Genomic DNA, 51,638 nt, shown 5'->3' with positions numbered 1-51,638 from the left:
TGAAAAAGTAAAACAAAACAGCTCAAGGCTGCTTCCCAATTCGAATGGTCACTTCGTTTCATTGAAACCTAATTTGAAGCCGAAGCTTCTAATTGGATTATCATCAACGAGTGCCCACACAGATTGATAGGTCTATATTGTTAAAGAGCAACTCTTCTTTGTGATTGACATCACTTCGGAAGAGGCGGCCATTCTAGCGAGATAATTTATTGTGTCAAACACTTTCTTCAAATTATTTCGTTTTTCTTTTCAGCCTTATCAACTTCGCTTAAACCCTTGTGAGGCCTTGCCCTGTCGACGAGGAGGCATTATAGAGATCGCGCTCACATTGGCAAGTGTTATTTTTCAAAAATTGCAAAAATAATGGTTAAACGATGAGTTTTCGATCAAACCTTTATTTATTCAACTTTACCCCAAACTCTCACACAACTTATCCACAGAGTTGTTCTTTGACGCGTGTTTTTTCAAGTACCATAGATAAAGAAAGCTGCTTTATTGCAGCTATCTTTATTAAACTTAACCTAAACTCTATTTAAAGAGCATTATGGCTATATGCCAGACCCATCTTGTTCAGAGCCATCATCTTCGTGTAGGCCACATTCTCGCTTTAAGCCAAAGAATCGAGTTTCTTCCTCTGACATTCCCGGCTCCCATTTACGAGTGGTATGTGTATCACCAACTGAAAGGTAACCTTCATCCCACAATGGGTGGTATTTAAGGCCGTGTTGTTCTAAGTAGTAATGAACGTCTTTATTAGTCCAATCAATTACTGGTAGAAATTTAAACACACCGTTCTGAATTGATAGAATCGGTAAACCTGCACGAGATTTACTTTGCTCTCGACGCAATCCAGAGAACCACGTTCCAACATTAAGCTCTTTTAACGCTCGACGCATCGGCTCAACTTTATTGAGCTTGTTGTATTTTTCAATTCCCTCTACGCCCTGCTCCCATAATTTTCCATATCGAGCTTCTTGCCAATTCGCACTTTCTTTGGCTCGATAAACTTTTAAATTTAGGTTGAGAGCATCTGTCAGCTCATCGATAAATCGGTACGTCTCAGCAAACAGGTAACCAGTATCGGTTAGAATGACGGGGATGTCCGCTTTGGCGCGAGTAACTAAATGAAGCATAACCGCGGCTTGAATACCAAAACTAGAAGAAACCGCGAACTCGCCTTCTAGATTATCTAAAGCCCACGCTACTCTCTCTTGTGCTGAAAGCTTTTCGAGCTCGACATTAATTTGAGCAAGACGGAGGATTTGCTCCGTCTTTGTTAATGTCAGTAACTCTGTGAGCTCAAGCTTGGATGCTACAGAATCAAGCATGAAAGTCCCTCTTTGATACGAGCACTTCTTGGATAATGCCAGCACGAATAGTGAAATCGCCAAAGGCTTCGCCTTCTTCACGCTCTTTCGACCATCGAGCCACCAGCAGATCAATCTCTTCTAAGATTTGCTTATCCGTGATGTTCTCTTTATACATTTTTGGTACTCGAGTACCGGCACGGTTACCACCTAGGTGCAAGTTGTAACGACCCGGCGCTTTGCCAACTAGACCAATTTCAGCCAACATTGCGCGACCACAACCATTTGGACACCCAGTTACACGCAAAATGATGTTGTCATTTTCTGGTAGGTTGTGCTTCTCCAGAATCCCCTCCACATCAGTAACAAACTGAGGAAGGAAACGTTCAGCTTCTGCCATCGCTAGCGGACAAGTTGGAAAAGCAACGCAAGCCATTGAGTTCTTACGCTGTTCACTTACGCCGTCGTCCATTAAGCCATGTTCACGAGCGATCTTTTCAATCTTCGCTTTTTCGTTTTTAGGTACACCCGCAACAATTAGGTTTTGGTTCGCTGTCATGCGGAAATCGCCTTTGTGGATTTTGGCAATTTCAGCAACACCCGTCTTAAGTGGTTTACCTGGAAAGTCTAATAAGCGACCGTTTTCGATGAAAAGCGCTAAATGATATTTACCATCAATTCCTTCTACCCAGCCAATACGGTCACCACGTTCTGTGAATTCATATGGACGGCTTTGCTCAAACTTAACACCAGCACGTTTCTCGACTTCCGCTTTAAAGACATCGCTACCTACACGATCCAATGTGTATTTGGTTTTTGCGTTCTTACGGTTTGAACGGTTACCCCAGTCGCGCTGAGTTGTTACTACAGCTGCGGCAACATCAAGTGTCTTGTCCAGCGGAATAAAGCCAAAGTCGTCAGCGCGGCGCGGATAAGTTGATGTATCGCCATGCGTCATCGCTAAGCCGCCGCCGACCAGGACGTTAAAGCCTACCAGCTTACCGTTATCTGCAATCGCTACGAAGTTGAGATCGTTAGCGTGTACATCTACGTCATTTTGCGGTGGGATAACCACTGTAGTTTTAAACTTACGTGGTAAGTAGTTCTTGCCTAGAATCGGTTCGTCTTCTTCCGTGCTTTCTACTTTTTCACCGTCTAGCCAAATCTCTGCATAAGCGCGCGTCTTTGGTAATAGATGCTCACTGATCTTCTTCGCCCATTCGTAAGCTTCTTGGTGTAACTCTGACTCCACTGGGTTAGTGGTACACAACACGTTACGGTTTACATCACCCGCGGTTGCAATCGAATCAATGCCAATACTGTTGAGCGTTTGATGCATCAACTTAATATTCGGTTTTAATACCCCATGAAACTGGAACGTTTGGCGAGTCGTCAGACGAATACTTCCATATAAAGAGTGCTCCGTTGCGAACTTGTCGATCGCTAACCATTGCGTTGGCGTGATGATGCCTCCAGGCATACGAGCACGAAGCATCACATTATGTAATGGTTCCAGTTTTTGCTTTGTGCGTTCATTACGGATATCACGATCGTCTTGTTGATACATACCGTGGAAACGAATTAACTGGAAGTTGTCGGCAGTAAAGCCACCAGTAATACGGTCCTGTAAATCTTGCTCAATGGTGCCACGTAATAAGTTGCTTTCTCGCTTCAGGCGCTCGTTATCAGATAGCGGCCCTAACTCTTCACCTAATACAACCTGCTTATTATTGTCCGTAGAAAAAGTCATTAGTACACATCCCTCTGATAACGTTTCGCTTTACGTAGGTCATTAATAAATTGTTCTGCATCGTCACGCGGCATCTTGCCTTCTTGTTCAGCAACGATAACCAATGCGTCGTGCACATCTTTTGCCATACGCGTTGCATCACCGCAGACATAGATATAAGCGCCTTCTTGGATCCACTGCCACACTTGAGCTGCGTTTTCTAAGATGCGATGTTGTACGTAAACCTTTTCTACTTGGTCACGACTAAAGGCAACATCCAATCGGCTTAGTACTCCTGACTTGAGATACTTTTGCCATTCCACTTGGTACAAGAAGTCTTGAGTGAACGTGCGATCACCAAAGAACAACCAGTTTTTGCCTTCAGCATCGCGGTTTTCACGCTCCTGAATAAAGCTACGGAATGGTGCGATCCCTGTGCCAGGACCAACCATGATAATTGGAGTGCTATCATCTTCCGGCAGTTTGAAGTTGTTGTTATGCTCAACAAATACTTTAACTTCACCCCCCTCTTCGAGACGCTGTGCTAAGAAACTAGACGCACCACCATATCGTTTTTCGTCGTTTTGTTCGTACTCAACCAAAGCAACCGTTAGGTGTACTTCTTCATCGACCTCTTCTTGGCTTGATGCAATAGAGTAAAGGCGTGGAGTAAGGCGACGAAGCAAACCAATCAATTCATCTGCGGTTAACTTGGTTTTCTTTTCTGCCAGTACATCAACGATTTGAGTATTTGCAGAGTACTCGCGAAGCTTATCTTTATCTTCAACTAACTTTTGTAGCTTCTTGCTACCGGATAACTCGGCAAACTTTGTGATGAGCTGCGGGTTAGATGTTGTGATTTCATATTTACTCACGAGAGCACTGTGGATTGACAAGCTTTCACCATCAACGTCAACAGTCTCAACCCCAGACAAACCGACCTTACCAAGAATGGCATTTGCAAGTTCCGAGCTATTTTCAAACCACACACCTAGTGCATCACCTGGCTGATACGTTAAGCCCGAGCCTTCTAAGTCGATTTCTATATGACGAACGTCTTTTCCAGAGTCACGGCCCGTGATTTTTTGACTGGTCAGTAACGTCGCAGTGTACGGATTTTGTTTATTGTAAGGAGAGTGCGCAGTCGCAGCTTGACCCACAGGAAGTTGAACCACATCCGCTTCAGAGCCAGAAGACAGTGTATCTTTTACCTTGTCTAACGCATTCTTACGCCATTCAGTTGCAGGGGCTTCATAATCCACATCGCAATCAAGACGCTCGATAAATGGAGTCGCGCCTAGCTTTGATAGGTAAGTGTCGAAGTCTTTACCGGTCTGACAGAAGAACTCGTAGCTAGAATCTCCCAATGCAATAACACCATATTGCAGGTTTGGCAGCTTAGGAGCCTTCTTCGATTGCAAAAACTCATGTAGCTCAATGGCATTGTCTGGCGCTTCGCCTTCGCCGTTAGTCGATGCCACAATAATGACATGCGTTTCTTTGGCTAAGTTTTTACCTTTGTAATCGCTTGCATCAAAAAGTTCGACTGCAATTCCTTCTGCTTTTGCTTCCTGTTCCAGAGCTTCAGCAACACCTTTAGCATTGCCCGTTTGGGAAGCAAAAATAATACTCAACTTACCTGCTGGCTTCGCTGATACGGCTGCCGTTGCTTGTGCAATTGGCGTTACCGCTGTGTTTGGTTGATTTTGAGCTAATCCCCAAAAATACCCACTGACCCAAGCAAGTTGCTGTGAAGACAACTCAGAGACAGTTTGTTGGAGTGAGCTAATTTGTTGGTCATTCAGAGGGCTTGCGATTGGAGGATTTCCTCCTTGCCCATTATTATCTTCAGACACATTCTTGTGAGAATACTCATTCTTTTGAAAAGACATTATCACGACATCCCTATTCATTGCGTGACGATAGAGTACCCACTCTCCTTAATAACAAGAAAGAATAGAAGTGAATGTTTTATAACTTTTTGGAAGTAAGAACGGCTTACTTTTTGCTCATCGATCTTCAATGCGGACTTGTTGAAAGCCTACTGCCATTGCCGATTTTGACGCAGTATCCAAATCTTCATAAAGACATTCTTCGCCGTGACTGTCCGTTAGAAAAACAAAACCACCGCGCGCATGTCTGAACTCTACAACCCAACCACCCTCTTGGATTGCAGGCTCAATAATCGCTTCGATAAGCTGATTTTCACGGAATAGATGTCTTAGTTCATTTATTGTCATCGCTATCCCTGCTTTAACTTTCACATTGCTCCTAGGTAAGCATGGTCTAAGTCAGCCAAATAGGGAGAAATTTCGATTAGATATAATGAAGTGATATAAAAAAACGCCGCTTATAAAGCGACGTTTTAAGTAAATCGAATATCTAACATGGCTGAATTTAGAACGCGTATTCCGCACTCACAAAGAAGCCGTTAGCAAAAATAAACTCTTTCCCTAGATCCGACATGAATTTATCGGACTCTAAATCAATCACACGGTAACCTCCACGAAAAGCCAGTCGAGCTTTTTCGAGCGGTACATTGTATTGAACACCTGCCATGAAATCGGTGCTTTTGATACCTTTGTTGTCACCAAAGTTTATCTCACCAATCACATCAAAGTTTGTATCCGGAACTTGAATTTCTGCGTAACCATACCAAGCCCAAATCAGCTCATCAAATTCTTCTACACGCCTGCTTGAGCCAGCATCAATGTATTTAGTGTCACTTAAATTACTGAACGTGAGACCCGCATCAAAGTGCAATAAATCATGCTCTAGAACGTGGTAATACAAGGTTAAATCGAGCTTATCGAACCCCATGTAATCCGCATCAACACTTGAGTAACGAAGGCGCGCATTAGGGACATATTTAACATCATGTTCAATCGCCGCGTAAAAAGTGCCTGCGGTACTGCTATCTCGTCTCACTTCATTAACTTTAGTGTCGGCAGCCCATACCTCTGCGCCGACTTTTGTCGATACAGAGTACTCTGCAAAAACAGGAAAAGATACTGCCAACGATAATGCCGTTAAAGCGATGTTCGCTTTATTTGTCATGTAGTATTTACTCCGAGATAGCTGATATTCACGTAGAGGACGTGAGAGGAAATATACCATATTCTCACGCCTCTCCATCAACTAAATGATGTTACTCATTATTTATAGCGGGGCTGAGCGACGTAATTCTTGAAGAACCAAATACCCAATGCAATCACGATTAACCATGGTAATAGTTTAAGTACCGCTCCAACCATTCCCAGTAAAAACATCACAACTAACGCAATACCAGTTGCTGCGAATACGGTCATCATTGTGATACCCGTAACCAACAAGGTCGCCGCAAAGACTAAAATAAAGATTAGCTCCAACATAATCACTTCTCCATTTGTTTTCAATAAACAGAGCAGTTTCCATACCAACTTACAGAAACGAAGTTAAGATTATGATTTTTAATAAAAAACAAAGCCAGAGGCATTTCTGCACTCTGGCTTTATCATTCTTTAGTTGGTAATTTTAGCCATTCACTGGCGAATTTTACACATTCAATTCTTTTGGAATCTTAGCTAGCGCGTCTTGCAATACTTCTAGACCAGAACCTGGTTTGTGCGCATTTTCACTGATATGACGACGCCATTGACGAGCACCGGGCATGCTTTGGAACAAACCTAACATGTGGCGGGTAATATGACCAAGGTACGCACCTTTCGCTAATTGCGCTTCAATGTATGGGTACATCTCTTCAACAATTTCGCTGCGTTTCTTCACTGGAGCATTAGAGCCAAACAACTCTTGGTCTACCGATGCCAGTAAATATGGGCTTTGGTATGCTTCACGACCAATCATCACACCGTCAAGATGCTGAAGATGTGCTTTTGCTTCTTCTAATGATTTCACGCCACCGTTAATCGCAATCGTTAGGTGTGAGAAGTCTTGCTTCAATTGGTAAGCGCGTGGGTAATCCAATGGTGGGATCTCGCGGTTTTCTTTTGGGCTTAGACCACTTAACCATGCTTTACGTGCGTGGATAGTGAACTGCTCACAGCCACCCTTTTCTGAAACAATAGAAACGAAATCCGTTAGGAACTCGTAGGAGTCTTGATCATCAATACCAATGCGAGTCTTTACTGTTACAGGGATATCGACCACGTCTTTCATTGCTGCGACACAATCCGCAACTAACTGCGGTTCAGCCATTAGGCAAGCACCGAAGCGACCATTTTGTACGCGGTCAGATGGACACCCCACATTTAGGTTAATCTCATCGTAGCCACGCTCTTGCGCTAGCTTGGCACACGTAGCCAAATCTGCTGGGTTTGAACCACCAAGTTGAAGGGCTAACGGATGCTCTTCTTCGTTATAAGCCAGGAAATCTCCTTTTCCATGAATGATCGCACCTGTCGTCACCATTTCAGTGTACAGCAGGGTTTCTTTGGTCATTAAGCGATGGAAGTAGCGACAATGACGATCAGTCCAATCTAACATTGGTGCTACGGAGAGCCTGCAAGAATGAGTCATGATATAAACACCCGTTTTTATGTTGCCAAGGTCGAGCGCAGCAGTACGCTCAAAAAATAAGTCGGGTATTGTATACCCAAGCACCTCTGGGTGCTAGTTTCAGCGAGAATGATTTGGTTGGCTGACTAGCCAAGTGCTTAGGAATACGCAGAAGTAATACGAATCTGTCATTCGTTGATTCATTCTGTGATGATTATTCCGCCTTCACACCACCACCGACTTGCTTTAATTCATGATTTTCGTTCTGATAGTGGGTAAAATGAAGCATTTCTAAACGAACTTCGTATAGAAATGATTTATCATAGAGCACGTCCGATAGTTATGGTGAAAGGTTTGAACCCAACAATCATTGAACAAATTGAAAGTATCTGCGCAGAGCGTGGAGTACGACTGACTCCGCAACGCCGACGCGTATTTGAACTCATTTGTTCTAATCGCCGCGCCTCAAGTGCGTATGAGCTATTGGAGCAACTAAAAGAGAGTGAGCCTCAGGCTAAGCCGCCCACTGTTTATCGAGCATTAGATTTTCTCCTAGAGCAAGGCTTCATCCACCGAGTGGAATCGACAAATAGCTTTATTACTTGTTGTTCTTTCAATACTCAGCAGCACTTTTTCCAATTACTAATTTGCGATAAATGTGGTGATGTCGTTGAACTCGAAGATGAGACGCTGATATCCTTGTTAGCCGAAAACGCCGAGAAGCATGGATTCAAACTGACCAACCAAGTTATTGAAACTCATGGTGAATGCCAGGCCTGTTCCTCCGAGACGAAAGAAAAAGTATAGAAGAACGTTATGCGCGCTGAATTTGTAAACCCGTTTTTAGCTTCTTTAATGAACGTGCTAAAAACTATGGCTTCTCTTGAGCTGAAGCCACAAAAACCGCGAATCAAAAAAGATGAGATCGCACGAGGTGACGTTTCTGGTCTGATTGGTATGGTAGGCCCACAAACTCGTGGTTCAATGTCGATCACCTTTGATGAAGCACTCGCCCTAGAAATCATGCAGAACATGCTTGGTGAACGTCCAAATGGGCTCAATGAAGAAGTGACCGATATGGTGGGTGAGATCACCAACATGGTTACTGGTGGTGCGAAACGCATTCTGGCAGAAAGTGGTTTTGACTTTGATATGGCAACACCGGTTGTGGTTTCGGGCCGAGGTCATACGATTCGCCACAAGTGTGAAGGCTCAATTATTATCATGCCTTTCTCTTCCCAATGGGGAAATGCCTTTATCGAAATTTGCTTCGAATAAAAGAGAAAAATAGGTTGGCACTGGCCAACCTATTTTGTTTTTGCCTCAGGCAATAAAAAGGTCAGCATTTGCTGACCTTTTCTTTATCTATTCAAACATTAAGCTTTGAACGCTTTAAATGCGTTGATTAGACCATTTGTTGAGCTGTCATGCGAGCTGATTTGAGACTCGTCTGCAAGCTCAGGTAGGATTTGGTTAGCCAGTTGTTTACCTAGCTCCACGCCCCACTGGTCAAAACTGAAGATATTCCAGATAACACCTTGTACGAAAATTTTGTGTTCGTACATTGCGATCAAGTTACCTAGCGTACGAGGCGTGATTTGCTTCACTAGAATAGAGTTTGTTGGACGGTTACCTTCAAACACTTTGAATGGCGCAATCGCTGCCACTTCTTCAGCATTCTTACCTACTTTCACCAACTCTTCTTTCACGGTTTCTTCATTTTTACCAAACGCTAGAGCTTCAGTTTGCGCGAAGAAGTTAGACATCAGTTTTTGGTGATGATCGCTAGCTGGGTTGTGGCTAATTGCAGGTGCAATGAAGTCACATGGGATAAGCTTAGTACCTTGGTGAATTAGCTGGTAGAACGCGTGCTGACCGTTGGTACCTGGTTCACCCCAAATGATTGGGCCAGTTTGGTAAGTTACAGCATTGCCGTCACGGTCAACGTATTTACCGTTTGATTCCATGTTACCTTGCTGGAAGTACGCCGCGAAACGGTGCATGTACTGATCGTAAGGCAGAATAGCTTCTGATTCCGCACCGTGGAAGTTGTTGTACCAAATACCGATAAGCGCAAGGATCACAGGGATGTTGCTTTCTAGATCTGTTGATACAAAGTGCTTGTCCATCTCGTGAGCGCCATCAAGCAGCTCAACGAAGTTGTCGAAACCTACTGCTAGTGCAATTGATAGACCGATCGCAGACCATAGTGAGTAACGGCCACCAACCCAGTCCCAGAATTCAAACATGTTCGCTGTATCGATACCAAATTCAGACACGGCTGTCGCGTTTGTTGAAAGCGCAGCAAAGTGCTTAGCCACATGAGCCTGATCACCCGCCGATTCTAGGAACCAATCACGAGCAGTGTGCGCGTTAGTCATGGTTTCTTGTGTTGTAAACGTCTTAGACGCGATCAAGAATAACGTCGTTTCTGGGTTAACTTTCTTCAACGTTTCAACGATGTGTGTACCATCAACGTTAGATACGAAGTGAAGGTTTAGATGATTTTCGTATGGCGCTAGAGCTTCCGTCACCATGTAAGGGCCAAGGTCAGAACCGCCGATACCGATGTTCACAATATCGGTAATTGCTTTGCCTGTGTAACCTTTCCATTCACCGCCGATAACGCGCTCAGTGAATGATTTCATTTTTTCTAGAACCGCGTTCACTGCTGGCATTACGTCTTCGCCATCTACCATAACTGGAGTATTAGCGCGGTTACGTAGTGCAGTGTGAAGAACAGCGCGACCTTCTGTTTGGTTGATCGCTTCACCACTGAACATCGCTTCAATTGCAGATTTCAGCTCGGTCTCTTTCGCAAGAGCAAACAGGTGCTTCAGAGTTTCCTCATTGATGAGGTTCTTTGAGTAATCGACTAGGATGTCTGAGCCGAAACGTGCAGAGTATTTGTCGAAACGCGCTGCGTCTTGAGCAAACAGCTCTTTAAGATCCATATCTTGTGCAGATTCGAAATGCGCCGTTAGCGCTTTCCAAGCTTGTGTTTGCGTTGGATTGATATTTTTCAACATGGTCTTTATCCCGATGTTACAGTAGGTTCCATTCCTTACAGTCTAGCGAAAACTGTGGAATCCCCGATTTAGCAAATAGAATATAAATTAGATGTTTGGGCAAATTGCCACAAAACAAGTCTTTGTAATTTTTTTTCAGGCGCCAATTATGACCGAGAGCTTTTACACTCACATTGAGTTAGGTCACGTTCCCTGCCCTGAAATTGAACATTCATTTACGATGACAAGAATCATATCATTTACTAATGACAGGCTCTAATTGGAATAGGATAGACGCCAATTTATAAATTTCCAAAGGAACACGTATGTGGGCACAAAAAACACTGCAATTAAAAGCGAGAAGCCGCGGTTTTCACCTGATAACTGATGAAATTGAACAACAATTACCACAAATAAACGAACTTTCAGTAGGTTTATTACACTTATTTATTCAGCACACCTCCGCCAGTTTGACCTTAAATGAGAATGCTGATCCAACCGTGCGTATGGACATGGAAGCGCACTTCAATAAGTTTGTGCCAGAGCGTGCTCCTTATTATCAGCACACCTATGAAGGTGACGACGACATGCCGGCACATATTAAAGCATCACTGCTTGGCAGTAGTGTGACGGTACCAATCCAAAATGGTCGATTAGCTTTAGGAACATGGCAAGGTATTTACTTGGGTGAGCATCGAGACTTTGGTGGCGGCCGCCGCGTTATTGCTACGATTAACGGTGAGTAGATAAAACAAAGGCTAACCTTGGGTTAGCCTTTCGTTGTTTATTTGGAGTATTCCATCTCGACGCGAGGCGTTAGCTTAGTCACGAGTTCATACGCAATCGTACCAATGTGACCCGCCACTTCTTCTACTGGGAGCTCTTTCCCCCAAAGAATCGCTTCGTCGCTGACTTTATCCGTTGCGTCTGGTCCCAAATCGACCGTCAGCATATCCATGGAAACTCGACCTGCAATAGGTACTTTACGGCCATTAACCCACACCGGCGTACCGTTTGGAGCACTTCTTGGGTAACCGTCGCCATACCCTACAGCGATGACCCCAACTTTTGTATCTCGCTCACTGGTCCAAATACCACCATAGCCAACACTTTCGCCCTTCTTCACTTCACGTACCGCAATAAGGTGGGATTTAAGTGTCATGACAGGCTGATACCCAAGATCTTGCGCCGTTTTGTCATCGAATGGCGACACACCATACATGATAATACCCGGACGAACCCAATCTAAATGGCTTTGAGGCCATGCCAATAACCCCGCAGATGCCGCCAGTGAACGTTCCCCTTGGCAACCAGAAGTCAACGATTTAAACAGCTCAATCTGTTGTGGGGTAATATCGCTATCCAGCTCATCTGCACAGCCAAAGTGGCTCATGTAACGCAACGGTTTCGCTACATTTGGACACTCCTTCAGCCGCGTTACAAAGTCGTCATATTGTTCAGGACGAACCCCAAGGCGGTGCATGCCACTGTCAATCTTCAGCCACACGACAACCGGAGTTTCAAGGTCTGCTTGCTCCAAGGCGATAAGCTGCTCTTCACAGTGCACCACGGTTTGGATGTTGTTCGTCACAAGAACAGGTAAATCACCAGGAGAGTAAAAACCTTCTAGCAATAGAATCGGCTTTACTACTCCACAAGCGCGCAGTTGCAATGCTTCTTCAATGCGAGCCACGCCAAACGCATCCGCATGGTTAGCATGTTTTGCGACATGACGTAATCCGTGACCATAACCATTGGCCTTGACGACAGCCATCACTTTACTTTGTGGCGCTTGAGCTTTTACGCGCTGTAAGTTGTGCTGCAACGCAGACAAATCAATGCACGCCTTGGCCGCTTTCATATAGCTCATGGAATTACTCATCATCAATATCGAATGCAGGACCCGCGTAGTTGTCGAAACGCGAATGTTGACCTTGGAAAGTGAGGCGAACAGAGCCGATAGGACCGTTACGCTGTTTACCAATAATGATTTCGGCCGTACCTTTGTACGGACTATCTGGGTGATAAACCTCATCACGGTAGATGAACATGATCAAGTCGGCATCCTGCTCGATGGAACCGGATTCACGCAAGTCCGAGTTTACTGGTCGTTTATCCGCACGTTGCTCTAGGGAACGGTTTAGCTGCGACAGTGCCACAACAGGCACATTTAGCTCTTTTGCCAGCGCCTTAAGAGAGCGAGAGATCTCAGCAATCTCAAGAGTACGGTTATCGGTTAACGAAGGCACGCGCATCAACTGAAGGTAGTCGACCATGATCATCGATAGACCGCCATGTTCACGAGCGATACGGCGAGCGCGCGAACGCACTTCGGTCGGAGTTAGACCAGAGCTATCATCAATGTACATATTTTTCTTCTGCATCAGGATACCCATAGTAGAAGAAATACGCGCCCAATCTTCGTCATCTAGCTGACCCGTACGGATCTTGGTTTGGTCTACACGAGACAAAGAGGCCAACATACGCATCATCAACTGTTCAGCTGGCATCTCTAACGAGAAAATAAGTACGGGCTTTTCTTGTTGCATGGCCGCATTTTCACACAAGTTCATCGCAAAGGTCGTTTTACCCATCGATGGACGCGCTGCGACAATCACCAAATCAGAGCCTTGCAAACCTGCGGTTTTCTTATTGAGATCTGTGAAACCGGTATCGACCCCCGTAACACCATCTTGTGGCGTTTTATACAACAACTCGATACGTTCTAACGTCTTTTCGAGGATGTTGTCGACGTTTTGTGGTCCTTCGTTTTCACTAGTTCGAGACTCGGCGATAGCAAAAACTTTACTCTCCGCCATGTCTATTAAATCTTCAGAACTGCGACCTTGAGGGTCATAGCCCGCGTCCGCAATTTCATTCGCGACACCAATAAGGCCACGAACAATCGCACGCTCAGCGACAATATCAGCATACGCATTGATGTTAGCTGCACTTGGCGTATTCTTCGCCAAGTCAGCGAGGTAAGCAAAACCGCCTACATCTTCTAACAACTCGTGACGCTCTAGATACTCCGATAAAGTAATAAGATCGAGAGGTTTACCCGCTTCAAGAATGGTTTTTACACCTTCAAAAATCAGGCGGTGTGGACGACTATAGAAATCACTGCTCACAACACGTTCGGCAACGGTGTCCCAACGTTCATTATCCAGTAAAAGACCACCAATTACTGATTGCTCGGCTTCTAGTGAGTGAGGTGGCACTTTGATTGCGTCGACCTGACTGTCTGAAGGTTTGCGATTTCTGTTTTCCGCCATGACTTTGCTCGATAACTACTATTGACCCACGATTATAACCTTAACCTAACTGAGATGCTTCCCCGAAGCGACAATTACTTGTTAAGAAATCATCATGTGAACCACCCAGGTAATAGCCTGGTTCTTCCGCCTAGCTCTAATAAAAATTAACCTACCATTGACCCAACCAAATATCTGTATCAGTATCATGCCCCTCCTTTTTGATTACGTTCGAGGTTGATGTGTCCCGATACTGGTTACTTAGCTTTAGCCTACTGTGCGCTAGTGCATCGTATGCTGACGAATCAGTACAGCCAGAGCAAAATATTGATGTACCCGACCCACTAAAAACCGAGGTGGAGTTCGGCTATCAAGCTCACACAGGTAACACGGACTCTCGTTCCCTGAATGCTCGTTTGAGTGCTGAATATACGTCAGGTCGACACCGTTCTAATGGTGAATGGAAGTACTACAACTTGTACAAAGACGGTGAAGAAGACAAACGCTCATCCACCTACTCCCTACAGAGTGACTACAAGTTAGGCCCTAAGACATATTTGTATGGCAGCTTTAAAGGGGTGGATTCTCGCTACAGTGCTTATTTTAAAGACTATACGTTGTCAGGTGGTTTGGGTTACCAGTTCTCCTACACTGAGAACTTCATTTTAGAGGTAGAGGTAGGCCCTGGTTTTCGCTATCAAGAGCCAAACTTAGACGAAATAGATGATGACGATATTGTCTTTCCCGATATCGTTAGAGAAGGCATTTTTCGAGGAAATATCAACACAACTTGGCATGCGTTGGATAATTTAAGTTTCGCAGCTGATATTACGTTGGTAACAGGTAGAAGTAACACACGTACTGATAGTGAACTCAGTGTAACCAATGATATTACTGAAGATATTGCACTGAAACTGGCGCACTCTCGTCAGTATCACGATAAAGTGCCTGAAGGCTTAAGCAAAGCAGACAGCGTATTTTCCGTTAATTTACTTTTCGCTTTTTAACCCTTTTTCTCTCAGTTTTAGAAATAAAAAAAGCACCTCCAAGGAGGTGCTTTTTAGTATTTCGTCTTGATACTGAATTACTCAGCAGCAACAACTTGTAGGTTCACAGTTGCGAAAACTTCAGAGTGAAGTTGAACGCTGATCTCGAACTCACCAGTTGTACGTAGAGCACCTTCAGGAAGGCGAACTTCGCTCTTAGCAACTTCAACGCCTGCAGCTGTGATAGCGTCAGCGATGTCACGAGTACCGATAGAACCGAATAGTTTGCCTTCGTCACCAGCTTTAGAAGCGATAACTACAGCTTCTAGAGCGTTAACTTTCTCTGCGCGAGCTTCTGCAGCAGCTAGTTGCTCAGCAACTTTAGCTTCTAGTTCAGCACGACGAGCTTCAAACATTTCAACGTTAGCTTTAGTTGCCATAACTGCTTTACCTTGTGGGATAAGGAAGTTACGAGCGTAGCCAGATTTAACGTTTGCAGTATCGCCAAGACCACCTAGGTTACCAATTTTATCAAGTAGAATAACTTGCATTGCTTAATCCTCTTTCTTAATAAAATGAACCGATTACTGATGCTTGTCAGTGTACGGTAGTAGAGCTAGGTAGCGTGAACGCTTGATAGCACGTGCTAGTTGACGCTGGTACTTAGCGCTTGTACCAGTGATACGGCTAGGTACGATTTTACCAGCTTCAGTGATGTAGTTTTTAAGAGTTGCTACGTCTTTGTAATCAATCTCTTGTACGCCTTCTGCAGTGAAACGGCAGAATTTACGACGACGGAAGAAACGAGCCATGGGCTATCTCCTGATCTTAAATTTGAGTAATGTTGTCGGCGTGTAACACTAATTTTCCCACGCCATTTCGGCCGGTTTGATAAGTGACAAAACCACTTACCTTAATGTTACTGCCTTGAACTAAATTCTGAGTTAGTGCTTGTGACCCAAGCCCGCTGACGACTACCGGCATACGACAATAAACTTGTCGAGGTAAGTCAGCTTCGATAATAGTAGAGCGATGCTCCAGCCAAAACCGACAGTGTTCAATGCCACCAGGGCTTTTACTACGAATGGGCGGTTTGGCAATGGTGCCGCTCAGCTCCATTCGATTGGCCATAAGAAAACTTACTCAGCAGCTTCTGACTTAGCTTCAGGCTTAGCTTCAGAACGCTCTTCACGACGTGGAGCACGCTCTTCTTTTTGCTTAAGCATGATAGATTGCTCAGTGATCGCTGCTTTAGTACGCATGATCATGTTACGTAGAACTGCATCGTTGAAACGGAAAGCAGTTTCTAGCTCATCAATTACAGCTTGGTCAGCTTCAACGTTCATAAGAACGTAGTGAGCTTTGTGAAGCTTGTTGATTGGGTAAGCCAGTTGACGACGGCCCCAGTCTTCTAGACGGTGGATTTTACCGCCAGCTTCAGTGATTGAACCAGTGTAACGCTCGATCATGCCAGCAACTTGCTCGCTTTGATCTGGGTGCACCATGAATACGATTTCGTAATGACGCATTGGTTGCTCCTTACGGATTATTCAGCTTCCACAAATGGCTCAGTCGTCCAGAGGAAGCAAGGAACTAAAGATAATTGACTGAGTTTAAGGAGCACGAATAGTACAGAAAGGGCGTAAAATAGGCAAGTGATTATTTGCTCATCGCAGCGGATATTTAATTTCTTCTAATACTAGAAAACACAAAGGCTGCCAACAACATGGCAGCCTTTAAAATCAGTGTGTTATTGCGCTGGCTTATCGGTGCTTATTTAACTTCAGCCAGTTCAGCGCGCATTTGATCGATCACTTGTTTGTAATCTGGCTCACCGAAAATCGCCGAGCCTGCGACAAACATGTCTGCGCCCGCTTCTGCAATTTCACGAATGTTGTCAACCTTTACACCGCCATCGATTTCTAAGCGGATATCACGACCAGACTCGTCAATCATCTTACGAACGGCACGCAGTTTATCTAGTGTATGAGGAATGAATGATTGACCACCAAAACCAGGGTTTACCGACATCAGTAGAATCATGTCGACTTTATCCATAATAAACTCAAGACTTGCAAGTGGCGTTGCTGGGTTTAGTACCACACCAGCCTGACAGCCGTGCTCTTTAATTAACTGCAGTGTACGGTCTACATGATCAGAAGCTTCTACATGGAACGTAATCATCGACGCACCCGCTTTTGCGAAATCAGGAATAATACGGTCAACGGGTTTCACCATTAGGTGAACATCGATTGGCGCCGTGATGCCATAATCGCGTAGTGCTTTACACACAGGCGCACCAAAAGTCAGGTTTGGTACATAGTGGTTATCCATAACGTCGAAATGCACCACATCCGCACCCGCTGCGAGTACTTTTTCTACATCTTCACCGAGACGAGCAAAATCTGCCGATAAAATGGATGGAACAATAAGAAAATCTTTCATACCTGACCTCAGTAGTAATGAGCAAACAATCTGCGCGCAATTCTACCGAAGCCAGTGGGGAGATCCACTATTTAGATATAATAGTGTGAGAATTAAGAGTTTGATTTATCCATGTCTGGGGCATGAAAAAGCGCAAGTAGCTCATCAACTTTATTACGACCGTTACCATTACGGCTAATGGTACGCTTTACTTTTACCACATTAAGATCCGCACCGTGATACAACCGACGTGTCAAGGTAGTGTCGTGGTTAGAAATCAACACAGGAATGCCACGTTCAGTCGCTGTTCTTTCAGCAATGTCGGCTAATGCAGCTTGGTCGTCCAACGTGAAACCATTACCTGCGTATGAGGTGAAATTTGCCGTATTTGAAAGCGGCGCATAAGGTGGATCGCAATACACGACGCTCCCTTTGCGCGCACGACGAAATGTTTCAGGATAACCTTCACAAACGAACGTAGCTTTTTTGGCTTTTTCTGCAAAAAACTCCAATTCCGCCTCAGGGAAATACGGCTTTTTGTAAGAGCCAAACGGTACATTGAAGCCACCTTTTTTGTTGTAACGGCATAGGCCATTAAAACCAAAGCGGTTCATGTACAAAAACGCTAAAGAGCGGTACATCACGTCATCGGTTTTATTAAACTCAGCGCGAATGTGTAGGTAGGCTTCTTTGCGGTTGTTCTCAGCGACAAACCAACGCTTCGCTTCAGAGATATACTCTTCAGGGCGTTCTTTCAGCAGGTTGTACAGATTGATCAAATCTGGATTGATATCTGCAAGTAGATAATGGTCATAATCGGTATTCAGAAACACTGAGCCCGCACCAACAAAAGGTTCAACTAGCTTTCGAGCCGGCGGCAAATGACGTTGGATGTCTTCAACCAGTCCGTATTTTCCTCCTGCCCATTTAAGAAAGGCTCGTTGCTTTTTCATCTACTGCTCTATCTATCGACCAAAAATTAAGGCTGCGGAATGTAACATATTTTTCAGGGAAGCTCAGGTTTATTTCACTCGTTCAATTTCACGGTGAACCTGACGGAGTGATTTTGCCCAAGGACTCACCGACTTAACCGAATCTGGCAAGCTTGCGACGGCATCACGAGCCATTTGAATTGTCGGATAATCTTGATATGTGATGATATACCACTCGGTGTCATTACGAACGGTAGGATAAATTCGCACTTGATTATTCAGTTGATGCTCATTGAGAAAGGATTGTACATCTTCCATTGAGGTCATAGCTGCGAGTTGTAAAGTATAAGCTCTTGGCGATAGCGCTTTTAGTTCTTCACGAGCAAATGAAAACTTCACAACAGGTTGGTTTGCCTCACCCTCTTCTGACTGAGCAGGTGCTTGCGTCATATCTTGATTCGGTTTTACGACTTTAATCAAAGGGGAGCTAGTTTCATCGGCGGTTTCTGTCTTCTCAGTACCTACGACATCATCAATCGCTTTTGTGTCTGCTGAATCAGCTTTACCTTCAAGCAATGCATCGACCACATTCGACTCAATCACCACTCTTTGTTGATTGTCATCACTGCCTACGCTCGCTACTTCTTCTGTCACAGCTGGCGGTAATGAATCAGAATCATCAACCGCACCAGACTTATCAAGACTGCTAGAGCCATCGGTTACAGGTTGCAGTGAAGACTGCGCTGCACTGACTCCTGACTCTTCAAAAGTTGGAATAGCCGTTTGCTCTAAACTGCCAGCAATTTGCTGCGCTTTATCATCAGGACTTGGTTGACTAAGCATCCACCAATAGCCACCAGCAGCAAGCAACAGTAAGACTAATACCACCAACGCAATATTCAGGGGTGAACCGACAATCGAGCGGATAATGATCCTTTTTTCCACTTTCATCTCTCCTAACGCCATGATGTCACCCGGTACTGGGTCGACTTTTTTAAATGCATCTCGAACCCGTTTCTCAGACTCATCATCGACGTAGCGCGCAACAAGTGACTCAAAGAAACGACGAGCTTCCACTTCGGACAACATATCAATATCAAGCTCAACAGGCTTTATCTCTTGTCCATAACTGAGACGTGCTAGCAAACCGTCTAAACGTCCAGACTGTGTAAACAGTAAGACATTGATGGTCCAATTTGGCTTATGGTGCGCCTCTAAGACCAGCATCCAAAGCTCAGAGATAAGTGTCTCACTCAATAAATGCGCATCATCTACAACAATTGCAATGTCACACGCCTCATCACCTAAAAGCCTTTCAAGGCTATCAAGTAAAGGCTCTTGCTGATTAAACAATGCGTCTGAAACCAGTTGACTCAAAATAAGGACGCGATGCTGCACATCGTCTTGATTAGAATGACAAAGTAACAAACATTGATTCTTGTTACTGGCACCCACTTCAAGGTATCGCTGCGCTAACCAAGATTTCCCGTACCCATCATGACCATTAATCGCAATGAGATTGGAACCAAAGTTAGTCAGTAGACCTAATCTATCAAGCAACTCGATTTGAGAATCTAATTCCAGTACGTGAGCAACACTCATCTAATAACCTTAATACACTACAAGAATGACGCCCAAAGGCGCCATTACAAGGTTAAATATCGCGACCGAAGTCTATTGCCTGCTTGAGTACGTCTTGCGTCGTATCAGCAATTACCTCGGCAGTGCCAATGCCTGTAGGCAAAACCAATCGTAATTGACCAGAGAGGACTTTCTTATCTCGCATCATGTGCTTGATGAAGTCATCGAAATTCATACTGTCTGGAGTATGCACAGGCAGTTTTGCACGACGCAAAATCGCAACAATACGCTCAAATTGCTCTTCCGAGATCAGACCGCGTAGATGCGACGTTTTGGCCGCCATAACAGTGCCGGAAGATACCGCTTCACCATGCAGCCAATTGCCATAGCCAAGTTCCGCTTCAATCGCATGACCAAAGGTGTGACCTAAGTTAAGCAAAGCACGGATGCCCGATTCTTTCTCATCCTGAGCCACCACTTCCGCTTTTATTTCACAGCAACGTGCGATCGCATAAGTTAGTGCTTCTTCATCCAACGCATACAAGCGTTCAAGATTGTCTTCTAACCATACAAAAAAATCTGCATCGTAAATAATGCCGTACTTAATGACTTCGGCGATACCCGCAGCGAACTCACGTTCAGGCAACGTCGACAGGCAGTTCGTATCAATGATCACGGCTTTAGGTTGGTAAAACGCACCTATCATGTTCTTACCCAACGGATGGTTAACCGCGGTTTTTCCACCAACCGAAGAGTCCACTTGGGATAGTAATGTGGTCGGTATTTGAATAAAGTCGACCCCACGCTGGTAACAGGCAGACGCAAAACCCACAAGGTCGCCAATAACACCACCACCTAACGCGATGATCACAACATCACGAGCATAACTCCCTTCCAGTAAGAAGTTCATTACTTGATTAAATACATCCAAGTTTTTGTACTGTTCACCGTCAGGCAATTCTAACAAGGATGCACTACAGCCGAGCTGCTCGAGTTGCTTTAAAATTTTGTCTGCATACAAAGGCGCCACTGTGACATTACTGATCACAACAACTTTTTGTTTTGCATTTTTGTTTGAGAGAACTTGAGAGAGGTACGCCGGGTCCTCAAATAACCCGGCGCCAATAGAGATTGGGTAGCTACGCTCAGCTAGGTTGACCGTAATCCGTTCCATCGGTTTGCTCCAATTAAAAAAAAGATAAAGACTTATCTCTCTTCTAGCATTTTTACGATCTGGTTGGCTACCACTTTTGCACTTTGATCGTCAGTGCGAACAGTGTAATCCGCTACTTCTTCATATAAAGGATTACGTTCTTCAGCTAATTGCTCCAGTACTTCGCGAGGGTTATCCGTTTGAAGTAAAGGACGCTTCTTGTCGCGGTTTGTACGCGCAAGTTGCTTTTCAATCGTCGTTTCTAAGTAAACAACAACACCACGTGCCGAAAGACGATTGCGGTTTTCTTTGCTCTTAACAGAGCCACCGCCAGTCGCAAGCACGATGCCTTGCTCTTGTGTTAGGTCTTCAAGTACCGCTTCTTCACGCTTGCGGAAGCCTTCTTCACCTTCTACATCAAAAACCCAAGAGATGTCTGCACCAGTGCGCTCTTCGATCACTGTATCGGAGTCAACAAACTCCATATGCAGTTGCTGTGCTAGATGTCTACCAATTGTACTTTTGCCGGCGCCCATTGGGCCAACAAGGAAAATATTACGTTTCTCAGCCATGTTTAGCAGTAATTTACAACATTGATTCAATAAGATCGCCACAAGAAAACACAGCTAAACTGCTGTTCTACAAGGCTTGTGGCACCAGTTCCTCACAGATAATTCGTGATAAGACCCGAAATTATCCAAGCATGGTGCCACTATTGCAACTTTATTTTTGATTTAATCAGTTTTTCCCGAGACAGAACTACTGAATCACCACCTTAGGCGTGACGAAAATTAACAGCTCACTTTTACCAACATTTTCATAACTTCGACGAAAAAGCGCACCTAATAGCGGCAGGTCGCCCAACAAAGGCACTTTGTCCACCGAGTTAGTAATGCTGTGCTGAAAAATACCACCAAGAACGACCGTTTCACCGTTATTCACTAACACTTGCGTCCCGATACGTTGAGTATCAATCGCAACAGCTTCACCAGTGCCTGTCTTCACGACTTGTCCTGGTCTATCTTGCGTGACACTTAAATCCAACACTAAGCGGTTATCCGGTGTGATTTGCGGGGTCACCTTCAAACTTAATACCGCCTTTTTGAACGTCACCGTCGTTGCACCACTTGATGATGACTCAAGATAAGGAATCTCTGTACCTTGTTCGATATAGGCAGGCTTCTTATTGGTAGTGATCAAACGTGGGCTCGAGATAATCTCAGCTTTAGACTCTTGTTGCAGCGCAGAAAGTTCCAAATCAAGTAGTGTGTCTGATCCTAACTTCGCTACTTGGAAAGCAAGACTGGTCGCATTCGGGCTGGTTGCAGCTAAGTTTACATTTAGGAAGTCATCGATCCCTACTCCGTCACCACCGTCATCACCCCCTTCTCCATTATAGAGACCGATCGTGGCAAGGTTGTTCTCAATAGAACCGCCCACTGTATTACTGCCATTAATAGACGTAAAACCCCAACGAATACCTAGCTCGTCCATGTTACCTTCATTTATGGTCACAATACGCGCCTCAATTTGAACCTGTTTAACTGGAATATCCAAAGACTCAATAATTTCTCGAATCACCTCGATGTTTTCAGGTAACTCTCTAATCAATAACGAGTTAGTTCGCTCATCAATGGTCATACTGCCGCGCTCTGACAGCATGCTGATATTTCCTTCACCATTGATCATCTCCGCAATGTCTGATGCTTTAGCAAAATTAACTTTGATGATTTCAGATGAAAGCTCTCCCATTTCTTCCGTCAGTTTTTGTTTTTCTAACTGCTGCTTCTCACGCAAGTCCAGCTCATCAGTCGGAGCAACTAAAATCACGTTGCCATCGACACGCTTATCTAACCCCTTAATTTGCAAAATAATATCCAGCACTTGCTGCCAAGGGACACCATCAAGACGAAGCGTGAGGTTGCCTTCGACAGAGTCGGAGACAACCAAATTAAATTGGTTGTAATCAGCAATAAGCTGCAAAACATTTCGCACAGGAATATCTTGGAAGTTAATCGAAATAAGCTTACCTTCTCTTTCTAAAATGCTTTTATCTGGGGCTTTCTCATTGGGTTTGATCTTCGCTACTTTGATTTCCAAAAAACGCCCCGTTAAACGGTAATCATGCATGTATTCTTCATTGATGTTCGCAACCAAGCGCGTCGTCGAGGTGTCGCGAAACACTTCTACGCTCTCAACCACAGTCGAAAAATCTTTCACGTCTAGGAGATACAATTGCTCGTCTTTTACTGAAGTGTTAAGCAAATCGATACTTAACCCTTCCTGTACACGCTTGATATCTACAATCGCAGCCGGTGACGCCAATTCGACGACAATCACGGCGTCTTTATCTTTATTAGTTCGAAAGTCGATACTTTTTAGGGCATTGGACGAAACTTCTTCAGCTGCCGCTAAAGGGGCTAAAAATACAAACAACCATAAGGAGAAGAGCCCAGTAAGTATCCTTGGTGTACGTGTTAATCCTTGTCTCATTTTCATTACTCAATATCAAAAATAAATGGGGCTATCTCAAAGCCAACTTAACTTTACGTTTTTGCCAACATCCTAAGCCGTCGGGCAACGTTTCATTAATCAACAAATAGGAGTGGCTGACATGGGTCACTTTGCCATTATTGCGTCCAAGGTATTGACCCGGCTTAACTTTATAGACGGTGCCATTGGGAGCCTGAACGAGGCCAGAAACCGTGTTATCCATGCCCATGACCCCTTTCAAACGTAATTGGCTTAATGGGAATTTTTCTAATTTTCCAGTTCGCCTTCTTGAGGGCGGTTGCCAACAATCTTTTCTTGCAACTGGCTGAGTCGCGATGGTGGCTTCTTTGGGCAATTCAAAGGGTGCACGCTGTACTTCCGGTGCGTACGTGACTGCAACATACTTGTCTGCGGGCTTAAGCTTCTCGACCTCTCGACGCGCCTGTGTTTCCACTCCTCGAATAAAATCCGTCAATGATTCATCATTCGCCTGGCAGCCCATCAATAGAGAACCCATCAGTACCAGCAACAAAGACTTACTTGTCATTTTTCGTCTCCTCCGGCTTAAACTGATAGGTGTTAGCGCGCACCCGAAAGTGCAGAGTTTCGCTCTCTTGGCTGACACGTTGCCAAGTCACATCTTTAAACGTGATGATTCGAGGTAGCGTCGCTATCGCCTGAGAAAAATGGCCGATGTCATGAAAGTCACCCGTTAACTCAATGTTTAAAGGGAGACGATAAAGGAAGTGCTCTGATTGTTTTTCGCCCCAGTCGATTCGGGTGAAAGTCAGCTTATTGTCGATGCCAAGTTCATTCACTGAAGCGAGCATTGTAGCCAGCTCTTTTTGCGCAGGCAGTTGCTGCAGCAATAACTCGTAACGGGTGGTAAGTTCATCCAATTGAGATTGAAGCTGAGGCAACGCTGCCACTTTGTTCGCTTTGATCTTCAATGCCACCTTGAGTGTCTGCTCCTGCTGGATCAAGTGATTCAACTGTTCTTCTTTCGGTTTAAGGTAAAACCAATAACCTAAGCCTTGAATCACCATGATCAGAAGCGCGATTACTATAATCTGGGGCAACAATGGCCACTCGGCCATTTCATCGATTTCGAGATCCTGCCAATCAACCACGTTGAGCCTCCAATTTCTTCTCCGTTACTTTGAACATGAAAGACACTTTGAATGTTTGAAACTCTTTCCCAAAACGGGCTTTGCCGTGAACGATGGAATGCATTTCTACGTCGTTCAACTTGGCCGAGCGCTCCATGTTGTCCAGCATCGTGGCAAGTTTTGGAGTGCTATCAGAGATCCCAGAGATCTCAATTTCCAGATCATTCATTTTGATCTTGTCGACATATACACCTTCAGGGATAACGGCAGGCATTAAGTTCATGAACTCGGTCGTTTTGTTTCGTCCGTTTTGTAAACCTTCAACGACCTTTAGGCGTTCGAGGATTTTGCTGTGCTCTTGCTCTGCAATTTTCATTGCTTCAATACGCTGGTCGAGTTCGGCAATGTAGTGAGTGAGGTAATCGAGCCGATCCTGTTGTTGATCTTGTTGGTACTCAAAAAACTTTCCAATACCCCACTGGATGCCAACAGCGACCAACATGCCTAATGCGACCAAACTGATGAAACGACGTCGGTGCTCTTCTCTTTGATTCTCTCGCCAAGGAAGTAAATTAATGCGATAAAGCACGGGCGCCTCCTAGCCAATGAATGCCACGAACGGCCAGTCCGGCTGCTGTTGAGAAATGCTGCCAATCCACAGCACGACGCTTACGCTTAGACACCTTCATCTCGAATAGCCCTAGCGGATTTAGCAATTCACACTCTAACGACAATTGTTGAGACAACTCTTCTGCGAGCATGGGAGTGGAGGCCCCCTCCCCTGATAACCAGATACCCTTGATGTTTTGTGAGCCATTGATTGAGGTATAGAGCTGCATCTGGCGCTTTACTCGCTCTATGATTTGACGGTTAAACAGCTCTGTTTTCTCCTGAGCATCATCGGACAGAAAATCGACTGGAGAAGCGCTGTTTGCTCCGCGTGTGCCGTAAGCAAACTCTTTGTGAAACAGTTCACCTTGTTCGGTAAACATGGTGAAGGAGCTCGATAAGGTGCCAATATCGAGTAAGCAGTATTTGTTTTTGTCAGGAAAGCGATCGGCGGTGAGCTTCCAGATATGACCAAGGCTTTGCGAATGCACGTCCACTAAAACAGGTTTTAGTCCGGACTTTTGTAATGCATCGACTCGGCCTTCTACCACATCTTTTCTTGTCGCAAACACTTGATAGCTATCACTGCCACTCTGCCCGCCCTCAGCGCGAAGACGAACGAAGTCTAAACTCAGCTCTTCGACAGGGAATGGCGATTGATGAGAAAAGGCTTGTATCACTGCAAACTCAACTTCACTCTCTTCAAGATTTTGTTCTATTTGCAGTTTCTTGCTAATTACCGAGTTATCAGGAACTGAAATCGCAACTTTTTTAGCGCCAAAAGGCAGTTCTTTTTTTATCTGCTTGAGGGTCTTTACAATTTCTTGATGATTTATGGTGTTATATTCAGCGACAATACCTTCCTTTAGTAATATTTCTTTGTAACCCAACAGAGCGTAATTGTTGCCTGTGGGTTTAAGTACTACGGCTTTGAGGCTGTTATGGCCTATATCGATGCCGGTAACGATTAGCTTATCCATCTCTTACTCTCGCTCCGAAATTTCTTCGTGCAAAGGTTGTTATTAGCATCCAAATAAGAGTTAATATCTCTTATGTGCTAAATTTTTGACCTAAGAGTACAAGGGTTTGCCGTTACACAGCCTCAACCAATCAGGGATTCTCCGGTGAAGTTCATAAAGCGTTTATTATTTTTAACATTGATTTGCATAATTCTTGGAGTCACCACAATATTTGGCTTCTATCAGTACGTGAAGCCTGAATTGCCAGATGTTGCAACTCTAAAAGACGTTGAATTACAAACACCTATGAAGGTGTTTAGTCAAGACGGGAAGCTGATCGCACAGTTCGGTGAAAAGCGTCGTATTCCTGTTACTTATGACGAAATTCCTCAAGACTTAATTCACGCGCTCATCGCAACCGAAGATAGTCGTTTCTACGAGCATCCCGGTATCGACCCTATCGGCATCACTCGTGCAGCTGTTGTTGTTGCGGTTTCAGGCTCGGCTAAACAGGGTGCAAGTACGATTACGCAACAGCTAGCTCGTAACTTCTTCTTATCTAATGAGAAGAAGATCATGCGTAAGATTAAAGAGATTTTTATTGCTATCCATATTGAGCAGCTTTTAAGTAAGCAAGAAATCATGGAGCTTTATGTCAATAAAATCTTCCTTGGTTACCGCTCATATGGCTTTGGTGCTGCCGCTCAAGTGTATTTTGGCAAGAGCCTTGATGAATTGACGTTAAGTGAGATTGCAACACTCGCTGGTATGCCAAAAGCGCCATCAACCATGAACCCAATTTACTCTCTTGAGCGCGCAACAAAACGCCGTAACGTTGTATTAATGCGAATGCTTGATGAGAAATACATTACACAAGAGCAGTATGACGAAGCACGCAATGAACCTATTGTGGCGCGTTATCATAGCGCTGAAATTGAGCTTTCAGCGCCTTACGTAGCAGAGTTGGCTCGTGCATGGGCAGTAAAAGAGTACGGTGAAGAAGAAGCTTACACCTCTGGCTTGAATATCTACATGACTGTGGATTCTAAACTGCAAGATGCTGCAAATACGTCTGCGGTAAATAACCTCTTGTCATACGATGAACGTCATGGCTACCGTGGTGCAGAAAGTGTGCTTTGGAAAGAAGGGGAAGCAGCCTGGGGCAATGAGCAAATAGAAAAGCACCTGAAGAAACAGCCAACTTATGGTGACCTTTACCCTGCGGTTGTGACGAAAGTCGATGATAAGACGGCGCAAGTATGGGTTAAGAACCATGAAGAGCAAACCATCCCTTGGACTGGAATGCACTGGGCGCGTAAGTACATTACCGATAACCGCCAAGGCTCAACACCAAAGTCAGCGCATGATGTGCTAGCGACAGGTCAACAAGTTTGGGTTCGCGAAGTAAGTGAAACCGATGAAGATGACAACACAACACTGAGCTGGAAACTGAGCCAAGTGCCGACAGCAAACACCGCGTTTGTTGCGATGAACCCAGAAAATGGCGCGATATTGTCGCTGGTTGGTGGTTTCAACTTTGTTCACAGCAAGTTTAACCGTGCAACCATGTCAGTGCGTCAGGTTGGTTCAAGTATCAAGCCTTTCATCTACTCGGCAGCAATTGACAAAGGGCTGACTCTAGCCACTTTGATTAACGATGCGCCGATTAACAAGTGGGATGCAGGTTCTGGTTCAGCTTGGCGACCAAAAAACTCACCACCGACTTATGGTGGTCCAACGCGTCTTCGCCTCGGCTTAGCTCAATCAAAAAACGTCATGGCAGTGCGTACACTCCGTGAAGTTGGCCTCGAGGAGACACGTCAGTACCTTACTCGTTTCGGTTTTGATATTAACCAAGTACCACGCTCAGAGACCATCGCACTCGGAGCTGGCAGCTTAACACCAATGAAAGTGGCACAAGGTTACTCTGTGTTTGCGAACGGTGGTTATTACGTTGAACCATTCTATGTAGAACGCGTGGAAGATGCATTCGGTGAAGTACTGTTTAAAGCCAATCCAAAGAGTGTTTGTCATAAGGATTGTCCGCAAATGAGCGAGCAGCCAGAAAATCGCTACGCTGATGAATTTGGCGAACAAGACGTCGCAATTGATGGCCTAGCAACAGACAATGCCCTTGAAAATGATGAACCTCAATATGCACCGCAAGTTATCTCTGAACAGAATGCATTCTTAATGCGTGAGATGATGTACAGCAACATTTGGGGTGGCGGTAACTGGCGTGAAGGCACAGGTTGGAATGGTACAGGCTGGCGCGCGCAAAAACTTGGTCGTCGTGATATCGGGGGTAAAACGGGTACAACGAATGATTCCAAGGATGCTTGGTACAATGGCTATGGACCTGGTGTCGTTGCGATAGCTTGGGTTGGCTTTGATGATCATTCACGTGCACTTGGCCGCACCACTGTTAACAGCAACCTAGGGCAAGGCCAAATTTCTGGTGCCGAGTCGGGTGCGAAAACCGCAGAGCCTGCTTGGATTGACTTCATGCGTGTTGCGCTAGAAGGGACGCCGGAGCAAGGTAAAAATATTCCAGAGGATATTATTCGAGTTCGTATTGATCGCAACAGCGGTATGCTAACGCACAAGGTAGATAGCACATCAATGTTCGAATACTTTGAAAAAGGCACGGAGCCTACCGAATACGCTGGCGACCGTTTAGAAGATAGTATTTATTCTTCAGGTTCTGGCGCAGAAGAACTGTTCTAAATCACAAAAGCACAAGGGAGAGCATCAAGCTCTCCCTTTTTATTTCTGCTTTTTATGCTGCAGCATTCAATGATGGATAAGAAGCCAACACCTCTTTAATCTTCGCTGCTAAAGCTTCAAACCTAGCTCGTAATGGTGAGCCCGGACGGTATACGAGCACGATATTACGCGAGGGGGTTGGGTTAACAGCTGGTACGTAGCATACGCCATCTTTTTGCTTCTCATTAGGGATAGAAAGCTGAGGCAATAACGTAATCCCCGCACCGGCAGCAACCATGTTGCGTAACGTCTCCAAGCTGGTGGCTTTAAAACGCTCATCGTCTTTTGCACCAGCGGCAAAACAAAAACCTAACGCTTGATCTCGCAGACAGTGGCCGTCTCCCAACGCTAAAACGGTTTTACCATTCAGCTCCAACATATCAACATGGTCGAGAGAGGCCCACTCGTGGTCACATGGCACTGCGACACTTAATGGCTCTTGATACACTTCGATCTCTTTAAATGGCGCAGTTTCATCAACCGAAGCTAAAACTAAGCAATCTAGTTTGCCTTCTTCCAATTGACGCACTAATTGATGTGTTTGAGCTTCGTGCAGAAATAGTTCCAACTCAGGAAATGCTTCTTTTATCTGCGGCAGAATTTTGGGTAGTAGATAAGGCCCAACCGTCGGGATGAAACCAATATGCATCGGTCCAGTCATGGCTCCGCTTTGACCACTTGCCATATCTCTGAAGGTTTTCACTTCACTTAAGATGCGTTTAGCCTGCTCCACCAGCTGTAACCCTGAATCGGTAAACAAAACACGTCGGCTGCTTCGCTCTAAAAGCGTGGTCCCGAGTTCATCCTCTAGTTTACGAATTTGCCCACTCAATGTTGGCTGGCTAACAAAACATGCCTCTGCCGCTTTGCGAAAGTGCTTATGTTCCGCAAGTGCAACTAAGTACTCAAAATCTCGAATATTCATAATTCACGCTTCGCTTCTTTAACAATAGCTAATACCTATCAAAACCATAACACCAAACGATTAGAGCTATCAAAGGATTTTTACAATAATGGGCTCAACAAAACGAAACAGAGCGACGAAAAACGCTAAGCTCTATACGCATAATTTAAAATAGTTAAAGGAAATCATTATGTTTGTATCTAAAGAAGGTCAACAAGTCCCTCAAGTTACTTTTCCAGTTCGTCAAGGTGACTCTTGGGTGAATGTAACGACCGATGAGCTATTTAAAGGTAAGACCGTTATCGTATTTAGCTTACCGGGTGCATTTACTCCAACCTGTTCATCAAGCCATCTACCTCGTTACAACGAATTGTTCCCTGTATTTAAAGAGCACGGAGTGGATGAGATTATTTGTGTCTCGGTCAATGATACGTTCGTGATGAATGCATGGAAACAAGACCAAGAAGCAGAAAACATTACCTTCATCCCGGATGGTAATGGTGAATTCACCGATGGCATGGGTATGTTAGTGGATAAAAACGACATCGGCTTTGGCAAACGTTCATGGCGTTACAGCATGCTAGTAAAAGATGGCGTAGTGGAAAAAATGTTCATTGAGCCAAACGAACCAGGCGACCCATTCAAGGTGTCAGACGCAGATACGATGCTGAACTACATAGCGCCTGACTACAAAACGCAAGAATCCATCACTGTGTTCACTAAACCAGGCTGCCCTTTCTGTATGAAAGCGAAACAAAATCTGATTGACCACGGTCTTCAATATGAAGAAGTGATTCTGGGTAAAGACGCAACAACAGTTAGTCTACGAGCTATATCTGGTCGCACGACTGTTCCACAAGTCTTTATCGGTGGCAAGCACATCGGCGGTAGCGAAGAGCTAGAAGCGTATCTAGGCTAAGCTGTCCATACTCGGTCTCCGGTGCCTTTTGGCTCGGAGGCCAACCCTAAACCACTTCTTCTACTAGTCTAGATAAGTAGTCATCTACCAATAAGGTGACTACTTATCCAGATTCAACTATCCAATTCACTCTCCAAGCTCAATGTAGCTAGCTTGGCTTAAAACAAAAGCGAGAGTTCACGATGAAACAAGTTAATGTCGACGTAGCGGTTATTGGTGGCGGGACGGCTGGTCTTGGTGCTTATCGAGCAGCAAAAGCTCATACCAACAGCGTGGTAATGATTGAGGGCGGTCCCTACGGAACAACCTGTGCTCGTGTCGGATGCATGCCGTCTAAGCTGTTAATTGCGGCAGCAGAAAGTGTTCATCAAATCGAAAAAGCACCTGGATTTGGGATACACCCGCAAGGTGAAGTACGAATTAACGGACGAGAAGTTATGGATCGTGTAAAGCGCGAACGCGATCGTTTTGTTGGCTTTGTGCTTGAAAGTGTCGATGATATTCCCGCTGAAGACAAACTATCGGGCTACGCGAAGTTTGCCGATGACCACACTCTCATCATAGATGATCATACTCAGGTCACCGCACAGCGCATTGTTATTGCGACAGGATCTCGTCCAGCATATCCGGCAGCTTGGAATGAACTGGGTGATCGCCTAGTGATTAACGATGATGTATTTGACTGGGATGACTTACCAGAGTCCGTGGCAGTATTTGGCCCAGGAGTCATCGGCCTTGAATTGGGTCAGGCTTTACACCGCCTAGGAGTAAACGTGAAGCTCTTTGGCATTGGAGGACAAGTGGGCCCACTGACAGACCCAGAGGTGATGGCGTATGCAGATAAAGCCTTTAAGGAAGAGTTCTACCTTGATGCAGATGTAAAAGTCGAAAGCATGAAACGCATTGCTTCGTCAGACAATGACGGCGAAGACAAGGTCGAAATCCAATTCATCAACCATGATGGCGAATTAGAAACTTTCGTTGTCGATTACGTATTGGCTGCAACGGGTCGTCGTCCAAACGTCGATAAGCTGGCGATCGAGAACACCAATGTGGCTCTCGATGAACGTGGCGTACCAACGGCGGATCACTACACATTGCAAACTTCGGTAGAGAGCATCTTCATCGCAGGTGATGCAAGTAACCAAATTCCACTGCTGCACGAAGCCGCTGACCAAGGCCGTATTGCTGGAGACAACGCAGGCCGTTTCCCAGATATTCGTGCGGGTCTGCGTCGCTCACCAATTTCAGCCGTGTTCTCCGACCCTCAAATTGCTATGGTTGGAGAAACATATAAACAACTAGAAACACGTCTAGGCACATGTGGATGTTTCGCAACCGGTGAAGTCTCGTTTGAAAATCAAGGACGTTCGCGCGTCATGCTTCGTAATAAAGGCATTCTGCATGTCTACGGAGAGCAAGGCACTGGACGTTTTTTAGGTGCAGAAATGATGGGCCCGAATGCAGAGCATCTTGCTCACCTTTTAGCATGGGCGCACCAAAATAGGATGACGATTTCTGAGATGTTAGATATGCCCTTCTATCACCCAGTGATTGAAGAAGGCGTCCGCACCGCTCTACGTGATTTGAATGCAAAACTACACTTAGGGCCAGAAATGGTGAAACATTGTCTTGACTGCGGCCCTGGCTGCTAACGCTTTCAGGCTTCTATCTAAATATAAAGCAAAGCCTCGTCATCAACGAGGCTTTGCTTTGCTACTTCGGCGCAATAAAATCTCTCTTACGCTGCCATCATTGCATAGCGGCTGACCATATAAATCGCGACAACACCGATCATAAAGAACCCACCAGCGATACTCAGCGCAAGTTTCAACTCTGTCGACATCATTATATTTCCTGTTAAAGACTGACAGCACACCATACATCAATTACGTGCCACAAAGCTTTTACAAAGCTAACTTTCCATTTTTGGTTGTGTCATGGCGCTCTAAGCCCGTGTAAGAAACGCTTTCCACCATTTAGTTAGATATATAATCTGAAGCAACACTAATGGTTTGGAAAACACTATGACTTGTCGCCGCTGCGAGGAACATTGGTTTTGGAAAAAACTTGGACGTTGCCAACGATGCTTGGATCAATTGACGGTACTTTCTGTACTGTGTTGGATTGTGTGGTGGTTTACGCTCAAAGATGATCCACAAAGCATCGAGTCGATCGCTTTGATCTTTGCCGGCTTCGCTTTCAACGTTTTGTTGTTTCTACACTTATGGATGCGTTTTGTCATCTTGCCTTGGCAACGTCGAAAGGGACAAAAAAAGGCCAATAAAAAAGAGAAAAGTGACAGATAGAAAAAAGCCCCAAAACCAATGTCAGTTCTGGGGCTCTCTTAGATTCTTCTAAGAAAAAGCAGTGGTACTTTAATAGACCGGGCTTCCTCTCAAAGGTTCCAAATTTTTTCGATTTTTTTAGCGAATACTGATGTAAGTAAACAGGAAAATGACTATGTCATTGAATGCTAATAAAATCACTCCACAACTTCAGTTCATGCCACATGCGTTTTTTGGATCACTTGCTCCATTAAATTGATCTCAAGCGCTACCTCATCACATGCATGTTGACGTGGGCACTGATCGCAATCTTTCAGAACTTTCTCCGGCAGTAATGACTTCGATGTAGGTAAAAAGCTTTGCTTCATAAAGAACTCAGGCGTTCGCGTTAGAACAAAGACTTTCTTGATCGCCATCTGGCGCGCTTTCTCAACCAAATAGTTCACAATCGCACTGCCCTGCCCTTGGCCTTGCCAGCCCGCTTCGATACCAAGAGAGCGTATTTCTGCCAACCCTGAGTCATACACATATAGAGAAGCGCAACCCGTCACTTCACCATGATGCTCAGCCACCGCAAAAGAGCCAATATCTCTCACGAGCTCATTACGAGAGCGCGGAAGATTCTCACCAAGGTTCGCCCAGTAAGCAACCATACCTTCCAACGTTTCAATGTCCGTCAAACGTGCAGGACGCACTTTCACCGCCGAGCTGTCACGCTGGCTCAGGCGCTTATCCGCTTGTTCTACCGCGTAAGCGACCTGGTGAGGCGAAACACCCCCCAAAGCACAACGCTTTTCCAAACACGAATCGATAGTCAGAATGTCATACACATCCGCTTCAATGACTTCTGAGAAGGCTTTTAACTCTTCGATAGACAGCTCTTCTAGCGCACAACCTTTAGCAATAGCACCAACGACCGCGACACCGACGATGTGGTGAGCTTCACGGAATGGGATGCCTTTCGCCACTAGGTAATCAGCTAACTCCGTCGAGTTTGCGTAACCTTGTTTCGCCGCTTCTAGTGTGCGCTCGCCATTCACTTTAATACCGTCAAAACACAGAGCTGCCATTTCCATGCAGTCGTTCCATGTATCTAAAGCGTCAAACAACCCTTCTTTATCTTCCTGCATGTCTTTGTTGTACGCCAATGGCAAAGCTTTAACTGTCATCATCATGCTCGATAATGCGCCATAGACACGCCCTGTCTTACCACGGATCAACTCAAGTGCATCTGGGTTTTTCTTCTGTGGCATTAATGACGAACCAGATGTCACCGTATCCGCTAACTCAATGAAGTTTGACTCGCCTGAATTGTAGAAGATCATATCTTCTGCAAGACGAGAAAGGTGAAGCATAGAAATCGACGCCACCGACATCAGTTCCATCACATGATCACGATCTGAAACCGAATCTAGTGAATTACGCGTAGCACGGTGGAAACCGAGATTATGTGCTAATTGTTCGCGATCAATCGGATAAGCCGTTCCCGCTAAAGCACCCGAGCCAAGTGGACAAGTGTCGAGACGCTGTAAGGCATCATTCAGACGAGAGTAGTCACGCTCGAACATTTCAACATAAGCCAAGCACCAGTGAGCAAAGGTTACAGGTTGAGCACGCTGAAGATGAGTATAGCCTGGCAATACGGTGCCTTGGTGCTGTTTAGCAACATGGACCATTTGTGCTTGTAGGCGATCTAAAGCAATCAACAATTGCTGACCTTGCTGACGACACCAAAGTTTCAAGTCTGTGGCGACTTGGTCATTACGAGAACGCCCAGTGTGGAGTTTTTTACCTAAATCTCCCACTTTACTGATTAGCTGCTGTTCAACCCAAGAGTGGATATCTTCTGCATCAGAGCGAAGAATTTGGTGAGGGTCTTCCATCACTTCTAACTTCAGCTCATTTAAAGCAAGTTCCAGTTTTTGCTGTTCTTCTGCCGATAGCACATCAACAGAAAGCAGAGCTTTAGACCATGCGATTGAACCTACGATGTCTTGCTCAGCCAATCGGTAGTCAAAACGCAACGAATCATTGAACTCTTTAAATCTGGTGTCTGCCGCTTGGGTAAATCTTCCGCCCCATAATGCCATTGCGTCTCTCCTGATGACTATTGCTTACTCTAACGTTCTCGAATGAGTAGTAACCAATTTGATGGTCATTTGCTCACTTTTTCTTATGTGTCAACGTTACGGCAATTTCGATAAAAAATAAAGTATAAATTCAATATTTTTACATATATATTCAAGCCAAATTTAGGTACCCGCTTTTAGAAACCAAAAGACCCGCCTATAAATGGCGGGTCTTTATTCAATCCAAGATGGATGTTAAGGGATTATTTCTTCTGGCTGTTCAATGCACGAATACGGCTTGATAGCGAGTAAAGACGGATGAACCCACCTGCATGGCTTTGGTCGTAAACTTCATCTTCACCAAAAGTCGCGAACTCTTCTGAATACAAGCTGTTGTCAGAACGTTTTTGCGTGACTGTCGCTTGACCTTTGTAAAGCTTAACAACCACTTCACCGTTAACGTCTTGCGCTAGCTCTTCTGAAGCAGCAAGGATAGATTTACATAGTGGCGTAAACCAACGGCCATCGTATACAAGGTGAGACGCTTTTAGACCTAGCTCCTCACGGAATTCGAATGATGATTTGTCTAGCACAAGCTGCTCTACAGCACGCAGCGCTTCCATCATGATGGTGCCTCCCGGTGTTTCATAGCAACCACGAGACTTCATTCCAACAAGACGGTTTTCCACGATATCGATACGGCCAACACCGTGCTTAGCGCCCTTCTCGTTTAGGTAAACCAGTGCGTTGTATGGTGTCATCACTTCACCATCAACTTCGACCACTTCACCTTTTTCTACTTTCAGCGTGACGTATTCCGCTTCATTTGGCGCTTGCTCTGGGTCGACAGTCCACACCCAGCAGTCTTCGTTTGGTGCGTTCCACGTATCTTCTAAAACGCCGCCTTCCGTCGAAATGTGCCATGCGTTTGCATCACGTGAATAGATCTTAGTAAGAGACGCAGAGCAAGGAATATTACGCTCAGCTAGGTAATCCAAACACTCTTCACGGCTCACTAGGTCCCACTCACGCCAAGGTGCAATCACTTGTAAGTCCGGTGCTAGTGCTGCGAATGCGCCTTCAAAACGTACTTGGTCGTTACCTTTACCTGTACAGCCATGACACAGAGCGTCCGCGCCCACTTTACGTGCCACTTCAACCTGCGCTTTGGCAATGATTGGACGCGCCATTGATGTACCTAGCAGGTACTTACCTTCGTAGTACGCGCCGGTTTTTAGCGTTGGGTAAATGTAGTCTGCGACCATTTCTTCTTTCAAGTCAGCGATGTAGCACTCAGAAGCACCAGAGGCTTTTGCTTTCGCTTCAATGCCTTCTAGCTCTTCGGCACCTTGACCAACATCGGCAACGAAAGCCACTACTTCACAGTCGTAGTTCTCTTTTAGCCACGGGATAATTACTGAAGTATCTAGACCGCCTGAGTATGCGACTACCACTTTATTTACGTTCACTTTGCTCATGTTTTTTCTCCAAACTTAACTGGCGCTGCGCTCGGCGGTCAGTGCCAACTACGACTTCCTAATATTGAATTCTTTTGCTGATGCTTATTGAGGCAAGAATTGAGTACCAATACTTTCACCAGCGAATAACTGTGCTAATTTTTCTGGGTAACGCCAGGTCGCGACTTCAATTGGACGGCCAAGATCATTGGCGGCCTCCAAAGCGGCTTTAACTTTGACGATCATGCCATCGGTGATCACATGTCCATCGATCAACGAGTTAGCTTGCTGCTCTGACAGGGTTTTGATCAAATGGCCTTTTCCATCTAGTACACCACTCACGTCTGATAACAGGACTAACTCCGCATCTAATGCGCCCGCAACCGCGACTGCTGCTTGATCAGCATTCACATTCATCATCTGGCCATCTTTGGTTAAACCAATTGAACTGATGATCGGCAGTGCACCTGTGTTTAGCACCGCTTGTAATAGTGCTGAGTCACCCGGTGATGCTTTGCCTACCGCGCCGAGTTCTGGGTCAAGTTCTTCAACAAGACACAAACCACCATCCGCAAGGCTAAGGCCCACAGCGTTAAGACCGTCCGCAATCGCTTGACCTTGAAGTAACTTATTCGCAGTGCCTGCAAGCGCGCCTGCAATCACAGGAATTTGATCGTAAGGCGTTACGCGTAAACCGTTTTTCTTAACGGTTTCAAGCTGAAGCTTTGCCATCAACTCATCAACTAGGTAGCCACCGCCATGAACGATGGCGATTTGTCGCTGTGCCGATTTTTGGTAAGCCGCAATGGCGCCAAAAAGTTGGCTTAAGGTTTGAGTGCATGATAGAGCTGCACCACCTAGCTTAATGACTAAAGGAGCTTGATTGGTTTGCGTCATCGCATTTCCCTCTTTCAACGACTACAGCAACGCTGTCAGTTCTGGGTAACCGTAATGAATATTGAGACATTGCATCGCTTGACTCGATGCACCTTTAAGTAGGTTGTCGATAGCTGAAATCACAATGATGTGTTCGCCTTGTACCTTCCAGCCGATATCACAGAAAGGGGTATTTTCGACATCCTGAATACGTGGAATACCGTCGCCTTTAAGACGCACCGCAGGCTTGCCTTGATAAGCTTGTTCAAACGCCTGTGCCACTTGTGCTTCTGTCACACCTTGCGCAAGCTTCATGGTGATAGTGGCAAGAATGCCGCGTTTAAAGTTGCCGAGGTGCGGAGTAAAAATCACATCGCAACCCAAGTGCTGAGCAATCTCTGGCTGGTGACGATGGTTAAATACACCATAAGGTTGCAAGCTCACTTCACAGAAGCTGTTAACCATGGAGGCTTTACGCCCTGCACCTGATACACCACTGGTTGCGTTGATCACTGGCCATTGGTTGGTATCGAGCAACGCATGTTCTAATAAAGGTTTGATTGCAAGCTGTGAAGCGGTTGGGTAGCAACCTGCTACTGCAATCAAAGGAGTGGTTTTTATTGATTCTTGGTTCCACTCTGCTAAGCCGTATGCTGCTTTATCTAGCCAGTTGTTATGTTGATGTTCGAAGCCATAAAAAGTGTCGTAAAAGCCTTCACTTTTCACACGGAATGCACCCGATAAATCGAATACCTGACAGCCTGCCTCCAAGAAAGTTGGGGCTAAATCATGGCTGACTTCGTGAGCCGTTGCCAAAAACACCACGTCCGATTCTTGAGCGATTTGCAGTGGATCCGTTAGTGGTAAAACTGGCATATCAATGATGCCCGCTAGCTTACCGTGCAGCTGCGCGATGCTCTTTCCCGCATCAACACTGTTGGCGGAAACGTATAAACCTGATAGCGTGAGTTGTGGGTGTTTATTAACCATTAACGCTAACTCTGCGCCGGTGTAACCGCTGGCTCCAATAATCGTGGTTTTTAGCATTGTGTAACATCCATATACTTAAAGGCTCAAATGACTATTCATATTTAATTTTTGCTTTATTTTGATTTTTTATTCATTAAATATGATTTAATATGTGTTTTACATTTTTGTGGTCTGTCTGTCAACAGGAGATTTGAAGAATCCATGCAATTACCAACTTTTCTAGAGGTCTATGAAGGACTCATCAGCACCTCTTCTATCAGCTCCACGGATCCGAGCTGGGATCAGGGCAATGCAAAAGTCATCGAAAAACTCGCATCTTGGTTTAAAGATCTGGGTTTTAGCGTTGAAGTGATCGAAGTCGAGCCAGGCAAGCACAATATGATCGCACGTATGGGTGAGGGTGAAGGTGGCCTTTTACTTGCTGGCCATAGCGATACCGTGCCATTCGATCAAGGGCGATGGAATTTTGATCCGCATAAACTGACGGAAAAAGACAACCGCTTCTACGGTTTAGGCACAGCAGACATGAAAGGCTTTTTCGCCTTTATTTATGAAGCAGTGAAGAAAGTCGATTGGAGCAAGCAGAGCAAACCACTTTACGTATTAGCCACTTGTGACGAAGAGACCACCATGTTGGGCGCGCGACATTTCACAGCAAACGCCCCATTTAAGCCGGATTACTGCATCATTGGTGAACCCACCAGCCTTGTGCCAATTCGAGGTCATAAAGGGCATGTGGCAAATGCCATTCGCGTAACAGGCAAGTCCGGTCATTCATCGGACCCAGCGCTTGGCGTTAACGCTATTGAGATCATGCATGAAGTCATGTTCGCCATGATGCAACTGCGTGACAAATTGATTAAAGAATATCACCATCCGGGTTTTGCCATTCCAAGCCCTACCCTAAACCTTGGACACATTCACGGTGGTGACAGCGCTAACCGTATTTGTGGTTGCTGTGAGCTGCATTACGACGTGCGTCCTCTTCCTGGCATTAGCCTTGATGGTTTAGAGAACATGTTGCGCGGAGCATTAAAAGAAGTCGAAGCGAAATGGCCAGGGAGACTGGAGATTATTCCATTGCATGAGCCTATTCCGGGTTACGAATGCCAACATGACCACCCATTTATTGGTGGTGTTGAAGAGATTTGCCAAACTAGTTCAGAAACCGTGAACTACTGTACTGAAGCACCATTTCTACAGCAGTTGTGTCCAACCTTGGTGCTCGGCCCTGGGTCAATCGACCAAGCCCATCAACCGGATGAGTTTCTATCCTTCGACTTTATCGCCCCCACAATTGATGTGCTTTCAAAGGCGATGGTCAAGTACTGCTGTTAATACGCGTTTAAGCTCAAAGTCTGTGCAGCTCGATTGAGCTGCATCTTTTTATCTTCACAATTTAGCGCTAGTCTTAACACTTATTTAACTTGTTATTTTGTAATTAATTTTCACTTTTTACTCTATGGCTGCCGTAAATTTGCTCTAAATCAGGAGACAGCGGAATAATTGCAAACTTAGTCTGCTTTATTTGACTATAACTGGTGCTTTTCGCTAGATTGGAGTCTTAACAAGGACAATGGATGTAGTTTTTTTACGAGGCAGGACGACAATGAACGAGAAATACGCCGCACTCAAAAGTAATGTGCGCATGTTAGGCCACTTATTGGGTAACACCATTCGCGATGCCCATGGCGAAGAAATCTTCGAGAAAGTGGAAACCATTCGTAAATTATCCAAATCAGCTCAAGCAGGGAATCAAGCAGACAGGGACAGCTTGATCGAAGAAATCAAACATCTACCTGATGAGCAGCTAACGCCCGTTACTCGCGCGTTTAACCAATTTCTAAACCTCACCAATATCGCTGAGCAATACCACACGATTTCACGCCATTGTGAAGAGCACATTTGCGAACCAGACGCGATTAACTCGCTGTTTTCTAAACTGGTACAAAACGATGTGAGCAAACTGGACACTGCCCAAGCGGTTCGTGATCTGAATATTGAATTGGTATTGACGGCTCACCCAACAGAAATTACGCGCCGCACGATGATCAACAAACTGGTCAAGATAAACGAGTGCTTATCAAAGTTGGAGCTAAGCGATCTTTCTTCTAAAGAGCGCAGAAAAACCGAACGCCGCCTAGAGCAACTGATTGCCCAAGGCTGGCATTCAGACGTGATTCGACAACAACGCCCTACTCCGTTGGATGAAGCAAAGTGGGGCTTTGCGGTCGTTGAAAACTCTCTATGGGAAGCAGTACCGGACTTCCTACGTGAGATGAATGACCGTCTAAAATCTTACCTTGGAGAAGGTTTACCCATTGATGCTCGCCCAGTGCACTTCTCCTCTTGGATGGGCGGTGACCGTGACGGTAACCCGTTTGTTACTCACAACGTTACGCGTGAAGTCTTACTATTGTCTCGTTGGAAAGCCGCCGATCTTTATCTCAATGACATCAACGAGTTGATCAGCGAGCTGTCTATGACAGTTTCAAACGATCAAGTCCGTGAACTTGCTGGCGAAGATCAGCACGAACCATACCGTGCGATCCTGAAGCAATTACGCACTCTGCTCAATGAAACCAAAGATATTCTCGATGCTAAGATCCACGGTCAAAAGCTGGCTGTTAAAGCACCACTGCAAAAAGTCGAGCAACTTTGGGAACCGCTGTATGCCTGCTACCAGTCACTAAACGAATGTGGCATGGGTGTAATAGCCAACGGCTCACTACTGGATACACTACGCCGCGTAAAAGCATTTGGTATCCATCTTGTACGTCTTGATATCCGCCAAGAGAGCACGCGTCACTCAGACGTCTTGTCTGAACTAACTCGCTACTTAGGTATTGGTGATTACGAACAATGGAGTGAGCAAGATAAGATTGCTTTTCTAACTAACGAGCTTGCATCTAAACGTCCGCTTCTCCCTCGTGATTGGGAACCGTCTGAACCCGTCAAAGAGGTTTTGGATACCTGCAAGATTGTTGCAGCACAACCGCGTGAAGCGTTTGGCGCTTACGTTATTTCAATGGCACGTACCGCCTCTGACGTACTAGCCGTTCATCTACTGCTACAAGAAGCGGGTTGCCCTTACCGCATGGATGTGTGTCCTCTGTTCGAAACGCTAGACGATTTGAACAACGCAGAATCGGTCATCAAGCAGCTTATGGGGATTGACCTTTACCGTGGTTTTATCCAAAACCACCAGATGGTCATGATTGGTTACTCTGACTCAGCGAAAGATGCAGGTGTTATGTCTGCTGGTTGGGCTCAGTATCATGCGATGGAATCGTTAGTTAAAGTGGCTGAGGAAGAAGGCGTTGAGCTAACTCTATTCCATGGTCGTGGGGGCACAGTCGGTCGCGGTGGTGCACCTGCGCATGCTGCGCTTTTGTCGCAACCACCAAAAAGCTTGAAAGGCGGTTTACGTGTAACAGAACAAGGCGAGATGATCCGCTTTAAACTGGGGCTCCCAGATGTCGCAGTAAACAGCTTTAACCTATACGCAAGTGCGATTCTGGAGGCCAACTTGTTACCGCCACCAGAGCCAAAACAAGAATGGCGCGACTTGATGGAAGTGCTATCAGAAGTAAGCTGTGAGTCTTACCGAAATGTGGTTCGTGGCGAGCCAGATTTCGTGCCTTACTTCCGCCAAGCAACACCAGAACTCGAACTCGGCAAGTTGCCACTTGGTTCTCGTCCTGCAAAACGCAACCCTAAGGGCGGAGTAGAAAGCTTACGTGCAATCCCGTGGATCTTCTCATGGAGTCAAAACCGTTTGGTACTTCCTGCATGGCTAGGCGCAGGTGAAGCGATTCAATACTCGATCGATAAAGGCCACCAAGCATTGCTCGAAGAGATGTGCCGCGAATGGCCATTTTTCTCAACTCGTCTCGGCATGCTGGAAATGGTGTACTCGAAGTGTAATATTGATATCTCTCGCTACTACGATGAGCGATTGGTGGATGAGTCGCTCCGTCCACTCGGTGAAAAGCTTCGTGCTCAGCTTCAAGAAGACATCAAAGCGGTACTGAATGTAGAGAACAATGAAAACTTGATGCAGCATGACCCTTGGGGACTCGAGTCGATTCGCTTACGCAATATCTACGTTGAGCCATTGAATATGCTACAAGCAGAGCTACTATACCGCACGCGTCAAACCGAAGAAGCTTCTGCAAACTTGGAAGAAGCGTTGATGGTGACGATTGCTGGTATTGCTGCTGGTATGCGCAACACAGGCTAATCGTTTCATTTTTAATAAAAAGCTGGGCAAATGCTCAGCTTTTTTTTATCACAGGATAATCGCAACAAAACAAAAGCAGTTAAATACACCACTAGAGACCCAAAAAATACCAAAATAAAAGAATAAAAAACCACAAGTTAACACTATTGATTATTATGTTAGTTTTTTAGGGTAATTTTGTCCTACTATTCCACTTCATGCTTATTATTTATATACTACTTGCCTGCTGAGAGCTCATAAATCCAATCATACCTGCTCCAGCCTTGATGGGACTCCCCATCTCTCTAGGTGATAAACGGCTTTAAGGTGACAGGACCAACATTGTTGGTGCTACTTATACATTAAAAAACTCAAGTGCCAGTAAGAGCGCAGCTGAAAGTATAAGTAGCTTGTTTACAAGTTTATTGACCATTTGGATTGAAGACATGTCATTACCACACGTAATCTTAACTGTTCTTAGCACTCGCGACGCAACCGGTTACGATATCACTAAAGAATTCTCTGCTAGCATCGGTTACTTCTGGAAAGCAAGCCACCAACAGGTGTACCGTGAACTCAACAAAATGGCTGAGAAAGAACTGGTTACTTGCGTATTAGAACCCCAAGAAGGCAAACCAGACCGCAAGGTTTACTCCATTACAGACGCTGGTCGCAGCGCTTTAGGAGAGTGGTTTGATCAACCAACTGCACACCCAACAGTTCGTGATGAGTTTTCAGCGAAATTGATGGCATGTGCCGTTCAACCTGCAGCTCCATTCCGTGACCAACTCGCCGAGCTAGTTGAAGAGTCTCGCAAACTGGTTTCTCACTACAAAGAAATTGAAGCGGCTTACTACGCAACGCCGTCAACTTTAGATAAACAAGCTCGCCTAGAACGTCTAACGCTTCGCCGTAACCTTCTGTTACGTGAAACTTGGATCACTTGGGCAGAAGAAGTTCTAACTGAACTTGAAGTGATTGGTTAAACTCCTTTTGCTTTGATAAAACGAAAAAGGCTTGCCACTTGGCAAGCCTTTTATCTTTTTGAAACCAGATTTACGCACCGACTACTGCGCGAGGACGAACACCCAACGTATGGCATAACGCGTAAGTCATCTCTGCACGGTTTAGTGTGTAGAAGTGAAAGTCCTTAACCCCTTCACGACTCAGTACACGCACCATATCAATAGCTTGGCTAGCTCCTACAAGCTGGCGAGTCACCGGATCATCATCCAAACCATCGAATTGTTTGCTCATCCATCCTGGTACTTTCACGTTGTTCTGTGCCGCAAAGCGAGAAGCTTGCTTAAAGTTCGATACAGGCAAAATTCCTGGCACAATTTCTACGTCAATTCCTGCTGCGACACAACGGTCACGGAATCGCAGGTAAGACTCAACGTCAAAAAAGAACTGAGTAATAGCACGGTTTGCACCTGCATCTACCTTACGTTTTAGGTTCAATAAGTCAGACTGAGCGCTTTTAGCTTCAGGGTGAACCTCAGGGAATGCAGCAACGGAGATATCGAAATCGTGGCGTGATTTCAGCAGCTCAACCAAATCCGAGGCATACATATCAGGCGCACCGCCACCTGGAGGAATATCACCACGCAGAGCGACGATATTTTCAATACCATTGTTCCAATAATCATCGGCAATATTAATCAACTCTTCACGAGTCGCATCAATACAAGTGAGATGGGGAGCGGCAACCAATCCGGTTGTTGCTTTAATTTCTTTAATGATGGAGTGTGTTCTGTCACGCTCGCCGGAGTTCGCACCGTAAGTCACAGAAACAAATTTAGGTTGAAGCGTTTTAAGACGGTGCACTGAATTCCAAAGTGTTTCTTCCATCTTAGCGCTGCTTGGCGGAAAAAACTCAAACGATACATTGATGTTATCTGATAACTCAGCAATATTCTGGTTCAAGGCGTCGATATGGCCTGCGTGCGTATATCCCATCTTACTCTCCCTGCGGCACTCCGCCACGAAAACAAATCCTTAAAATCGACGTTTAGACGTCTATATGTCTACAGAATGTATTGAATACGATTTAATGTCAACCTTGTAATTATGAATTTTTCTCACGTTAATAATGAAGATAGTTCAAGTTTCTACTTGAGCATCATCTCGCCATTTTGCACGGGTTATGACTTCAGTATGGCACTGATAGGGGAATAAAAAACCCTGGATTAATTCCAGGGTTTTTAGGTCAATCGCAACTTTAAAATAAACCAGCCAATCGGTTGAGGTCGGATTGAATAGCGCCAGCTGTCACTTCTCTGCCTGCGCCTGGTCCTCGAATGACCAGAGGGTTATCTTTGTACCACTTGCTTTCTATGGCAAAAATGTTATCGCATGGCAATAAGTTGGCGAGCGCGTGCTCACGAGATAACGCTTCGACTCCCACCGTTGCTTTACCATTTTTTTCTAAACGCGCCACATAGCGAAGCACTTGATCGTTTCTCTGTGCTTTTGTCAGACGCTCTTGAAGTATTTCACTCAACAACGCTCCATTATCGAAGAAATCATCTAAGCTCAGTTCTCTTAATTCTTCTGGCACCAAAGACTCAACTTTAACGCTGTCTGGTTCTATATCTAGGCCCGATTCTCGAGCCAAGATGACTAACTTACGCATTACATCGGAGCCATCTAAATCAGAACGAGGGTCAGGTTCGGTTAACCCTTGCTGCCAAGCAAGATCGACTAAATCATTAAATGGCACAGAACCATCAAACTGTTGGAACAGCCATGATAACGTCCCCGAGAAAATACCCGATAGAGCGACGATTTCATCCCCACTTTCACGAAGATCTCGCACGGTATGGTTTATCGGTAACCCAGCACCAACCGTTGCGTTGTATAGCCAATGACGACCAATTTTAGCGAATGCATCTTGAACCTGATGGTAGTACTGACTATCTGCGGAACCGGCCACTTTGTTAGCGGAAATCAAATGAATGCCTTGCTGTGCGATTTCTACGTAGCGCTGAGCTAACTCTTTACTCGCGGTAACATCAAGCACGACGGCTTCATCATAGCTTTTAAGCGCTCCCAAACGTGCCAGCCAATCCCCATTGTTGGATATGCTTTCATCATCAAATCGTTCAGCAACACTCGCCGCCTCAATACCTTGCTCATCGAACCAATAGGTTTGGCTATCCACAACCGCGACAAGATCAAAGCTCATACCATGACGTTTTTCGAGCTCACTTTTTTGCGTCGCAAATAAATTTAACCAACTAGAACCAATATTACCCTTGCCACATAAAGCCACTGCCACGCGTTTTTGCGCTTGGAACAACTGGCTATGAATCGTTTGAACCAACGCCTCGGTATCAGTACGGCGCAAAACAGCGACTAGGCTCAGCCCTGAGTCTGTTTCAGAGATAAATTCTACCGGAGAGTGCTTTAGCTTTTGATAAAAGCCAAAGCAATGATTGGCGTTTTTCGTAACGCCTGCACCTACCGCAGCTAAGAGCGAGTAACCTTCTTTTAGCTTAATTTCTGCCTCTACCGCAAGCTCTTGCAAGTGTTTCAATGCACCACCGGCGATTTCTGCGGTGTAAGCCAAGCGTAGCGTATGCTGATCGGATTGAGCTTCAAATGCCAATGGCTCTAATTGCGCGCGCTGCAACGCTTGTAATACATCACTCTGTGTTTTTTCGAAGTCGTGCCCATGCATGAAAGACAACTGCACCAATAAAACATCATCCAGTGAAGTAATAATTTTAGCGCCACGACCAGATGCCAATACACGCTCAATACGAGTAGAACCCGACTCTGGCAGATAGCTACACTTGAGATTAAGGTCCATGGTACTTTGCGCCACAGGCTGAAGCGTACGACTGTGTAGCACTGGGGCAGCTAAGCGAGCAAGTTCACTGGCTTCATCCAATCGAAGTAACGGTAATAAACAAGCATCAGACACCAAACGTGGATCGGCACTATAGACACCAGCAACATCACTCCAAATCGTGACAGTACTGACTTCAGCAAGCGCGCCTATGACCGTTGCAGAATAGTCAGAGCCGTTACGACCAAGTAGAATGGTTTCTCCTGCCTCGTTCTGAGCCATAAAGCCAGTAATTACCACACGTTTATGGTTATGCTGCGCGAGGATCTCTTTAATTAAAGGGTATGAACGAGCGCGATCAACCTCTGGTTGAGTTCCCGCTTCTGCACGTAAAAACGCTCGTGCATCTTGTGCAACCGCAGGGATAGAACGTTGAGATAATAACGCGGCCAATAGGCGAGCAGACCATACTTCTCCGTGCCCCAGTACCGCGGCTTTTTGCGCATTAGTGAGTGGTGCAGTCAGCTCCGAGAGAGTACTGAACTCATCATGTAATAAAGCTAACAGCTCTTCTTTTGCTTCACTCTCCAACAAGCTTTCTATTAGCTCAGTTTGAAACTGTCTTAAGCTTTGAAGCGCTTCATGCGCAATTCGGCCATCTTTATTTAACCCTTCCAAAAACTCAATCAAGCGGTTAGTGGTTTTTCCTGCAGCAGAGACGACCACCAGATCATTTTCTGTCGAATACTCCTTGAGAATACCCACAACGCGTAAGTAGCATTCTGGGTTTGCTAAGCTACTGCCACCAAACTTATGCAGCTGACGTTGTACAGTCATTGTTATCGTCTCCTATTACTGGGTAGCTTTAGCGAACGCTTGTTCTAAATCTGTGATGAGGTCTTGTGCATCTTCCAAACCGACAGACAAACGCAATAGTTGATGAGAGACCCCAGCCTCCGCCAACGCCTCCTCACCCATTGCACGGTGCGTCATGGATGCTGGGTGGCAAATCAAACTTTCTACACCACCTAATGACTCTGCTAATGAAAACAGTTGGAGCTCTTTCACAAACACCTTTAACTGTTCAAACGAACCAGCAAACTCAAAACTCAACATAGAGCCAAAGCCCGTTTGCTGCTTTTTAGCGATGTCATGACCTGGATGTTCCGGCAGGCTTGGATGATAGATAGTTTTAACTAACGCTTGTTTCTGTAGGTAAGCCAGTACCTGCTGTGAGCTCTCCTCATGTACTCGCATACGAGCACCAAGCGTACGAATACCTCGCAGCGTCATATAACTATCGAAAGGTGTGCCCGTTGCACCAATACAATTGCCCCACCATGCAAGCTCTTCTGCATGCGCCTCTGTGTTGGTGATGATTACTCCACCAATTACGTCCGAATGACCGTTGATGTACTTTGTTGTGGAGTGGATAACAAAATCCGCACCTAGCTCTAAAGGTTTTTGGTACACGGGTGTCAAAAAGGTATTGTCCACCGCAACTAACGCGCCGATTTGTTTCGCTTTTTCACAAGTAGCTGCAATATCCACTACGCGAACCAGAGGGTTTGACGGAGTTTCTAGCAAAATGAGTTTTGGTTTTTGTGCCAATGCAGCATCTAAAGCCTGTTCGTCTGATTGATCGACAAACTGAACCTTAAAATCGCCTTTGCTAGCTCGGGTATTAAAAAGACGATAGGTGCCGCCATAACAATCGTGAGGAGCAATAATGAGATCATCTGGGCCGAGAAAAGCGGAAACCCATAAATTTAATGCCGACGTACCGCAGTTAGTAACAACCGCTCCTTTTCCAGACTCAAGTTCAGATAGCGCACTTTCCAACAGTCCGCGGTTTGGATTACCAGATCGTGTGTAATCATACTTGGGCACTTCACCAAAAGCAGGAAAACCATAGTTAGTGGAAAGATAAATAGGTGGAACGACAGCATGATATTGGTTGTCTGATTCAATACCAGTGCGTACTGCAATGGTCGCAGGTTTGCGAGTGCTCATGGGTGTATCCTTTCACGGGTAATGACTTCTAAATAGGAATGCGCTATATCTAATGAGTAACATAAAGTGATCAACACGCTTCCTTTGCTGTTATGTTCACTTTACTCGTCAAAAAATGAGACGTCAACACTTCTAGACGTCTATATGTCTTTGCTTATGGCGGTAAATGCAGCTAAAATCAGCACCTAAATTATTTTTAACCGATTACATAAATGAAGGTGTGCAATGGCTGACTGGAATGGCGAATACATTAGCCCATATGCAGAGCACGGCAAAAAAAGCGAACAAGTAAAAAAAATTACCGTCTCTATCCCGCTAAAAGTTTTAAAGGTGCTAACTGATGAGCGTACTCGCCGTCAGATCAATAACTTACGCCATGCAACCAATAGCGAATTGCTATGCGAGGCATTTTTGCACGCGTACACAGGTCAGCCACTTCCGACAGATGAAGACCTTCGTAAAGACCGTCCTGATGATATTCCAACAGAAGTAAAAGCGCTGATGACGGAAATGGGCATCGAATTTGAGTCATTCGACGAAGAATAAAAAAGCCTGATAAGAGGTTTCAGGTAATGACTCTTGCCTCGAGCCAAATGAATGACATAAAAAATGGGACGCAATAGCGTCCCATTTTTGTGTATCACATCTGAAAGATATATTACTCTGCCATGTAGTTTTCAGGCATCTCGATACGAGCTACACCTGAATTAACCGCCGCCTGAGCAACCGCTTTTGCAACACGTGGTAGCAAACGTGAATCCATTGGTTTTGGAATAATATAGTCCGCACCAAACTCTAGCTTATCAACACCTGCAGCCTTCAATACGGCTTCAGGTACAGGCTCTTTTGCTAGCTCACGAATCGCCTCAACGGCTGCAAGTTTCATTCCATCATTGATTTCACTTGCACGTACATCAAGAGCACCGCGGAAAATGAATGGGAAACACAATACGTTGTTAACTTGGTTAGGATAATCACTACGGCCAGTACCCATGATCAAGTCATCACGAACTGCGTGAGCAAGTTCCGGCTTGATTTCAGGATCCGGGTTAGAACATGCGAATACGATTGGCTTATCTGCCATCAACTTCAACGCTTCCGCTGGCAATAGGTTTGGACCAGATACACCTAGGAACAGATCTGCACCTTCAATCACGTCTTCTAGTGTGCGCTTATCTGTATTGTTCGCAAATAGCTGCTTATATTCATTAAGATCATCACGACGAGTGTGAATCACACCTTTGCGATCTAGCATGTAGATTTTTTCGCGCATTGCGCCGCATTTGATCAGAAGCTCCATACACGCTACAGCGGCAGCGCCAGCGCCAAGACAAACAATTGTTGAATCTTCAAGTTTCTTACCTTGAAGTTCGATTGCATTCAGCATACCCGCTGCCGTTACAATAGCAGTACCATGTTGATCATCGTGGAATACTGGTACATCACAACGTTCAATCAGACGCTTTTCAATCTCAAAACAGTCTGGTGCTTTAATATCTTCAAGGTTGATACCGCCAAAAGTGTCTGCAATGCTCGCAACAGTATCAACAAATTCATCGATCGTGCGGTGCTTAACTTCAATATCAATAGAGTCAAGACCTGCAAAACGCTTAAACAGTAACGCTTTACCTTCCATCACTGGCTTAGATGCAAGTGGACCTAGGTTACCTAGACCTAGAATAGCGGTACCGTTAGAAATAACAGCAACCATGTTCCCTTTTGCAGTGTACTTGTACACGTTATCCGGGTTTTGTGCGATTTCACGCACTGGCTCTGCAACACCAGGGCTGTAAGCAAGGGCAAGATCACCCGCCGTTTCCGCAGGCTTTGTCAGTTCGACAGCAATCTTTCCTGGAGTTGGATAAGCATGGTAATCCAATGCTTTTTGGCGATGTTCTTCTTCTGGAGTGGCTGCTTGGTGGTTGTCTTCAGACATGGACGTTTCTCTTTTTTATTTTTAGGTAAGGGGGCATAAATTCTATCGGATAGAAATCAAACTTCATAGGCAAGATTGCGAGCAATATCCTTAAAAAGCCGATAATAAAAGAGATTAGACCAGATAACGGGGTTAAGCACCTGATTTTCGAGTCAGGTGCTCTTTCTTCTTACTATTATTGGAGTATGCAAACTCAGAAAGTATCGTTACTCTTCGTCCACGTATTGCGCTTGGAGATAATTCTCAATACCAGACATTTCAATCAAGCCAAGTTGCGTCTCTAGCCAATCAACATGTTCTTCTTCATCTTCAAGAATGTCTTGGAATAAATCTCGAGACACATAATCTCGAATGTCTTCAGCGTAGGCAATCGCATCTTTTAAATCTGGAATAGCCGCCATTTCAAGCTTTAAGTCACACTCGAGCATTTCCTTGGTATCTTCACCAATCATCAACTTACCTAAATCTTGTAGGTTCGGTAAGCCTTCAAGGAACAAAATACGCTCAATTAGATGATCGGCATGCTTCATCTCATCGATAGATTCGTGATATTCCTTGTCTGCTAGGTGCTTTAAGCCCCAGTCTTTATACATTCGGGCATGAAGAAAATACTGATTAATAGCGACGAGCTCGTTACCGAGCACTTTATTGAGATGTTGAATGATGATTGGATCGCCTTTCATGACAAAACCCTCCTCTTTGGCTTCATTTAAATGTAGAAGCAAATGAGAAGGTGTCAAAATGTAAGGCAAATAATTACTGCATACTTACAGCAATTAGCTGGCTTGTTTAAATTCCGTGTAACTAGTTTCCGCTAAAATTTCCTTGGCCTGTCTGATGCACTTACCACATTGGCTGCCCAATGCCGTGCACTTTTTGATTCCTTTAATATCTGTTACGCCTTCATCTATCGCCAACTTCCTGATTTTTTTGTCGGAGACACCATGGCAAAGACAAACGTACATACTCAAAAAACCTATAAAACTAATCTGTGACAAACAATATAAACAAGAATAGTTCTTGTTACCAGTCGCATTATGGTGTCCGCTCAGAATATTTGGTTATAACGATTTTACCGCTGCAGGAAAAGATCAAAGGGTTAAGAGGGGTGAGTAAAAGCGTTAAGAAATAAAGTCGGTAAAACTCTGTTTTTAAATCGAAAAAGTGACGTCTTTTATTTCAACACTTATAACTAAATGTAATCTAAAAATGAAAAAGGGAAGCCTAAGCTTCCCTTTTCGATGCGCTTTCTTCAAAAAGAAGAACAGTGCAAGATTTCGTTTAATTCGTTATGAATTAGTCGAAGATCTTAGCAACAACACCAGCACCTACTGTACGGCCACCTTCACGGATCGCGAAACGTAGAC

The 51,638-nt window shown here is 45.1% G+C and carries 47 protein-coding genes and 1 pseudogene; 12 read left to right on the top strand and 36 right to left on the bottom strand.

The genetic code is table 11. The features are described 5' to 3' along the window. Positions 1–548: 548 nt before the first annotated feature. From R7F67_RS20945 to dusA, 7 genes are all read right to left on the bottom strand, one after another. Positions 549–1,328 carry a phosphoadenylyl-sulfate reductase gene (locus R7F67_RS20945; RefSeq protein WP_005382748.1) on the bottom strand — a complete coding sequence of 260 codons (780 nt, stop codon included), beginning with the start codon at positions 1,326–1,328 and terminating at the stop codon, positions 549–551. Further along, a complete protein-coding gene (cysI, locus tag R7F67_RS20940) occupies positions 1,321–3,057 on the bottom strand; it encodes an assimilatory sulfite reductase (NADPH) hemoprotein subunit (RefSeq protein ID WP_005382750.1) in 1,737 nt (578 codons plus the stop codon). Before cysI ends, R7F67_RS20945 begins: the two co-directional genes overlap by 8 nt. Further along, positions 3,057–4,928, bottom strand: coding sequence for an assimilatory sulfite reductase (NADPH) flavoprotein subunit (locus tag R7F67_RS20935; RefSeq protein WP_017821725.1), 1,872 nt, complete (start codon positions 4,926–4,928; stop codon positions 3,057–3,059). The genes cysI and R7F67_RS20935 overlap by 1 nt, the downstream gene beginning before the upstream one ends. Before the next feature lie 117 nt (positions 4,929–5,045). Beyond that, positions 5,046–5,276: a hypothetical protein gene (locus tag R7F67_RS20930; protein WP_005381264.1), complete on the bottom strand. Its 231-nt coding sequence runs from the start codon at positions 5,274–5,276 to the stop codon at positions 5,046–5,048. A 157-nt stretch (positions 5,277–5,433) separates the two neighbouring features. Then, on the bottom strand, positions 5,434–6,093 hold the full coding sequence (locus tag R7F67_RS20925) for a TIGR04219 family outer membrane beta-barrel protein (protein ID WP_005381265.1): 660 nt from the start codon (positions 6,091–6,093) through the stop codon (positions 5,434–5,436). A 98-nt stretch (positions 6,094–6,191) separates the two neighbouring features. Then, positions 6,192–6,407: an envelope stress response protein PspG gene (gene pspG, locus R7F67_RS20920; protein ID WP_005381266.1), complete on the bottom strand. Its 216-nt coding sequence runs from the start codon at positions 6,405–6,407 to the stop codon at positions 6,192–6,194. A 163-nt stretch (positions 6,408–6,570) separates the two neighbouring features. Beyond that, on the bottom strand, positions 6,571–7,551 hold the full coding sequence (gene dusA / locus R7F67_RS20915) for a tRNA dihydrouridine(20/20a) synthase DusA (protein WP_017821727.1): 981 nt from the start codon (positions 7,549–7,551) through the stop codon (positions 6,571–6,573). Between the two features lie 321 nt (positions 7,552–7,872). Here dusA and zur point away from each other — a divergent pair, with 321 nt between their 5' ends. Both zur and R7F67_RS20905 read left to right on the top strand, forming a co-directional pair. Next, on the top strand, positions 7,873–8,337 hold the full coding sequence (gene zur / locus R7F67_RS20910; protein ID WP_005381268.1) for a zinc uptake transcriptional repressor Zur: 465 nt from the start codon (positions 7,873–7,875) through the stop codon (positions 8,335–8,337). Between the two features lie 9 nt (positions 8,338–8,346). Beyond that, the gene (locus R7F67_RS20905; RefSeq protein ID WP_005381269.1) at positions 8,347–8,808 is read left to right on the top strand and encodes a chemotaxis protein CheX; all 462 of its coding nucleotides are present in this window, start codon (positions 8,347–8,349) and stop codon (positions 8,806–8,808) included. A 98-nt stretch (positions 8,809–8,906) separates the two neighbouring features. On the opposite strand, the gene pgi is transcribed toward R7F67_RS20905, so the two are convergent. Continuing rightward, positions 8,907–10,559: a glucose-6-phosphate isomerase gene (gene pgi / locus R7F67_RS20900; RefSeq protein WP_258476023.1), complete on the bottom strand. Its 1,653-nt coding sequence runs from the start codon at positions 10,557–10,559 to the stop codon at positions 8,907–8,909. A gap of 305 nt (positions 10,560–10,864) precedes the next feature. Here pgi and R7F67_RS20895 point away from each other — a divergent pair, with 305 nt between their 5' ends. Further along, on the top strand, positions 10,865–11,284 hold the full coding sequence (locus tag R7F67_RS20895; protein WP_005381271.1) for a secondary thiamine-phosphate synthase enzyme YjbQ: 420 nt from the start codon (positions 10,865–10,867) through the stop codon (positions 11,282–11,284). 38 nt (positions 11,285–11,322) lie between these two features. Here R7F67_RS20895 and alr read toward each other — a convergent pair whose 3' ends face one another. Further along, positions 11,323–12,399, bottom strand: coding sequence for an alanine racemase (gene alr, locus R7F67_RS20890; RefSeq protein WP_005381272.1), 1,077 nt, complete (start codon positions 12,397–12,399; stop codon positions 11,323–11,325). Positions 12,400–12,412: 13 nt separating this feature from the next. Further along, the gene (locus R7F67_RS20885; RefSeq protein WP_005382759.1) at positions 12,413–13,813 is read right to left on the bottom strand and encodes a replicative DNA helicase; all 1,401 of its coding nucleotides are present in this window, start codon (positions 13,811–13,813) and stop codon (positions 12,413–12,415) included. 221 nt (positions 13,814–14,034) lie between these two features. Here R7F67_RS20885 and R7F67_RS20880 point away from each other — a divergent pair, with 221 nt between their 5' ends. Further along, entirely contained in the window at positions 14,035–14,799 is a 765-nt protein-coding gene (locus tag R7F67_RS20880) for a DUF481 domain-containing protein (protein WP_005381276.1), read from the top strand. Positions 14,800–14,876: 77 nt separating this feature from the next. Here the strand turns inward: R7F67_RS20880 and rplI are convergent, their stop codons facing one another. The 14 genes from rplI to pilM all read right to left on the bottom strand — a co-directional run bounded on the left by rplI (position 14,877) and on the right by pilM (position 26,059). Next, positions 14,877–15,329 carry a 50S ribosomal protein L9 gene (gene rplI / locus R7F67_RS20875; RefSeq protein ID WP_005381278.1) on the bottom strand — a complete coding sequence of 151 codons (453 nt, stop codon included), beginning with the start codon at positions 15,327–15,329 and terminating at the stop codon, positions 14,877–14,879. Positions 15,330–15,362: 33 nt separating this feature from the next. Next, positions 15,363–15,590 (bottom strand): 30S ribosomal protein S18, encoded by a 228-nt coding sequence (gene rpsR / locus R7F67_RS20870; RefSeq protein WP_000090472.1) that lies wholly within the window; start codon positions 15,588–15,590, stop codon positions 15,363–15,365. A gap of 16 nt (positions 15,591–15,606) precedes the next feature. Continuing rightward, on the bottom strand, positions 15,607–15,909 hold the full coding sequence (gene priB / locus R7F67_RS20865) for a primosomal replication protein N (protein ID WP_005381298.1): 303 nt from the start codon (positions 15,907–15,909) through the stop codon (positions 15,607–15,609). A gap of 8 nt (positions 15,910–15,917) precedes the next feature. Further along, on the bottom strand, positions 15,918–16,307 hold the full coding sequence (gene rpsF / locus R7F67_RS20860; protein WP_005381299.1) for a 30S ribosomal protein S6: 390 nt from the start codon (positions 16,305–16,307) through the stop codon (positions 15,918–15,920). A 244-nt stretch (positions 16,308–16,551) separates the two neighbouring features. Beyond that, positions 16,552–17,223: a ribulose-phosphate 3-epimerase gene (gene rpe / locus R7F67_RS20855; RefSeq protein WP_258476021.1), complete on the bottom strand. Its 672-nt coding sequence runs from the start codon at positions 17,221–17,223 to the stop codon at positions 16,552–16,554. 92 nt (positions 17,224–17,315) lie between these two features. Next, entirely contained in the window at positions 17,316–18,155 is an 840-nt protein-coding gene (locus R7F67_RS20850; RefSeq protein ID WP_005381301.1) for a Dam family site-specific DNA-(adenine-N6)-methyltransferase, read from the bottom strand. A gap of 69 nt (positions 18,156–18,224) precedes the next feature. After that, complete coding sequence (locus R7F67_RS20845; protein ID WP_033907307.1) at positions 18,225–19,736, bottom strand: SPOR domain-containing protein; 1,512 nt, start codon at positions 19,734–19,736, stop codon at positions 18,225–18,227. Between the two features lie 52 nt (positions 19,737–19,788). Then, the gene (gene aroB / locus R7F67_RS20840) at positions 19,789–20,889 is read right to left on the bottom strand and encodes a 3-dehydroquinate synthase (protein ID WP_005381318.1); all 1,101 of its coding nucleotides are present in this window, start codon (positions 20,887–20,889) and stop codon (positions 19,789–19,791) included. 32 nt (positions 20,890–20,921) lie between these two features. Continuing rightward, a complete protein-coding gene (aroK, locus tag R7F67_RS20835) occupies positions 20,922–21,440 on the bottom strand; it encodes a shikimate kinase AroK (RefSeq protein WP_005381319.1) in 519 nt (172 codons plus the stop codon). Between the two features lie 187 nt (positions 21,441–21,627). After that, positions 21,628–23,367 carry a type IV pilus secretin PilQ family protein gene (locus R7F67_RS20830; RefSeq protein WP_318057328.1) on the bottom strand — a complete coding sequence of 580 codons (1,740 nt, stop codon included), beginning with the start codon at positions 23,365–23,367 and terminating at the stop codon, positions 21,628–21,630. 25 nt (positions 23,368–23,392) lie between these two features. Further along, on the bottom strand, positions 23,393–23,908 hold the full coding sequence (locus R7F67_RS20825) for a pilus assembly protein PilP (RefSeq protein WP_005382766.1): 516 nt from the start codon (positions 23,906–23,908) through the stop codon (positions 23,393–23,395). Beyond that, positions 23,898–24,491, bottom strand: coding sequence for a type 4a pilus biogenesis protein PilO (locus R7F67_RS20820; RefSeq protein ID WP_054577258.1), 594 nt, complete (start codon positions 24,489–24,491; stop codon positions 23,898–23,900). The genes R7F67_RS20825 and R7F67_RS20820 overlap by 11 nt, the downstream gene beginning before the upstream one ends. Further along, entirely contained in the window at positions 24,484–25,059 is a 576-nt protein-coding gene (locus R7F67_RS20815; protein WP_054577259.1) for a PilN domain-containing protein, read from the bottom strand. The genes R7F67_RS20820 and R7F67_RS20815 overlap by 8 nt, the downstream gene beginning before the upstream one ends. After that, positions 25,043–26,059 (bottom strand): type IV pilus assembly protein PilM, encoded by a 1,017-nt coding sequence (pilM, locus tag R7F67_RS20810; RefSeq protein ID WP_318057327.1) that lies wholly within the window; start codon positions 26,057–26,059, stop codon positions 25,043–25,045. The genes R7F67_RS20815 and pilM overlap by 17 nt, the downstream gene beginning before the upstream one ends. 144 nt (positions 26,060–26,203) lie before the next feature. Between pilM and R7F67_RS20805 the strand changes: the two genes are divergently transcribed. Then, positions 26,204–28,765, top strand: a complete 2,562-nt coding sequence (locus tag R7F67_RS20805) for a penicillin-binding protein 1A (RefSeq protein ID WP_025768081.1) — start codon at positions 26,204–26,206, stop codon at positions 28,763–28,765. Between the two features lie 52 nt (positions 28,766–28,817). On the opposite strand, the gene oxyR is transcribed toward R7F67_RS20805, so the two are convergent. Further along, entirely contained in the window at positions 28,818–29,729 is a 912-nt protein-coding gene (gene oxyR / locus R7F67_RS20800; protein WP_005381326.1) for a DNA-binding transcriptional regulator OxyR, read from the bottom strand. Between the two features lie 169 nt (positions 29,730–29,898). Here oxyR and R7F67_RS20795 point away from each other — a divergent pair, with 169 nt between their 5' ends. The 3 genes from R7F67_RS20795 (at position 29,899) to R7F67_RS20785 (ending at position 32,936) form a co-directional block, all read left to right on the top strand. Beyond that, a complete protein-coding gene (locus R7F67_RS20795) occupies positions 29,899–30,627 on the top strand; it encodes a redoxin family protein (protein ID WP_005382781.1) in 729 nt (242 codons plus the stop codon). A gap of 182 nt (positions 30,628–30,809) precedes the next feature. Further along, entirely contained in the window at positions 30,810–32,282 is a 1,473-nt protein-coding gene (locus R7F67_RS20790) for a dihydrolipoyl dehydrogenase (RefSeq protein WP_054577260.1), read from the top strand. 372 nt (positions 32,283–32,654) lie between these two features. Further along, on the top strand, positions 32,655–32,936 hold the full coding sequence (locus R7F67_RS20785) for a DUF3624 domain-containing protein (protein WP_025768083.1): 282 nt from the start codon (positions 32,655–32,657) through the stop codon (positions 32,934–32,936). Between the two features lie 194 nt (positions 32,937–33,130). On the opposite strand, the gene argH is transcribed toward R7F67_RS20785, so the two are convergent. From argH to argC, 4 genes are all read right to left on the bottom strand, one after another. Then, positions 33,131–35,005 carry an argininosuccinate lyase gene (argH, locus tag R7F67_RS20780; protein WP_005381331.1) on the bottom strand — a complete coding sequence of 625 codons (1,875 nt, stop codon included), beginning with the start codon at positions 35,003–35,005 and terminating at the stop codon, positions 33,131–33,133. Between the two features lie 242 nt (positions 35,006–35,247). Then, positions 35,248–36,462: an argininosuccinate synthase gene (locus R7F67_RS20775; protein ID WP_005381332.1), complete on the bottom strand. Its 1,215-nt coding sequence runs from the start codon at positions 36,460–36,462 to the stop codon at positions 35,248–35,250. Positions 36,463–36,546: 84 nt separating this feature from the next. Beyond that, a complete protein-coding gene (gene argB / locus R7F67_RS20770) occupies positions 36,547–37,338 on the bottom strand; it encodes an acetylglutamate kinase (RefSeq protein WP_005381333.1) in 792 nt (263 codons plus the stop codon). Between the two features lie 21 nt (positions 37,339–37,359). After that, on the bottom strand, positions 37,360–38,364 hold the full coding sequence (argC, locus tag R7F67_RS20765) for an N-acetyl-gamma-glutamyl-phosphate reductase (protein ID WP_005382790.1): 1,005 nt from the start codon (positions 38,362–38,364) through the stop codon (positions 37,360–37,362). A 144-nt stretch (positions 38,365–38,508) separates the two neighbouring features. Between argC and argE the strand changes: the two genes are divergently transcribed. From argE to R7F67_RS20750, 3 genes are all read left to right on the top strand, one after another. Then, a complete protein-coding gene (gene argE / locus R7F67_RS20760; RefSeq protein WP_054577261.1) occupies positions 38,509–39,645 on the top strand; it encodes an acetylornithine deacetylase in 1,137 nt (378 codons plus the stop codon). 271 nt (positions 39,646–39,916) lie between these two features. Next, complete coding sequence (gene ppc / locus R7F67_RS20755; RefSeq protein ID WP_005381336.1) at positions 39,917–42,550, top strand: phosphoenolpyruvate carboxylase; 2,634 nt, start codon at positions 39,917–39,919, stop codon at positions 42,548–42,550. A gap of 425 nt (positions 42,551–42,975) precedes the next feature. Beyond that, entirely contained in the window at positions 42,976–43,515 is a 540-nt protein-coding gene (locus R7F67_RS20750; RefSeq protein WP_005382791.1) for a PadR family transcriptional regulator, read from the top strand. A gap of 70 nt (positions 43,516–43,585) precedes the next feature. On the opposite strand, the gene metF is transcribed toward R7F67_RS20750, so the two are convergent. From metF to R7F67_RS20735, 3 genes are all read right to left on the bottom strand, one after another. Beyond that, the gene (gene metF / locus R7F67_RS20745; protein ID WP_005381345.1) at positions 43,586–44,488 is read right to left on the bottom strand and encodes a methylenetetrahydrofolate reductase; all 903 of its coding nucleotides are present in this window, start codon (positions 44,486–44,488) and stop codon (positions 43,586–43,588) included. A gap of 262 nt (positions 44,489–44,750) precedes the next feature. Beyond that, entirely contained in the window at positions 44,751–47,159 is a 2,409-nt protein-coding gene (locus R7F67_RS20740; protein ID WP_064354361.1) for a bifunctional aspartate kinase/homoserine dehydrogenase II, read from the bottom strand. Between the two features lie 15 nt (positions 47,160–47,174). Next, positions 47,175–48,335: an O-succinylhomoserine (thiol)-lyase gene (locus tag R7F67_RS20735; RefSeq protein ID WP_054577263.1), complete on the bottom strand. Its 1,161-nt coding sequence runs from the start codon at positions 48,333–48,335 to the stop codon at positions 47,175–47,177. Between the two features lie 225 nt (positions 48,336–48,560). Between R7F67_RS20735 and metJ the strand changes: the two genes are divergently transcribed. Continuing rightward, complete coding sequence (gene metJ, locus R7F67_RS20730) at positions 48,561–48,881, top strand: met regulon transcriptional regulator MetJ (RefSeq protein ID WP_005381353.1); 321 nt, start codon at positions 48,561–48,563, stop codon at positions 48,879–48,881. Between the two features lie 112 nt (positions 48,882–48,993). Here metJ and R7F67_RS20725 read toward each other — a convergent pair whose 3' ends face one another. The 4 genes and pseudogenes from R7F67_RS20725 to R7F67_RS20710 all read right to left on the bottom strand — a co-directional run. Continuing rightward, positions 48,994–50,271, bottom strand: a complete 1,278-nt coding sequence (locus R7F67_RS20725) for a malic enzyme-like NAD(P)-binding protein (RefSeq protein ID WP_054577264.1) — start codon at positions 50,269–50,271, stop codon at positions 48,994–48,996. A gap of 206 nt (positions 50,272–50,477) precedes the next feature. Further along, positions 50,478–50,954, bottom strand: coding sequence for a bacterioferritin (gene bfr, locus R7F67_RS20720; protein ID WP_005381359.1), 477 nt, complete (start codon positions 50,952–50,954; stop codon positions 50,478–50,480). A 93-nt stretch (positions 50,955–51,047) separates the two neighbouring features. Continuing rightward, the gene (locus R7F67_RS20715) at positions 51,048–51,236 is read right to left on the bottom strand and encodes a (2Fe-2S)-binding protein (RefSeq protein WP_005381360.1); all 189 of its coding nucleotides are present in this window, start codon (positions 51,234–51,236) and stop codon (positions 51,048–51,050) included. A gap of 331 nt (positions 51,237–51,567) precedes the next feature. Continuing rightward, positions 51,568–51,638 (bottom strand): annotated as a pseudogene (locus tag R7F67_RS20710) (elongation factor Tu); the annotation flags it as partial.

Origin of the sequence: Vibrio sp. YT-17 (assembly GCF_033337375.1) — a bacterium.
GTDB classification, from domain to species: domain Bacteria; phylum Pseudomonadota; class Gammaproteobacteria; order Enterobacterales; family Vibrionaceae; genus Vibrio; species Vibrio alginolyticus.
The sequence above is the reverse complement of the archived record's forward strand: the minus strand, read 5'-3'. Positions and strand labels throughout refer to the sequence as shown.

Excerpts from the sequence above, each read along its gene's own strand:
- argB (WP_005381333.1), bottom strand. The coding sequence starts at position 37,338 with ATGACGCAAACCAATCAAGCTCCTTTAGTCATTAAGCTAGGTGGTGCA.
- metF (WP_005381345.1), bottom strand. The coding sequence starts at position 44,488 with ATGGGATATACGCACGCAGGCCATATCGACGCCTTGAACCAGAATATT.
- pilM (WP_318057327.1), bottom strand. The coding sequence starts at position 26,059 with ATGGATAAGCTAATCGTTACCGGCATCGATATAGGCCATAACAGCCTC.
- pspG (WP_005381266.1), bottom strand. The coding sequence starts at position 6,407 with ATGTTGGAGCTAATCTTTATTTTAGTCTTTGCGGCGACCTTGTTGGTT.
- argE (WP_054577261.1), top strand. The coding sequence starts at position 38,509 with ATGCAATTACCAACTTTTCTAGAGGTCTATGAAGGACTCATCAGCACC.
- R7F67_RS20785 (WP_025768083.1), top strand. The coding sequence starts at position 32,655 with ATGACTTGTCGCCGCTGCGAGGAACATTGGTTTTGGAAAAAACTTGGA.
- argC (WP_005382790.1), bottom strand. The coding sequence starts at position 38,364 with ATGCTAAAAACCACGATTATTGGAGCCAGCGGTTACACCGGCGCAGAG.
- oxyR (WP_005381326.1), bottom strand. The coding sequence starts at position 29,729 with ATGAATATTCGAGATTTTGAGTACTTAGTTGCACTTGCGGAACATAAG.
- R7F67_RS20750 (WP_005382791.1), top strand. The coding sequence starts at position 42,976 with ATGTCATTACCACACGTAATCTTAACTGTTCTTAGCACTCGCGACGCA.
- rplI (WP_005381278.1), bottom strand. The coding sequence starts at position 15,329 with ATGCAAGTTATTCTACTTGATAAAATTGGTAACCTAGGTGGTCTTGGC.
- R7F67_RS20715 (WP_005381360.1), bottom strand. The coding sequence starts at position 51,236 with ATGTACGTTTGTCTTTGCCATGGTGTCTCCGACAAAAAAATCAGGAAG.
- alr (WP_005381272.1), bottom strand. The coding sequence starts at position 12,399 with ATGAAAGCGGCCAAGGCGTGCATTGATTTGTCTGCGTTGCAGCACAAC.
- R7F67_RS20925 (WP_005381265.1), bottom strand. The coding sequence starts at position 6,093 with ATGACAAATAAAGCGAACATCGCTTTAACGGCATTATCGTTGGCAGTA.
- metJ (WP_005381353.1), top strand. The coding sequence starts at position 48,561 with ATGGCTGACTGGAATGGCGAATACATTAGCCCATATGCAGAGCACGGC.
- dusA (WP_017821727.1), bottom strand. The coding sequence starts at position 7,551 with ATGACTCATTCTTGCAGGCTCTCCGTAGCACCAATGTTAGATTGGACT.
- R7F67_RS20825 (WP_005382766.1), bottom strand. The coding sequence starts at position 23,908 with ATGACAAGTAAGTCTTTGTTGCTGGTACTGATGGGTTCTCTATTGATG.
- priB (WP_005381298.1), bottom strand. The coding sequence starts at position 15,909 with ATGGCCAATCGAATGGAGCTGAGCGGCACCATTGCCAAACCGCCCATT.
- argH (WP_005381331.1), bottom strand. The coding sequence starts at position 35,005 with ATGGCATTATGGGGCGGAAGATTTACCCAAGCGGCAGACACCAGATTT.
- R7F67_RS20795 (WP_005382781.1), top strand. The coding sequence starts at position 29,899 with ATGTTTGTATCTAAAGAAGGTCAACAAGTCCCTCAAGTTACTTTTCCA.
- R7F67_RS20885 (WP_005382759.1), bottom strand. The coding sequence starts at position 13,813 with ATGGCGGAAAACAGAAATCGCAAACCTTCAGACAGTCAGGTCGACGCA.
- aroB (WP_005381318.1), bottom strand. The coding sequence starts at position 20,889 with ATGGAACGGATTACGGTCAACCTAGCTGAGCGTAGCTACCCAATCTCT.
- R7F67_RS20935 (WP_017821725.1), bottom strand. The coding sequence starts at position 4,928 with ATGTCTTTTCAAAAGAATGAGTATTCTCACAAGAATGTGTCTGAAGAT.
- rpsF (WP_005381299.1), bottom strand. The coding sequence starts at position 16,307 with ATGCGTCATTACGAAATCGTATTCATGGTGCACCCAGATCAAAGCGAG.
- R7F67_RS20945 (WP_005382748.1), bottom strand. The coding sequence starts at position 1,328 with ATGCTTGATTCTGTAGCATCCAAGCTTGAGCTCACAGAGTTACTGACA.
- R7F67_RS20790 (WP_054577260.1), top strand. The coding sequence starts at position 30,810 with ATGAAACAAGTTAATGTCGACGTAGCGGTTATTGGTGGCGGGACGGCT.
- rpe (WP_258476021.1), bottom strand. The coding sequence starts at position 17,223 with ATGAAAGATTTTCTTATTGTTCCATCCATTTTATCGGCAGATTTTGCT.
- R7F67_RS20830 (WP_318057328.1), bottom strand. The coding sequence starts at position 23,367 with ATGAAAATGAGACAAGGATTAACACGTACACCAAGGATACTTACTGGG.
- R7F67_RS20725 (WP_054577264.1), bottom strand. The coding sequence starts at position 50,271 with ATGTCTGAAGACAACCACCAAGCAGCCACTCCAGAAGAAGAACATCGC.
- R7F67_RS20845 (WP_033907307.1), bottom strand. The coding sequence starts at position 19,736 with ATGAGTGTTGCTCACGTACTGGAATTAGATTCTCAAATCGAGTTGCTT.
- zur (WP_005381268.1), top strand. The coding sequence starts at position 7,873 with ATGGTGAAAGGTTTGAACCCAACAATCATTGAACAAATTGAAAGTATC.
- cysI (WP_005382750.1), bottom strand. The coding sequence starts at position 3,057 with ATGACTTTTTCTACGGACAATAATAAGCAGGTTGTATTAGGTGAAGAG.
- R7F67_RS20850 (WP_005381301.1), bottom strand. The coding sequence starts at position 18,155 with ATGAAAAAGCAACGAGCCTTTCTTAAATGGGCAGGAGGAAAATACGGA.
- rpsR (WP_000090472.1), bottom strand. The coding sequence starts at position 15,590 with ATGGCTCGTTTCTTCCGTCGTCGTAAATTCTGCCGTTTCACTGCAGAA.
- ppc (WP_005381336.1), top strand. The coding sequence starts at position 39,917 with ATGAACGAGAAATACGCCGCACTCAAAAGTAATGTGCGCATGTTAGGC.
- R7F67_RS20905 (WP_005381269.1), top strand. The coding sequence starts at position 8,347 with ATGCGCGCTGAATTTGTAAACCCGTTTTTAGCTTCTTTAATGAACGTG.
- bfr (WP_005381359.1), bottom strand. The coding sequence starts at position 50,954 with ATGAAAGGCGATCCAATCATCATTCAACATCTCAATAAAGTGCTCGGT.
- R7F67_RS20735 (WP_054577263.1), bottom strand. The coding sequence starts at position 48,335 with ATGAGCACTCGCAAACCTGCGACCATTGCAGTACGCACTGGTATTGAA.
- R7F67_RS20930 (WP_005381264.1), bottom strand. The coding sequence starts at position 5,276 with ATGACAATAAATGAACTAAGACATCTATTCCGTGAAAATCAGCTTATC.
- R7F67_RS20775 (WP_005381332.1), bottom strand. The coding sequence starts at position 36,462 with ATGAGCAAAGTGAACGTAAATAAAGTGGTAGTCGCATACTCAGGCGGT.
- R7F67_RS20895 (WP_005381271.1), top strand. The coding sequence starts at position 10,865 with ATGTGGGCACAAAAAACACTGCAATTAAAAGCGAGAAGCCGCGGTTTT.
- pgi (WP_258476023.1), bottom strand. The coding sequence starts at position 10,559 with ATGTTGAAAAATATCAATCCAACGCAAACACAAGCTTGGAAAGCGCTA.
- aroK (WP_005381319.1), bottom strand. The coding sequence starts at position 21,440 with ATGGCTGAGAAACGTAATATTTTCCTTGTTGGCCCAATGGGCGCCGGC.
- R7F67_RS20740 (WP_064354361.1), bottom strand. The coding sequence starts at position 47,159 with ATGACTGTACAACGTCAGCTGCATAAGTTTGGTGGCAGTAGCTTAGCA.